The organism is Paenibacillus sp. GCM10027626, from assembly GCF_042676285.1.
GTDB lineage: Bacteria > Bacillota > Bacilli > Paenibacillales > Paenibacillaceae > Paenibacillus_Z.
In genome coordinates, this window is the sequence record NZ_JBHTHC010000006.1 from 115343 (window position 1) to 173013 (window position 57671).

The 57671-nt window shown below is 48.1% G+C and carries 57 protein-coding genes, 1 pseudogene and 1 other annotated feature (2 of these 59 running past the window's edge); of the genes and pseudogenes, 41 read left to right on the forward strand and 17 right to left on the reverse strand.

Features of this window, described 5'->3' with window-relative positions:
* Both motB and motA read right to left on the reverse strand, forming a co-directional pair.
* Positions 1–471 carry the 5' portion of a flagellar motor protein MotB gene (motB, locus tag ACFQ0N_RS13625; protein ID WP_379326880.1) on the reverse strand. Its footprint begins 348 nt before the window's first position, so the window shows 471 of its 819 coding nt (coding positions 1–471); the start codon lies at positions 469–471; the stop codon falls past the left edge of the window.
* Positions 455–1255, reverse strand: coding sequence for a flagellar motor stator protein MotA (gene motA / locus ACFQ0N_RS13630; protein WP_379326882.1), 801 nt, complete (start codon positions 1253–1255; stop codon positions 455–457). The genes motB and motA overlap by 17 nt, the downstream gene beginning before the upstream one ends.
* Before the next feature lie 293 nt (positions 1256–1548).
* Here motA and ACFQ0N_RS13635 point away from each other — a divergent pair, with 293 nt between their 5' ends.
* Together ACFQ0N_RS13635 and ACFQ0N_RS13640 are read left to right on the forward strand one after the other, a co-directional pair.
* Positions 1549–1842 (forward strand): hypothetical protein, encoded by a 294-nt coding sequence (locus tag ACFQ0N_RS13635; RefSeq protein WP_379326884.1) that lies wholly within the window; start codon positions 1549–1551, stop codon positions 1840–1842.
* 21 nt (positions 1843–1863) lie between these two features.
* On the forward strand, positions 1864–2172 hold the full coding sequence (locus ACFQ0N_RS13640; RefSeq protein WP_379326886.1) for a 4a-hydroxytetrahydrobiopterin dehydratase: 309 nt from the start codon (positions 1864–1866) through the stop codon (positions 2170–2172).
* A gap of 287 nt (positions 2173–2459) precedes the next feature.
* Here ACFQ0N_RS13640 and ACFQ0N_RS13645 read toward each other — a convergent pair whose 3' ends face one another.
* From ACFQ0N_RS13645 to ACFQ0N_RS13660, 4 genes are all read right to left on the reverse strand, one after another.
* Positions 2460–2663, reverse strand: coding sequence for a DUF378 domain-containing protein (locus ACFQ0N_RS13645; RefSeq protein WP_379326888.1), 204 nt, complete (start codon positions 2661–2663; stop codon positions 2460–2462).
* A 141-nt stretch (positions 2664–2804) separates the two neighbouring features.
* Complete coding sequence (locus ACFQ0N_RS13650) at positions 2805–3308, reverse strand: GNAT family N-acetyltransferase (RefSeq protein WP_379326890.1); 504 nt, start codon at positions 3306–3308, stop codon at positions 2805–2807.
* Between the two features lie 102 nt (positions 3309–3410).
* Positions 3411–3857 carry a hypothetical protein gene (locus tag ACFQ0N_RS13655; protein ID WP_379326892.1) on the reverse strand — a complete coding sequence of 149 codons (447 nt, stop codon included), beginning with the start codon at positions 3855–3857 and terminating at the stop codon, positions 3411–3413.
* Entirely contained in the window at positions 3832–4485 is a 654-nt protein-coding gene (locus ACFQ0N_RS13660; RefSeq protein WP_379326894.1) for a helix-turn-helix domain-containing protein, read from the reverse strand. Before ACFQ0N_RS13660 ends, ACFQ0N_RS13655 begins: the two co-directional genes overlap by 26 nt.
* A 336-nt stretch (positions 4486–4821) precedes the next feature.
* Here ACFQ0N_RS13660 and ACFQ0N_RS13665 point away from each other — a divergent pair, with 336 nt between their 5' ends.
* The 8 genes from ACFQ0N_RS13665 (at position 4822) to rnhA (ending at position 9464) form a co-directional block, all read left to right on the forward strand.
* Complete coding sequence (locus ACFQ0N_RS13665; protein WP_379326896.1) at positions 4822–5139, forward strand: hypothetical protein; 318 nt, start codon at positions 4822–4824, stop codon at positions 5137–5139.
* Between the two features lie 8 nt (positions 5140–5147).
* Complete coding sequence (locus ACFQ0N_RS13670) at positions 5148–5528, forward strand: hypothetical protein (protein ID WP_379326898.1); 381 nt, start codon at positions 5148–5150, stop codon at positions 5526–5528.
* 141 nt (positions 5529–5669) lie between these two features.
* Complete coding sequence (locus tag ACFQ0N_RS13675; RefSeq protein WP_379326900.1) at positions 5670–5894, forward strand: hypothetical protein; 225 nt, start codon at positions 5670–5672, stop codon at positions 5892–5894.
* Positions 5895–5910: 16 nt separating this feature from the next.
* Positions 5911–6573, forward strand: coding sequence for a hypothetical protein (locus ACFQ0N_RS13680; protein WP_379326902.1), 663 nt, complete (start codon positions 5911–5913; stop codon positions 6571–6573).
* A complete protein-coding gene (locus ACFQ0N_RS13685) occupies positions 6570–7772 on the forward strand; it encodes a glutathionylspermidine synthase family protein (RefSeq protein ID WP_379326904.1) in 1203 nt (400 codons plus the stop codon). Before ACFQ0N_RS13680 ends, ACFQ0N_RS13685 begins: the two co-directional genes overlap by 4 nt.
* Positions 7769–8395 (forward strand): signal peptide protein, encoded by a 627-nt coding sequence (locus ACFQ0N_RS13690; RefSeq protein ID WP_379326906.1) that lies wholly within the window; start codon positions 7769–7771, stop codon positions 8393–8395. The genes ACFQ0N_RS13685 and ACFQ0N_RS13690 overlap by 4 nt, the downstream gene beginning before the upstream one ends.
* Positions 8389–8781: a DUF350 domain-containing protein gene (locus ACFQ0N_RS13695; protein ID WP_379327309.1), complete on the forward strand. Its 393-nt coding sequence runs from the start codon at positions 8389–8391 to the stop codon at positions 8779–8781. Before ACFQ0N_RS13690 ends, ACFQ0N_RS13695 begins: the two co-directional genes overlap by 7 nt.
* A gap of 20 nt (positions 8782–8801) precedes the next feature.
* Positions 8802–9464 carry a ribonuclease H gene (gene rnhA / locus ACFQ0N_RS13700; protein WP_379326908.1) on the forward strand — a complete coding sequence of 221 codons (663 nt, stop codon included), beginning with the start codon at positions 8802–8804 and terminating at the stop codon, positions 9462–9464.
* Positions 9465–9632: 168 nt separating this feature from the next.
* Here the strand turns inward: rnhA and ACFQ0N_RS13705 are convergent, their stop codons facing one another.
* The gene (locus tag ACFQ0N_RS13705) at positions 9633–11369 is read right to left on the reverse strand and encodes an ABC transporter ATP-binding protein (RefSeq protein WP_379326910.1); all 1737 of its coding nucleotides are present in this window, start codon (positions 11367–11369) and stop codon (positions 9633–9635) included.
* Positions 11370–11625: 256 nt separating this feature from the next.
* On the opposite strand from ACFQ0N_RS13705, the gene ACFQ0N_RS13710 reads away from it, so the two are divergent.
* From ACFQ0N_RS13710 to trpS, 5 genes are all read left to right on the forward strand, one after another.
* Complete coding sequence (locus ACFQ0N_RS13710; RefSeq protein ID WP_379326912.1) at positions 11626–13071, forward strand: ABC transporter permease; 1446 nt, start codon at positions 11626–11628, stop codon at positions 13069–13071.
* 14 nt (positions 13072–13085) lie between these two features.
* Positions 13086–14594, forward strand: a complete 1509-nt coding sequence (locus tag ACFQ0N_RS13715; RefSeq protein ID WP_379326914.1) for an ABC transporter permease — start codon at positions 13086–13088, stop codon at positions 14592–14594.
* A gap of 70 nt (positions 14595–14664) precedes the next feature.
* A complete protein-coding gene (locus tag ACFQ0N_RS13720; RefSeq protein WP_379326916.1) occupies positions 14665–16497 on the forward strand; it encodes an ABC transporter substrate-binding protein in 1833 nt (610 codons plus the stop codon).
* Positions 16498–16589: 92 nt separating this feature from the next.
* The gene (locus ACFQ0N_RS13725; RefSeq protein WP_379326918.1) at positions 16590–17042 is read left to right on the forward strand and encodes a hypothetical protein; all 453 of its coding nucleotides are present in this window, start codon (positions 16590–16592) and stop codon (positions 17040–17042) included.
* A 75-nt stretch (positions 17043–17117) separates the two neighbouring features.
* Positions 17118–17433, forward strand: a binding site (T-box leader).
* A 421-nt stretch (positions 17434–17854) separates the two neighbouring features.
* On the forward strand, positions 17855–18850 hold the full coding sequence (trpS, locus tag ACFQ0N_RS13730) for a tryptophan--tRNA ligase (RefSeq protein WP_379326920.1): 996 nt from the start codon (positions 17855–17857) through the stop codon (positions 18848–18850).
* Between the two features lie 99 nt (positions 18851–18949).
* Here trpS and ACFQ0N_RS13735 read toward each other — a convergent pair whose 3' ends face one another.
* Both ACFQ0N_RS13735 and ACFQ0N_RS13740 read right to left on the reverse strand, forming a co-directional pair.
* On the reverse strand, positions 18950–20965 hold the full coding sequence (locus tag ACFQ0N_RS13735) for a pectate lyase family protein (protein WP_379326922.1): 2016 nt from the start codon (positions 20963–20965) through the stop codon (positions 18950–18952).
* A gap of 49 nt (positions 20966–21014) precedes the next feature.
* Complete coding sequence (locus ACFQ0N_RS13740; protein ID WP_379326924.1) at positions 21015–22715, reverse strand: extracellular solute-binding protein; 1701 nt, start codon at positions 22713–22715, stop codon at positions 21015–21017.
* A gap of 288 nt (positions 22716–23003) precedes the next feature.
* Between ACFQ0N_RS13740 and ACFQ0N_RS13745 the strand changes: the two genes are divergently transcribed.
* The 9 genes from ACFQ0N_RS13745 to ACFQ0N_RS13785 all read left to right on the forward strand — a co-directional run bounded on the left by ACFQ0N_RS13745 (position 23004) and on the right by ACFQ0N_RS13785 (position 32077).
* Positions 23004–23666, forward strand: a complete 663-nt coding sequence (locus ACFQ0N_RS13745) for a hypothetical protein (protein WP_379326926.1) — start codon at positions 23004–23006, stop codon at positions 23664–23666.
* Between the two features lie 180 nt (positions 23667–23846).
* Positions 23847–24686, forward strand: coding sequence for a GNAT family N-acetyltransferase (locus ACFQ0N_RS13750; protein ID WP_379326928.1), 840 nt, complete (start codon positions 23847–23849; stop codon positions 24684–24686).
* Between the two features lie 342 nt (positions 24687–25028).
* Positions 25029–26015, forward strand: a complete 987-nt coding sequence (locus tag ACFQ0N_RS13755; RefSeq protein ID WP_379327311.1) for an aldo/keto reductase — start codon at positions 25029–25031, stop codon at positions 26013–26015.
* A 29-nt stretch (positions 26016–26044) separates the two neighbouring features.
* Positions 26045–27406: an LLM class flavin-dependent oxidoreductase gene (locus ACFQ0N_RS13760; RefSeq protein ID WP_379326930.1), complete on the forward strand. Its 1362-nt coding sequence runs from the start codon at positions 26045–26047 to the stop codon at positions 27404–27406.
* A 35-nt stretch (positions 27407–27441) separates the two neighbouring features.
* The gene (locus tag ACFQ0N_RS13765) at positions 27442–28221 is read left to right on the forward strand and encodes an ABC transporter permease (RefSeq protein ID WP_379326932.1); all 780 of its coding nucleotides are present in this window, start codon (positions 27442–27444) and stop codon (positions 28219–28221) included.
* Positions 28222–28251: 30 nt separating this feature from the next.
* Positions 28252–29313, forward strand: coding sequence for an ABC transporter substrate-binding protein (locus ACFQ0N_RS13770; protein WP_379326934.1), 1062 nt, complete (start codon positions 28252–28254; stop codon positions 29311–29313).
* 20 nt (positions 29314–29333) lie between these two features.
* Positions 29334–30107 carry an ABC transporter ATP-binding protein gene (locus tag ACFQ0N_RS13775; RefSeq protein ID WP_379326936.1) on the forward strand — a complete coding sequence of 258 codons (774 nt, stop codon included), beginning with the start codon at positions 29334–29336 and terminating at the stop codon, positions 30105–30107.
* Between the two features lie 21 nt (positions 30108–30128).
* Positions 30129–31016 (forward strand): sulfurtransferase, encoded by an 888-nt coding sequence (locus ACFQ0N_RS13780; protein ID WP_379326938.1) that lies wholly within the window; start codon positions 30129–30131, stop codon positions 31014–31016.
* Positions 31017–31600: 584 nt separating this feature from the next.
* Positions 31601–32077, forward strand: coding sequence for a GNAT family N-acetyltransferase (locus tag ACFQ0N_RS13785; protein WP_379326940.1), 477 nt, complete (start codon positions 31601–31603; stop codon positions 32075–32077).
* A 409-nt stretch (positions 32078–32486) separates the two neighbouring features.
* Here the strand turns inward: ACFQ0N_RS13785 and ACFQ0N_RS13790 are convergent, their stop codons facing one another.
* Entirely contained in the window at positions 32487–32891 is a 405-nt protein-coding gene (locus tag ACFQ0N_RS13790) for a hypothetical protein (RefSeq protein WP_379326942.1), read from the reverse strand.
* Positions 32892–33137: 246 nt separating this feature from the next.
* Between ACFQ0N_RS13790 and ACFQ0N_RS13795 the strand changes: the two genes are divergently transcribed.
* The 4 genes from ACFQ0N_RS13795 to ACFQ0N_RS13810 all read left to right on the forward strand — a co-directional run bounded on the left by ACFQ0N_RS13795 (position 33138) and on the right by ACFQ0N_RS13810 (position 35954).
* Entirely contained in the window at positions 33138–33722 is a 585-nt protein-coding gene (locus tag ACFQ0N_RS13795; RefSeq protein WP_379326944.1) for a GNAT family N-acetyltransferase, read from the forward strand.
* Positions 33723–33786: 64 nt separating this feature from the next.
* Positions 33787–34095 carry a hypothetical protein gene (locus tag ACFQ0N_RS13800; protein ID WP_379326946.1) on the forward strand — a complete coding sequence of 103 codons (309 nt, stop codon included), beginning with the start codon at positions 33787–33789 and terminating at the stop codon, positions 34093–34095.
* A gap of 749 nt (positions 34096–34844) precedes the next feature.
* Positions 34845–34952, forward strand: coding sequence for a putative holin-like toxin (locus ACFQ0N_RS13805; RefSeq protein WP_379326948.1), 108 nt, complete (start codon positions 34845–34847; stop codon positions 34950–34952).
* Positions 34953–35189: 237 nt separating this feature from the next.
* Entirely contained in the window at positions 35190–35954 is a 765-nt protein-coding gene (locus ACFQ0N_RS13810; protein WP_379326950.1) for a nucleotidyltransferase domain-containing protein, read from the forward strand.
* 198 nt (positions 35955–36152) lie between these two features.
* Here ACFQ0N_RS13810 and ACFQ0N_RS13815 read toward each other — a convergent pair whose 3' ends face one another.
* From ACFQ0N_RS13815 to ACFQ0N_RS13825, 3 genes are all read right to left on the reverse strand, one after another.
* Entirely contained in the window at positions 36153–38441 is a 2289-nt protein-coding gene (locus ACFQ0N_RS13815) for a preprotein translocase subunit SecA (RefSeq protein WP_379326952.1), read from the reverse strand.
* Between the two features lie 99 nt (positions 38442–38540).
* Positions 38541–38987 carry a hypothetical protein gene (locus tag ACFQ0N_RS13820; protein ID WP_379326954.1) on the reverse strand — a complete coding sequence of 149 codons (447 nt, stop codon included), beginning with the start codon at positions 38985–38987 and terminating at the stop codon, positions 38541–38543.
* 1 nt (position 38988) lies between these two features.
* Positions 38989–39195, reverse strand: a complete 207-nt coding sequence (locus ACFQ0N_RS13825; protein ID WP_379326956.1) for a helix-turn-helix transcriptional regulator — start codon at positions 39193–39195, stop codon at positions 38989–38991.
* A gap of 363 nt (positions 39196–39558) precedes the next feature.
* Here ACFQ0N_RS13825 and ACFQ0N_RS13830 point away from each other — a divergent pair, with 363 nt between their 5' ends.
* Positions 39559–39987 (forward strand): hypothetical protein, encoded by a 429-nt coding sequence (locus ACFQ0N_RS13830; RefSeq protein WP_379326958.1) that lies wholly within the window; start codon positions 39559–39561, stop codon positions 39985–39987.
* A gap of 754 nt (positions 39988–40741) precedes the next feature.
* Here ACFQ0N_RS13830 and ACFQ0N_RS13835 read toward each other — a convergent pair.
* Positions 40742–40837, reverse strand: a complete 96-nt coding sequence (locus ACFQ0N_RS13835) for a putative holin-like toxin (protein ID WP_379326960.1) — start codon at positions 40835–40837, stop codon at positions 40742–40744.
* Positions 40838–41530: 693 nt separating this feature from the next.
* A complete protein-coding gene (locus ACFQ0N_RS13840; RefSeq protein WP_379326962.1) occupies positions 41531–41854 on the reverse strand; it encodes a 2Fe-2S iron-sulfur cluster-binding protein in 324 nt (107 codons plus the stop codon).
* Positions 41855–42060: 206 nt separating this feature from the next.
* Between ACFQ0N_RS13840 and ACFQ0N_RS13845 the strand changes: the two genes are divergently transcribed.
* From ACFQ0N_RS13845 to ACFQ0N_RS13890, 10 genes and pseudogenes are all read left to right on the forward strand, one after another.
* Complete coding sequence (locus tag ACFQ0N_RS13845) at positions 42061–42294, forward strand: helix-turn-helix domain-containing protein (RefSeq protein WP_379326964.1); 234 nt, start codon at positions 42061–42063, stop codon at positions 42292–42294.
* A gap of 480 nt (positions 42295–42774) precedes the next feature.
* Positions 42775–43098, forward strand: a complete 324-nt coding sequence (locus tag ACFQ0N_RS13850; protein WP_379326966.1) for a helix-turn-helix domain-containing protein — start codon at positions 42775–42777, stop codon at positions 43096–43098.
* A gap of 498 nt (positions 43099–43596) precedes the next feature.
* Entirely contained in the window at positions 43597–44142 is a 546-nt protein-coding gene (locus ACFQ0N_RS13855) for a DUF2004 domain-containing protein (protein WP_379326968.1), read from the forward strand.
* 10 nt (positions 44143–44152) lie between these two features.
* Positions 44153–44311 (forward strand): annotated as a pseudogene (locus tag ACFQ0N_RS13860) (NUDIX hydrolase); the annotation flags it as partial.
* Positions 44312–44418: 107 nt separating this feature from the next.
* On the forward strand, positions 44419–44880 hold the full coding sequence (locus tag ACFQ0N_RS13865; RefSeq protein ID WP_379327313.1) for an NUDIX hydrolase: 462 nt from the start codon (positions 44419–44421) through the stop codon (positions 44878–44880).
* A 49-nt stretch (positions 44881–44929) separates the two neighbouring features.
* Entirely contained in the window at positions 44930–45412 is a 483-nt protein-coding gene (locus ACFQ0N_RS13870) for a nucleoside-triphosphatase (RefSeq protein WP_379326970.1), read from the forward strand.
* A gap of 605 nt (positions 45413–46017) precedes the next feature.
* Positions 46018–46989, forward strand: a complete 972-nt coding sequence (locus tag ACFQ0N_RS13875; RefSeq protein WP_379326972.1) for a phosphotransferase enzyme family protein — start codon at positions 46018–46020, stop codon at positions 46987–46989.
* Positions 46990–47083: 94 nt separating this feature from the next.
* Positions 47084–47995 carry an SDR family oxidoreductase gene (locus tag ACFQ0N_RS13880; RefSeq protein ID WP_379326974.1) on the forward strand — a complete coding sequence of 304 codons (912 nt, stop codon included), beginning with the start codon at positions 47084–47086 and terminating at the stop codon, positions 47993–47995.
* Positions 47996–48385: 390 nt separating this feature from the next.
* Positions 48386–49408, forward strand: a complete 1023-nt coding sequence (locus ACFQ0N_RS13885) for a methyltransferase domain-containing protein (protein WP_379326976.1) — start codon at positions 48386–48388, stop codon at positions 49406–49408.
* A 157-nt stretch (positions 49409–49565) separates the two neighbouring features.
* A complete protein-coding gene (locus ACFQ0N_RS13890; RefSeq protein WP_379326978.1) occupies positions 49566–50009 on the forward strand; it encodes an NUDIX domain-containing protein in 444 nt (147 codons plus the stop codon).
* Positions 50010–50260: 251 nt separating this feature from the next.
* Here the strand turns inward: ACFQ0N_RS13890 and ACFQ0N_RS13895 are convergent, their stop codons facing one another.
* Positions 50261–54163: an Ig-like domain-containing protein gene (locus tag ACFQ0N_RS13895; protein ID WP_379326980.1), complete on the reverse strand. Its 3903-nt coding sequence runs from the start codon at positions 54161–54163 to the stop codon at positions 50261–50263.
* Between the two features lie 436 nt (positions 54164–54599).
* On the opposite strand from ACFQ0N_RS13895, the gene ACFQ0N_RS13900 reads away from it, so the two are divergent.
* Positions 54600–55358 carry an SDR family oxidoreductase gene (locus tag ACFQ0N_RS13900; RefSeq protein WP_379326982.1) on the forward strand — a complete coding sequence of 253 codons (759 nt, stop codon included), beginning with the start codon at positions 54600–54602 and terminating at the stop codon, positions 55356–55358.
* A 35-nt stretch (positions 55359–55393) separates the two neighbouring features.
* Here ACFQ0N_RS13900 and ACFQ0N_RS13905 read toward each other — a convergent pair whose 3' ends face one another.
* Positions 55394–55747: a MerR family transcriptional regulator gene (locus tag ACFQ0N_RS13905; protein WP_379326984.1), complete on the reverse strand. Its 354-nt coding sequence runs from the start codon at positions 55745–55747 to the stop codon at positions 55394–55396.
* A gap of 294 nt (positions 55748–56041) precedes the next feature.
* Here ACFQ0N_RS13905 and ACFQ0N_RS13910 point away from each other — a divergent pair, with 294 nt between their 5' ends.
* On the forward strand, positions 56042–57671 hold the 5' portion of the coding sequence (locus ACFQ0N_RS13910; RefSeq protein ID WP_379326986.1) for a hybrid sensor histidine kinase/response regulator. It continues 1349 nt past the right edge of the window; only the first 1630 of its 2979 coding nucleotides appear in the window; the start codon lies at positions 56042–56044; its stop codon lies off the right edge, out of view.

Consider the following 57671-nt stretch of genomic DNA (forward strand, 5'->3'; position numbering starts at 1 on the left):
ATCTTTTACTGTGGCACTGCCTGAGGCAAACAGTGCGTTGTCGCTAATCGTAATCATTAATTGCGACTGATTGAGCTTTGTATCAAGCTGGTTGGTCAGACCGTTCTGTTTGATATATTGATCGAGCTGTTTTTTCAGCTTCTCCAGATCTTCCTGCTCTTTTTTCATGAGGGCCGCGCGTTCCTGCTCCTTCTTCTTGGCCTCATCGGAGGGACGGCGTTTAGTTTTGTCTGCATTATCCATTTGTTTGTTGTCATTGATGACACTCGAATTGTCCAAAACACCCATGCCAGTATTGAAGGCGATATTAAACGCTTTGCTCATATCTTGAAACTTTTGGCTATCTACTGAGCTCATTGCATACAGCACGATAAATAGCGCCAGCAATAATGTCATCAGGTCGGCATAAGGAATGAGCCAGGACTCGTCCATATGCTCATCGTGATGTTCCTTCTTAAATTTTTTGCTCATCGCCCTCCGCTCCCTTCTCGCTCATTTGCAGACGTTCCGTTGGCGTCAGGAAGACAGATAATTTTTGTTGGATCGCAATCGTAGAAACGCCTGACTGGATGGAGAGCAATCCTTCTACCATCATAAGACGAAGATCGATTTCCCGTTTGGACAATCGCTTTAATTTGTTGGCAATCGGATGCCAGAGTACGTATCCTGTGAAGATACCGAGCAGTGTTGCTACGAACGCGGCGGCAATCGCCATCGCAAGCTTGTTCATGTCGCTCATCTCGGCAAGGGCGGCAATCAGGCCGACAACAGCCCCCAATACGCCAAGTGTCGGGGCATAGGTGCCGGCTTGCGTGAAAATGAGCGCGCCAGCGCGATGCCGTTCTTCTGTGGCATGAATATCCTCAAGCAACACATCGCGGACAAGATCCTGATCGTTGCCATCGATGATCATGCGCATCCCGTTGCGCAAAAAAGCGTCCTCAATCTCGTCTACCCGCGTCTCAAGCGCAAGCAGTCCTTCGCGGCGAGTGATCGTTGCCCATTCCATAAACATGCGAATCAAATCCTGGCGCAGCATAAGCTTTTGCGGTACGAAGGTCATTTTGATCAATTTCGGGAATTTGGCAAGCTCGGATAATGGAAAGCCGATAAAGAGAGAGGCCGCTGTCCCGACCAAAATAATCATAAAGGCCGCCGGATTGTACAGATTGCTGATCGGAGCCCCTTTTAATACCATACCGACCGTTACTGCAGTGATTCCTAATACAATGCCGATTAAAGTAGACTTTTCCATGACACACCTCGTCCAGAGAATTATTGTAAGTAACCCGATCGATAGACAGTTGGCAAGCTGTCTGGGCGGGCAAACAGAAGCTTGGCGACGATAAAACTGATGTGTCTATTTGACGAAATGTACAGTTTTTCGACAATGCCATACTATATACTTTTATCGACAAAATCGCGCTGTAGATTAGAGCAAAATGGATGTTTTATGCGATTAGCGTTAAAATACCTGCTTATTCGTGTAGAATATAGGGAAGAGTTAGATATTGAAGCAGAAAAAAACGGAAAAGGTGGCCGGGTTGTATGGGTGTAAGGCACGCTAGAGAGTATAAAGAAATATTGGAAGAGCTGACCGAGGCAATCGGGTCAATCGATGATGGGTATATGTTTTTTGAGATGGAAGTAAGCGATTGGGAGGCGCTGGATGCAGCAGAGCGCAAAGATGTGATGGAAGCACTGGCCGATGATGTGTTCTATGGGCTGGGCGAGGATCCGGTTATTAAAGTGGGAGGCGGCATGGTAGCCTATCGTCCCAAACATCATTGTATTGAAGTATCGGTCGATGGCAAGGAAAGCAGGATCATTCGGCTCGTTTAAGTGAACAAGGAGGAGAAGCGGATGGGGAAGCTGGAAAAATTAACGACAGCGGCAGCGGATGAGGTGATTGCCGGCCTTGAGCATTGGCAGCGCGAGGATGAAAAGTGGATGCGCGGCAGCTATCGCTTTGCCTCATTTCCAGCGGCGATCGAGTTTGTAAGGCAAGCGGCTGATATTGCGGAGGAGCTTAATCATCATCCGTTCATCGGCATCGATTACAAAAAGGTCACATTACGCCTGACGACCTGGAATTCGGGCGGCTTGACTGCGCTCGACATGCAATCCGCCAGCAGGTACAATGCGTTGTACGAGCAGTTTCGACAAGACTAGGCAGCACGAAGAAAACCGTCCTTTCTGAGGCCAATAATGGCATCATAAGGGCGGTTTTCATTTGTGCCGGACCCAGGGGCCGCTATTTGTGAACAAAGGGGTCAAGACTGGCTCCTCGCGGACCGTGGTTCCGCTAATTGCATCAAATCGCCACGGAAATCAGGCAAAAAACGCAAATAACGAATCGTGTGTCCGTGAAGCTTCCCAGCTGCCCGTCTTTCGACAAATTAACGGATCGTAGGTCCGCGCAGTCTTAAGCTGAAAGCTTCCCTTTGTCTGGCTATGCGCTACTTTTCCTCCGATACTTTGGTGAAGAATGAGAGTGCGTACAGAGCGGATAAGCCAAATATGATATAGATAATTTTGGCGCCTACAGTGTCTGAACCGCTGAAAATCTCCGATACAAAATCCCATTCAAAAATGCCGACCAAGAGCCAACTCAACCCACCGATGATGAGAATGATCAAGGCAATGATATTTACTGCCTTCATTGCATGCTCGCCTCCCCTTAGCTGGTTTCCTTACGCACATGGCAACTTGCTTCCCAAACGCAGAAAAGCGGCTGCTCATGTTCTACATTAAAGGATTATGTGAGGAGAAAAACGAGTAGTACAAAAAAATGTAAAAAAATATCAAAGGTTGTCCAATGTATAGACCATACAATGCACCTGTTCCGTGCCATGGCCAACAGGACGTTCGTAGGTGTCCGTGATCCTAAAGCCGGCTTTCTCATAGGCGCGGATGGCGCGATAGTTCCATGTATGCACTTCAAGGTCGATTTCATCCTTTGGCGCTCTGCGCCTCGCCTCTTGTACAATTGCCTGCAGGAAGGGGAGTCCGTTTTTCTGTCCGCACAGATCAGGCCGCATGCCAAGACCAAGCCGGGTGACACCGAGCAGCGGGAAAAATTGGGCAAAGCCGACGAACGCGCCTTCGGCGTCCAGTACGGCAGCATACTGATGTGCACGAATGGCCGGATCGCCGAACTCCCGGCCATTTTTTTGCATCTGCGGCCAGTCCGTCCAATTGTAGAAGTTATAGGGCGGTTCGTACTGCCAGCTGCACAGCTGTTCGGCCAGATGCTCGTCCAGCGGCACGATGGTATAGCTTTTGCTGTGGCGGGGTGCTATTGGCATGGGGGTTCCTCCTGGTATATTATCGACTAGTTAACATTGATTAAAAGAACAATAAGCTAACCATTATCCACTAACGGTTAGCCTTCTTTATAGTAGTACCCATCATTTTTGAGAACGCCTAACTCGAAGAATGTGCGGTATAACGTGCTGGGAAAGTACTTCGTGGATTGTACATCCTGGCGGACCCTGAACCCGATAACCGTCTTTATCTTCGAGTCCATGAGGCACATGCCAGTGCCAAGGGTCGTACTTTTTGACTTCATCTGGAGCGTCACCCGGATGGTAATGAGCGTGAAATTTCTGAAGTACCTCGCCGTTACCAGCGTGCCAATCATAGTAATACTCTATTAAATTGGTTCCCTCAAATATTTCTTTGCATCGTAGGTAACCATCATAATGATGAAAAGTGATTTTTGCATTCACTTCTCTTCCTTTTTTGTGGTCAAGTTCGTCTTTACGCGTTTCAGAGGCTCTTGCTTCGAGTATTTCACCGTAGATATACTCAAGGTTAGAAAAAGTTGTTTTACTTATGCCAAGAAACTTTTGCACTTGCTAACCTCGCTTTATACGACCACCAAATCGAAGCGTCTGTGTCTTCTTCTGTCAATTCCTTGATAGTCTTATCGCCAAAAACCTCTTCGAATGGTCCGCCGTATTTTTCTTCTAGTTCTTTTATGGAATGCTCCAGATAAGTTATTTCGTCCACTTTTGGCTCTTCATTTTCAGTTTCCCAATTTGCTTTTAACGTAGCAATCGAAACTTGTTTACCGTTCGTAAAAACGACCTCAGCATCTCCCGGAATTCTTGACCACTTTTTCCCTTCTTTTTCAACTCCTATAATTTTACCTTCACGTAGCCAGGTATTAATGGTTTGAGGTGAAACGCCAATGTATTTAGCAACTTCGGTAGTAGAGAATGTCGGGGTGTTATCCCGTGCTGACTCCTCAGAAATGTGCTGTAATAACTTAAAAGCATACTCAACGAGCATTTCTTTATTAAATAAGTCCTCTTCTTTCCATATTTTGCTGTACTTTTCAGCACCCTTAACTGTAAACAACAAATTCTTAACAAGTGCAGCAGTAACGAGCTGGTCCATCTCAACCATCTTCTTCATATATTCGTGAGCAGCAGATCCTGTTAGAATGTTTCTTTCAATCACTGTTGGACGCATAATCATCTCACCTCTCACCTCCATTATACTGATTTTATTTCAATTATTCAATAAACAGAAAGAAAACTGAAAGAAAATTTAAACAGTATTATTGGTTTTTTTATATAAAATATACACATCTTCAAGAAAAAGAACCTTCTCATTGAGGAAGTTCCATTAATTCGCTACTCAGATAACCTATCCAGTATTTCCTCGAAAAGACTTGCGTACACGCAGCTCTCGATTCACCAAGGATATCAAAAGGTGTTATGGTAATATATATAATGCAGCTATGATCGGCTGAAATGTATGCAGTTGGTATTTGAACTGATTGTGGTGTGTGGAGACGGTGGAGGGAAGCACATGAAAAATAATCCGGCGGACAACAACGCGCATCCATCCCCATGCGTGCTGCATGTGGACCGCGCATTAGTACCGTTTCTTATAACGGCTATTGATGCAGCTAAGAAGCGTGGAGCAGAACTGGGCGTGGATGTCAGTAAGTGCTACCTGGAATGCGAGGAGCTTTATAGCAAGGAAGGGAACTTGTATTATTTATTCTGGTTTTACTCAAATGAGCTGGAAGATTGGATGGAAGGCTTTGGGGACGATTTTTTCGATCTTGCTGTAGAGGTCGATGGCACAACAGGAGAAGTGCTTCGTATATACAGAAGCAGGTGATGCAGACAATGAAAAATAAGCTTCGCACCATAACGATTGGCAATCAGCCGTATGTATACCGGCTGTCGATGCATATCATGAATGGAACATGTACCTCACAATTAAAGGTGTTCGCCGAGGATTCCAAGCTTCATCCGCTAATTATTTATATCCGTACATGGGATGATCCGATAGCCGGCTGTCCGCTGCAGACGGGCTTTCTTTTATATAATATGGCGACGGGAACGGAGAGCCTCTATAATTTGAATCATCCGCAGCGGGTACGGGAATGGATTGAGTATGGTGTGATCAATGGATGGGACGGTACGCAGCAAATTGAGATTTTAGATGGCGTTGCAGCTATGCGGGAAATGGGCTACGAAATGGATAAGCTGCTACCGCTTACTTGAAAAGCTGCTGCTGGTAGCTTGTGACGATCGCTTCAATCGGGTACGCAATATTGGGACAATTGTTGCAAAAATCGAAACATTCTTCTTGTTTGGAACGTATGAAAAAGCATTCATGTTTCTAAATTGGAAAGGAGCTGTATTATGGGAGATGAAGTGAAAGTTGTCTTGATTGAGAAGCAATCCGGAGGCGAACTCGTACCAATAGATGAAAGGCTATGGAGCAAAGGGATGTTCAGTGCGCTGGAGCATGCCAATTATTTGACCGTCGACGGCCGGGAATACGAGATGGTAGAAGGCCGCCTGAATGTCGACAATGGCAAACTGGAGCTGCTGGTCGTTGCAGTAACATATGGAAAGCGATTGTAGGACAGGGGGGAGCTTAATGACACACAAGCAAGAGGAGAGCAGAAGCGAAGTCTCTCTGCGCACACTTTTATTTGATAAAGAAGGAAAGCCGCTGCGAGTGCTGTCTACCTCGCTCGGCATCGCTTTGCTTGCCCATGCCCTTCTGGGCGGCGGCGCTGCTGTCAGCGCATCGACAGAAGGAGACGGGGCGGCCGGGCCGAAGCTGCTCGAATGGTCGACTGAAGAAGTGAAAGCCTTCTATGACCCGTCTGCGGACTGGAATCTTCCTTTGTTGGAGCAGGAAGAGGAGACGAGCAGCCCGGCGGGGAGTGGAGCTTCGGGCAGCGGCAGCGGCATGACTGGCGGCACGACTATTGTACATTCCGGCTTCGGCTGGAGCGACCTGCTGCTCTATCATTTGATCTTTAATCGGGGCTCCGCCTATTCATCATCAGGATGGTATGCCGGCAACCGTGCCTATGACGCACGTACAGGTTCACCCTACAAGCCGCAAAAGTATTCGGCCGAATCGTTTCAGAACAAACCGGTTGTCGGTTCCAAGCTTCAGCCCAAGACCGTTAATTCATCCGGGGCGATTACGCGCCGCTCGACTTCATCGTCCAAAGGCGGGATCGGCGGCAAATCCAGCGGTTTTGGATCGTCAGGCTCCAGCAAGAGCTCAGGATGGTTTGGCGGATGAGCAAGGATGCGGTATTCGAGGTTGTCGGCAAGCCGCAGCAGGACCGCGCCGAGCGGGTTAAGGAATTAAGCGGCCTTGGCTTCAGCTGGGCTGATCTGGACGACGATCCGTACTGGATCGATCAGGCAGTAGCGATGCGCGGCGATGTGTATGCGGAGCTGGAGCAGGCTTCCGCCAAGCTGTGGCGCATCTTCGACCGTGCGGCACGCTTTGTCATCGGCCGGCATGATCTTTATGCCATGATTGGCATTCCGGAGCTGCTCTGGGCTACGCTCGATATGCTTGAGCCGGGGGCGGAGGGGCTGCTAAGCCGCTATGCACGGTTTGATTTTGCGATTTCCGCGGAAGGCGACATTAAGCTGCTGGAGCTCAACGCCGATACGCCAACAGGCTATGTAGAGGCTGCGGTCGTGACCCCTTGGCAGTGCGGGCAGTATGGTCTTCACTCTCCTAATGAGGCTATGATGGAGCATGTAGCGGCAGCATGGGGCGAGGAAAGGCCTGACACTGCGGCCTGTGTCTCTTATGGAACGCATCTGGAGGATTCAGGAACAATCGAGATGCTGGCGCGCCATAGCGGCTTGCCGGTCACATGCACGGACTGCCTGGAGCTATGGGTCGATGAAGGAGTGCTGAAGGATGGCGACGACCGGATCATCCGCCGTATGTTCGCCCTGTATCCGAAGGAATGGATGGCGATCGACGATGGCGGCGATGCGCTTGCCTACGCGATGGAGTCCGGCAATTTGGAGCTGTTCAATCCAATTCACGCGATTATTTTGCAATCGAAAGGGCTGCAGGCGCTGATCTGGGGATTGTATGAGCTGGAGCTGCTGTTCGATGCAGAGGAACGCGCTGTCATTGGCCGCTATATGCTGCCAACCTATAACAAAGCCGTGTTTGACGGCAGCTTTGTGTCCAAATCGATGTTCGGCCGCGAGGGCGGTTCAGTCATTATCTACAACGACGAAGGCAAGCAAGTGGAAAAAGATGAAGCAGGCTTCGATACAAGCCGCTTTTTTCCACTCGTTTATCAGCAGCGGGCCGAACTGGCGAAGATTACGCTGGAAGCGGGCGAGTTTCACCTGCTTACCGGCATGTTCGTTATCAACGGCGTGCCTTGCGGGTTATTAGGGCGAGCCGGCGGACTTATTACGGGGAATGCCAGTCATTTTGTAGCAATCGGGGTGAGGAAATGAGCCAATACAGCAGCAACGGTCAGTACGGCAAGCGATTTGTCAAGGTAATGGTCCTTAGTATTGTGACAGGGCTTGTATTGATTATGGGCGCCTGCTCGAATAACCAAGAAGCAGAGCAGACAGTCGGGGTACCGTGGGATTACCGGGTGGAGAAGGCGGTTGTCGGTGAGCTCATTGACGGAGATATGGTTATTTTGCCGGATAATGAGATGCTGCCGAACGATGAAAATTACGCAACAGGCGATACGATATGGACGCTGCAATATATGGGAGCGCAGATGGTTACCGGCAGTGACGGCAAAAATGAAGTGACCCTGACGGCATGGGAGCCAATTAAATCCTTTAAAACGGAGCAAGCGGCGAAAGAAGATATGGATAAGCTGAAAATTCAACTGAATGCAGAGGTTGATCTGGTAGGCGTTTACCAAACAGAGCTGAACGGGAAAAAACGCCAATTCGCTGTGGTGACACTTCCTTCCGGTAATCAGGTGAAGCAGCCGATCGATGAGGAACGCTATCAACAGCTGAAAACCATGAAAAAGGTTAACGTGATGCTAGAAGAGGTGCACGATTTTTCGGATTATGATATGGCATATGCCAAGTTTAAGGGGTGGGCATCTTGATCGTTGTTAATATCTTGATTAGTGTAGCAGTCATTATTTTGCTGCAATTAGCGGGGATGGTTATATTTAACTGGATGACGCCCTACAATGATATGGATGAGCTGAAAAGAGGCAATGCGGCCGTAGGCATCGTGATGGGCGGCAAGTTCATGGCGACGGCAATCGTGCTGGGGGTAGCCGCGTATACGAATACCTCCATTTTGCATATGGTACTGTGGTTCGCAGTAGGTTACGTTTGTTTGATCGCGGCATACTGGATTTTTGAATGGGCAACACCCCGCTTTAAAGTTGCGGAGCAGTTGAAAGAGGGTAATGTTGCTGTCGCTATTATGCTATGTGCGGTATACATTGGCACGAGCTTTGCGATCAGCAGTTTAATTGTGTAATGATGGAGAGGATAAGAGGCATGGCCAAGCAGAAGCATTACGTTGTATGGGTTGGAAAAAAGCCCGGCATTTATACGAGCTGGACAGATTGCCAGCAGCAAGTCAACAAGTTTGCCGGCGCCAAGTTTAAGGCGTTTGATTCCAAAGCGGCGGCCGAAGCGGCATTCAAAGCTGGCTGGAAGCCTTATTGGGGGCAGGGCGAAGCCGCGGGCTCAGGCTCTGCTGTCGCTGGGAAGCCGCAGCAGACGGTACAGCAGACTGGCGACATATCGGATGAAATCGACTACAACAGCATTTCTGTTGATGCGGGAACGCATGGCAACCCGGGTCCGGTCGAATATAGAGGGGTAGATACAAAGACAGGAGAGGTTATTTTCTCCCGCGGGCCGATTGCCAAGGGTACCAATAATTTGGGGGAGTTTCTGGCGCTGGTGCATGCTTTATCTTATTTGAAGAAGACGAACAGCGGCAAAAATGTATACAGCGATTCCGCCAATGCGATCAAATGGGTGAAGCAAAAGGCAGTATCCTCCACATTGGTGCGGGACGAGTCGACGAAGGAAATATGGGATCTGGTTGACCGTTCTGTAGAGTGGCTGCGGGGCAATACATATACGACGAAGATCATGAAGTGGGAAACCCAGAGCTGGGGCGAAATTAAAGCGGACTACGGACGCAAATAATGCTCGGCAGGATGAGCTGAAAAATAAAGAAAACGACCTTTCGAGCTTCAACCTGAAGGGTCGTTTTTCTCATGCGTTTTTTGCTGAAAAATGATCGAGACGGACCGTAGATCCGTTCCGCAGGTCCGTCCGGCTTCAAATTTTCACGGATCGATCGCCAATCCGATCTCAACGTTGCGCAATCGCCACCCAGTGGCCCTTCTTGACCTCCACAAATTCGGAACGCTCCAATCCGTATGGATCGGACTTGGACGCTTCCGCATGTGGCTGCCGTTTCTTCCGTGCTTCCACCTCCGGATCGGGGATGGGAATGGCAGCCAGCAAGGACTTGGTATAATCATGCAGCGGATTGCTATACAGCTCTTCACTTTCGGCGAGTTCCACGATCTTGCCCTTATACATAACGGCTACACGGTCGCTGATATGCTTGACCATCGACAGGTCATGCGCGATGAACAGATAGGTCAGCCCGAGCTGCTGCTGCAAATCCTCAAGCAGCTTGACGATCTGCGCTTGAATCGAAACGTCGAGTGCCGACAACGGCTCGTCGCAGACGATAAATTCCGGCTCCACGGCGAGTGTGCGCGCAATGCCGATGCGCTGGCGCTGCCCGCCGGAAAACTCGTGCGGATAACGCATCGCATGCGAGGCGTTCAGGCCGACCATCTCCAGCAGCTGCTCTACTCGCTTCAGCCGCTCCTGCTTGCTCGAGGCCATGCCGTGAACGTCGAGCGCTTCGCCAATAATGTCGACGATCCGCAGCCGCGGATTTAGCGAGGCATAAGGGTCTTGGAAAATCATGCCCATATGCTTGCGCATTGTCTTCATCTCGGAACGGTTAAGCTGCTGAAGCGGGATGCCCTTGAACAGCACCTCGCCGCCCGTCGCTTCGTTCAAGCGCAGTATGGCGCGCCCGGTCGTTGACTTGCCGCTGCCGGATTCCCCGACGACGCCGAGCGTTTCGCCTGCATGGATGTCAAAGCTGACATCGTTGACCGCTTTAATCAGCTGTCCTTTGCCCAAATCAAAATATTGCTTCAACGACCGCACCTGCAGCAGCGGTACATCGTCCTTGTCGCGGACAAAGGCAGCTGGAGGCTTGGGCTTTTTCTTCTCATCGAGCCGCGGCAAAGCATTCAGCAGCTTGATCGTGTAAGGATGCTGCGGATTGGCAAAGATTTGCTCGGTCGTACCGGTCTCAACAATTTCGCCGTCCTTCATGACGACGACACGATCACACATGCCGGCAACGACTCCGAGATCATGGGTAATTAAAATGATCGATGTCCCGAGCTGCTCCTGCAATTCCTTCATTTGACCGAGAATTTGCGCTTGAATAGTCACGTCCAGCGCCGTCGTAGGCTCGTCCGCAATTAGCAGCGACGGACGGCAGGCCAGCGCGATGGCAATCATGACGCGTTGGCGCATGCCGCCGGAAAACTCATGCGGATACTGCTCATAGCGCGCTTCACTATTTGGAATGCCGACCATCTTGAGCATTTCAATCGCTTCTGCACGCGCCTGCTGCTTGCTTAAGTTTCGGTGTTTGATTAGGCTTTCGGCAATTTGTCTGCCGATCCGCATCGTCGGGTTGAGCGAAGACATCGGATCTTGGAAAATCATCCCGATTTCCTTGCCCCTTATATGTTCCATCTCTCGATCAGATTTATATGCCAAATTTTCCCCTTGAAAAAGCACCTCGCCATGCTTCACCATGGAAGGGGGCGAGGGGAGGAGGCGCATGATCGTACGGGCGGTGACGCTTTTGCCGCTGCCGGATTCGCCAACGATGCCAAGCGTCTCACCTTTGCGCACCTCAAAGCTGACATTGCGCACGGCTTCTACCTCTTTGTCGCGAGAAAAGAAAGAGACTGATAAATTCTTCACTTCTAATAATGTAGTCATATCGTCACCTGTATTCAGAATTTTTCAGTAACGGTTGCGAGCATACTAAATGATAAGCAATAATATCTTCGTTACGCTCGGGCTAAGCATATATCTCTAGCCTATTATATATTGTATAATGAATTAAGTACCGCACTTATTTTTAGGATATTGACTTTTTTTATTCTGTAAAATAAAATCTACTATACTGATCGGAATTATGCAAATTAAAATTAGTTGGACACTTTCTTATATTTAAACAAAGGGGCGGAAAGCTTTGATTGGGCATGCAACTGTACCGCGTAATGGCTTTGTTGACCGCATTGCCGCCATATACAGCAAGATTTTGCTTCATCCGACGTATCGCTTTTTACTGTTGCTGCTAGGGGCGCCGGTGACGATCATCGTATTTTGCTTCTACCGCTATCGTCAATCGAAAGCCGGGTACCACCTGCTAGTGGAGAAGGAACGGTCCAAGCTTCTGGAATCGGGCATTCGGGACCGCCTTTTAAGCGAGACTAGAGATCAGTTGCAGCGCAAGCACCGTTTTTTTGAACAGAAGGTCAGTCCGGGACAGCTGGAGCAAGAAGTGGAACGAATCACTTCCCGAAAATTTGAGGAGCTGCTTCGCCAGCGAATGAAGGAGCTTGTAGCCGAGAACAAGAGCGGGGTCAAAGTGACATTTGGCGATACTTACCACGCGCTGGCGGCCAATCCGGTATTTTTTGCGATCTCGCTGTTTATTGGACTGCCGATGTACATTTTGATGGCTGTTTATGCCAATCCTTATTGGAAATATATTGTGGAACGGCTCGTGATGGCAATTTTCGTCATTTTTGGCGTTGCATTTTTCGTCTTCACCATACTATATATTTCTCCGATGGATCCAGCTAGGAATTTGCTGGGCGAGACGGCAACCAAGGAACAGATTGCGGCTTTCAATCATTTGTACGGATTGGATCAGCCTTATCTGACTCAGTTATGGAACAGCTTGAAAGGAATTTTAACCTTTGACCTGGGAAAATCCTTTTCCGGCAATGAAAATGTGACGGTAGCCATCGCCAATAAATTTCCGGTTACACTCACATTAACGGTGATTTCGACTGTGGTGGCCATTATCATTGCACTTCCGATCGGTATTATATCGGCAACGCGGCCCAACTCTTTTTTCGATTATACGTTCATGTTTATTGCACTTCTTGGGTTGTCGATCCCGAATTTCTGGCAAGGGCTGATTTTTATATTGAACTTCTCCATCAAGCTGCCATGGCTGCCGGCGACCTATAGTCCGGGCAATTGGCTTTCGGCCATTATGCCGATTATCGTACTGGGAACAGGGCTTACCGCTGCCGTTGCGCGGATGACCCGCTCATCGACGCTTGAGGTCATTCATGAGGATTACATTACGACAGCCAAGGCGAAAGGACTTTCACGCCGCCATGTTTTGTGGAAGCATGCGGTCAGCAATGCCTTAATTCCGATCTTGACGGTCATCGGCTTGCAGTTCGGCGGCATGCTGGGCGGCGCTGCCGTTACGGAAAAAGTGTTCAACATTAGCGGTATCGGCAGCTACATTGTTGACAAGCAGTTCATTCCTGACATTCCAAGCATTATGGCTGGCGTTGTCTATACGGCAATCACGATTTCGATCGTAAACGTCATTGTTGACTTGCTCTATGCTTTCTTTGATCCAAGAATTCGTTCGAAAATGAAACAATACTAAAGCGGGTGCTGACTGTGAAGAGTTCTTCAATCACCAAGCAAGAGGTGCAATTCCGGCTGAAGTCGTGTCCTGAGTATGCACAAGCAAGCTTTGCCGGCATCGTTACGCTGCTGCTCGCGGTTGTGCTGCTGCTGAACAGCTACGCGCCTGATACGGGCGGATTTCATGGTACCGGCCTTCTGTTCAGCATCGCTTACTTCGTCTTTGCGCTGCTGCAGTTCGGGGTATGGGCGCTAATCCGCCGCGATCTGCTTCAGCACGGCGAGCTCAGGAAGCCGACCCGGGCGCTGGGCTATGTGCTGATGCTGAGCTTGCTGACAGCCAATGTATTTATCGCTACAGCCGCGTTCCAGCTCGTCAAGCGGAGGAAAAACGCCGCCTACACACTTGCTGTATATGCCTGGCTAACGACAGTGCTGGTTTTCGGCTTATCGGGATTAAATTTGTTTAAGCCTTATGTGGCGAACGGATTTTTGCTTGGCATGGGTCTATTGCTGATCATCATTGTGCTCCAGCTTGCTGCCCTGCTGCTGGTCGCCAAATATGCCGACAGAACCGTGCTGCCGCGCTGGATGGGACTGCTGGCCGGAATCCTTATCCTGACGGCTTTAACAGGCAATTTGTTTGCTTTGTTCCTGGGGCTGCTGCTTATATCGAGACTGCGGGACAAAGATTTTACATCGGGCTCCAAGCTCGGTGAAGTCGTGGAGCGGCTATCGCGCAGCTCTACCTCAATGCTTGGCCTGCTCTTTATTTTATTTTTACTGACCGTTTCGATTACCAGTTATTTGACATTTGATTATGGCATGGCCATAGACAATAATTATAGCTTGATCCTGCAGCCGCCAAGTCTGGAGTATCCGCTTGGCACGGATAATTTTGGGCGGGACTTGTTCTCCCGCATTGTATTCGGTGCCAGGATTTCACTAGTAGTCGGTATATTGTCCACCTTGATTCCGGTAATAATCGGCGGAATTTTAGGGGCGGTAGCTGGTTACTACGGGCGGCAGACGGACAATGTAATTATGAGGATATTGGACATCCTGTTCGCAGTTCCCGGCATTTTGCTCGCGATTGCCATCATTGCCGCGTTTGGTGCCAGTACAGTCAATCTGATATTGGCGCTCAGCGTCGGGTCGATCCCTACGTATGCACGGACGATGCGGGCAAATGTGCTGCTCGTATCACAGCTGGAGTATGTACAAGCCGCCCGCGCCTTTGGCTCGAGTGACCGGACCATATTGTTCAAGCATATTGTGCCCAATTCGCTTGCGCCGATGATTGTGAAATCGACGCTGACGATCGGCACAGCTGTCATTTCGACGAGCAGCTTGAGCTATCTGGGATTAGGGGTAGAACCGCATATTCCGGAATGGGGCAATATTTTGAAGCTGGGCAGTGCATTCCTTGAAACGCATGCTTATACAGCGATTTATCCGGGATTGGCGATTATCGCGCTCGTATTGTCCTTCAACTTTTTGGGGGACGGCTTGCGGGATGCGCTTGATCCCAAGTTGGATTAGGTTATTATCGCACTTTTTAGCTCTGACCGGCTAACGAGGGCGAATGACAATAAAGTTTGGAGGGTCTACCATGAAAGGAAAAGGTAAATTTGCTGCGCTGTTACTTCTAAGTTTTGCTATTATGCTTAGCGGCTGCAAAGTGACGACTAAAGATGAGGCTTCCAATGTTCCGAAGCCGAATGAAGGAACAAAAGAAGTAACAGACACAGGTGCTGTCGATATTGAATTGCTCGGCATGAGCAGCAGCGAGGACGATATGAACATCGTTCGCGACCAGTTGAAAAAGAATGGCTTCAATGTCAAGCTGAATATGCAGCCTGACTATGGCAGCTTCAAGGCGCAAGAGGATGCAGGAAACTTTGATATTTCCCTGTCGGGCTGGACAACGGTAACGGGCAACCCGGACTATGCGGTTCGATCTTTGTTCAAGACAGGCGGCGATTACAGCATCCTGTCCGATCCGGAAATTGATGCCCTGATCGACAAAGCCGGTTCGCAAACGCCGGAAGAGTTCAAAGAAACGTACAAGCAGTTCGAGCAGCAGCTCGTATTCGACAAAGCTTATATTGCACCGCTCTACCGTTCACAGAAGGCACAAGCACTGAATAAGGAAGTATTGAATCAAGATACGGTGCGTATCTCCAAATCCCGTTCCCTGCCATGGGAAGAGGTCGATTTCAACGATACGTCCAAACGCAGCAAAGAGCCGTTGATTCTGCAATCGACAATGCCTGTATTGACGTCGCTTGACCCGATCAAAGGCAATGACGGCTCGATTAATATGATCAACACGAATATGTATGTGCGTCTTGTTAACCTGACGGATGACGACGTTGTTACATCCGAAGGCTCCCTGTCGCTGAATCATGCGATTGCTGACGGCAATTCTGACTATTACTTTATTTTGCGTGATGATATTAATTTTGCGAATGTGAAAGATAAAAAGGCTGTAGATTCCGGTGATCGCGTAGGCGGGGAAGACGTTATTTTCTCCCTTGACCGGGCAAAAGATAAAAACTCCGTTCCGGATCATCGTACTTTTACATTGCATGAGCATATTAAAAATGTTGAGCTTGTCACGGATGTCGCGGCTCTGGATTCCGTCAAAGTGTCCGGCAGCGGCGATACGGTGAAAGCAGCTTTGGAAAAAGGGCTGGATACTAAAATTTCCGGGCTGGTCGCTGACAAAAATCAAGTAAGCAACAAAGACGGCAAATATCAAGTCGTCAAGCTGACAACGACTGAGCCATTCCCGCAAGTGCTGAACTACCTGGCGCACCAATCCGCAGGGATCGTGTCCAAGAAGCAAGTAGAAAGCATCAACACTTATGATGTAGCGAAATTCGATGTGAACAAGGACATTCCTTACGGCGACCAAAACACAGTAACTGAGGGCGCATCGTACAACAATACGCTTGCTACAAGCGGTCCGTACATTTTGTCCTACAAGAACGATTATGAAGCTGTATTCTATAAAAACCCTGGCTATATGAAGGGTACGAAGCATGAGCCGCTTATTGAGACGATCAAGGTCCGCTTTATTAAAGACGCAGACAGCAGCTTGTCCGCATTGCGCAGCGGCGAAATCCATCTGTTCTACGGCTTGGCCGAAAATAAATATGATGTGGTGAAAGGCGATAGCAAGCTGGCGCTTCAAACAATTCCAAGCAACGCTGTGTCCTATCTGTTGTTCAATACAGGCAACCGGCCGGTCGCGAAAAGCGCCGATCTGAGAAAAGCAGTGCTGTACTCCATCAATCAGGATGAAATTTTGGCTTACTACGGCGGCAACAAGTTTAAGGCAACCTCCACACTTAGCCCGCTGGTCGATACTGGACTGGAATTGAAAGCCGATCCTGCCAAAGTAAAAGAGTTTTTGAACGCTTATAAAGCAAGCAAGTAACAGGACAAGAGACTGAAGACCAGCGGCGGGATGGCGGCTAAACCGTGGATCGCCGCTGGCTTTTCCCTACAAGAAGAGGAGAGAAGAACATCATGACGAAGCAGAAAGCAAGCTTGTCTCAATGGGATGCTTTAATGCTGGAGTCGCTCAAGGCATACGGCTGGTCGGAGGAGGAGCTAATTGCCAACGCCCGTTCCGGGAAATTGCCTAAAGACGAGAGCAAGTTCCAATTTGAATACTCGCCTTTAGTCGCACTTGCCAACGAGGAGCCGGAAACGTTTGAGCGTGCCGTCCGTGAGGGATACCAGATCAAGTACAATACGATCGGCGGGATCCGCAGCTGGATTTTGGTTGCTCTGCAGCTGGAAGCCGAGCTCCATCTGGAGCCGGGGGAAGAGCGGGTTAGCGCAGAGCTGACACGAGCCGAGACTGAGCGGTTGCAAGCGGTGCTGTCATTTGGCTGGCAGATCGTTGCGGAAGACGCTGGCGCAGTGGCAAGCGATTCGGCGAAGGCCCGCTATCGCATTGAACCGGCTCAGCGCTAATGCTGCGGCACAAACACGATAAAGAAGATTGACCGCATTTGTTTGCTGTAGTATGATGACTGATAACATAACCGATTAACAACATGGAAGAAGGGTAAGTAGACATACGAATGTGAGCTTGCAGAGAGCCGGTGGTTGCTGTGAACCGGTGTTCGCGCGTATGATCGAATGGCCTTCCGAGTTGCTTTTCCGAACCGCCTGTGTGAGGCGCAGTAGGGAAATGCCGGGCATCCTGCCGTTACCAAGGGGACAGTATCGAGACTTAGACTGACTGCTTGCGCAAGTCTCCGCACTGTGTTGAGAGGATCAGAACAGGCGACTGCCAGCTTCGCTGGCTGCAGCTCTTCTGATCAATTAAGGTGGTACCACGAACGACAACTTCGTCCTTATTCAGGGCGGAGTTTTTTTGTTTTTTAATTTTATAGAATTTGTAAGTTTCACTCGATAAAAAATCTGGGCTAGTGTGGCCTAATCTAACGGATGTCACGGCCGCTATTTGCGAAAATTGGACCGATTTGAAATTGTAACGGAACTGTGCGCCGCTATTGGATGATAATGAGCCTGAATTCACAAGAAAACGTCTAATTAAGGTCGCTCAGATCCGTTAGCTTTCAAAAAGAGGGGTTATTGGCGAAATAAGGTCCATGGCTTCCGTTAGAAAAAACGCTTTGCGGCTTGCCCTTTCCGCGCCAAGGACGGCGTCAGCCGTTTCTTATTAAAGGAGGTGATGGCCATGGAGGATGGCTGGTGGTGGCGATGTCAGGCGCATGAGATATGCAAAATCATTCAAAAACATACCAGGAGGAATTTAGATGATTACAGAACGCGTGTTAACCGGGGATCGGGTTACCGGCAAGCTTCATCTTGGCCATTACGTCGGGAGCTTGCAAAACCGGGTCGCTTTGCAGGATCAATATGAAACCTTTGTGCTGCTGGCAGACATACAGGCATTAACGACTCATTTTGAACAGCCGGGCTTGATCCGCCATCATTTGCGGGAGGTGGTTCTCGATTATTTGGCAGCAGGTATTGATCCGGCCAAGTCGACGATCTTCGTCCAATCGATGGTTCCGGAAATTGCCGAACTGACCGTGCTTTTTTCCATGTTTGTCACGGTCAATCTTTTGCGTCATAATCCGACGGTCAAGGAAGAGTCGAAGAGCAGCAGCCTGGATGAAATGTATTACGGCTTTCTTGGCTATCCGGTCAGTCAGGCCGCTGACATTACCTTTTGCAAAGCGACGATAGTGCCGGTCGGCGACGATCAGCTGCCGCATTTGGAGCTGACGCGCAAAATCGTGCGCCGCTTCAATGAGCTGTATCAGCCGGTTTTGGTGGAGCCCCAGGCGCTGATCAGCGATATGCCAAGGCTTGTCGGGACAGACGGAAATGCGAAGATGAGCAAGAGCCGCGGCAACGCGATTGCGCTCGATTCCTCGACAGAGGAAATTGCCTTTAAAATAAAGCGGGCGACGACCGATCCGGCGCGCGTGCATAAGACCGATCCGGGCCACCCGGATATTTGTCCGATCTATGCTTATCACTGCGCTTTCCGTTCGAAGGACGAAGCGGCGGAAATTCGCGAGGGCTGCACGGCAGGAACGATGGGATGCGTGGCCTGTAAAAGCCAAATAACCGCAGCGCTGGAGGAGCTTATTACACCGATGAGGGAGCGCCGGGCGGGCTATGCGGCGAAGCCGCAGCTGGTCGATGAGATCATTATGACCGGAACGGAACGGGCCCGTTCGATCGCGCGGCAGACGATGAATGAGGTGCGGGAAGCGATGAGCTTGAATTATTTTGGCTGAACATTACGAGACAGAAATTTGGCATGGCAAGCAAAAAAGCTTCGCTGTTCTCTGCGAATAGCGAAGCTTTTTGCAGTTGAGTACTAGATTGAGCTACTGTCAATTCAAGTCGGAATGGACGACCCTTATTAATGAACCATATTTGTGCATGCTTGAACTGATTGTTGAATCCTGTGCATATTCGTTAACAATTAGTTTGGCGCTTGTGTCGGAAACATTTCCGGCCAACCAGCCGTATGTTGTTGAAATTCCGTCATTATGCCCGTTAATAGTGCATTTGTTGTAAAAGATGTTTGCTTTAAAGGAGTAGCCGTTCCGCATTCCCACGATTTGTGAATTACCGGCAATCTTGAAATCAATGGCTGTGAATTGGCATGTGACCTCTCCGTTGTTTCGGCAAGCAATAACGCTGGAGAAGCCGTTATCTTTTCCTTTGGCGTTTTCAATTACACAGTTATCTATCGATATGTTTGTACCGGGATAGTGCGCTTCGATGCCGGATCTGAACCCTGTCATCCTGATGACTGGCTTGCTTCCGGATTCATAAGGCTGGATGTGCAACGATTTATTTTTTAAAATTTGCTGCGCAGACACCTCGTGTATATTGCCTGATTTGAGATAAATCACAGCCCGTCCTTCATAGGCATTGGCAATTTCAATAGCTTGACTTAGTGAGGCGACGGGACGATTAGGAGCATCTCCAAAATGTGAATTTTTCCCGTCGTTTGCGACATAAATTGACACTTCCTGCCGGTTATTGTTGGCGTTTTCGGAAAATAGCTTAAATCCAACCGGATCGTAAAAGTTGTCGGCATCTCTCGTATAAAGTCCTTTAATTGAACTGTTGGCATAGCTTGTGCTGTCCATATATTTAAAAAGCCGGGCATAGTTGAGGGCATCATTTTGGTTATTATTTCTTATGCCGTTATATACGATATTCAGCATGCTGTTTGAAGTCTCGACAACGCTTTGCACGTTGACCATATAGGCAATGACCGACATCAGGTTGGAGTAGGAGGAGAAATAAGCGACATCGGTAATATTTTCGTACCAGCAGCCGTCGGCCTGAATCATAGTAGAGCCGATTCCGAGGACAATGTCTACATTTTCTGCAGTGAATCCGAACATATTCATTCCGCCGTATATGCCGCATACTGCGATCTGTTTTCCCGCCAAAGAAGGATCCGGCTCAAAGCCGCTGCCTGCCGCCGGCGGTGTGTATGGCCTTGTTCCATGCGTGCTGATGCCGAGATTATAGCAGTTGAGATTATTCACTGAATTTTTGTATTCAATTCCGCGGTAGCGGCAATAAATGAGCACATCATACATAGAAGAAAACCATGTCGCCGAGACGGTAATACCGGTAATAAAATCAAAGGCCACTACATTATCGAGTACGAATCTTTGTCCATTGGCAATATTCAGAAACTTCACATCTCCGCTCGCAATGAAATATAAATCCTTTATTTCAATGCCTTCAGCCGACGTGTATTCCGCAAGATGAACGTGGCCGCCTTCGCCGATAAGATCGTCTACTCTTACGCCGGCGGTGTTGTACGGGCTGGAATCGAATGCGTGGGAGCCAGGATTGGAGTAGTCTACCCATATGATCGTTCCATGCGAATTGTGTCTGCTGTAGTAAGAATTAGGGCGCTCTCCCTGCAGCCTTACGCAGGGATTCAATCTGATTTTTGCAGTTACTCTATATTTCCCTTTGCTGAATTTGACAATTCCGGCGGAAATGATATTGTTGGTGCCAATTACCGAGCCTTGCCATTCGAATGGAGCAGCATCATTGATTGCCTGCTGGATTGCCGATGTACAGTCATAAGTAGAAGTGCCGGCTATAATCGCTGCCCGTTCTTGCTCCGGTATGTAATCCATCACATAGACAGTTTTATTCTCGTCAATAGGCACACTCTTTAGCTGCGGTTCCTCTCCGCCAGAAATCGAGGCCGCTTCAACCTTGATCATGCCTCTGGTCGTTCCGTAGAGCGCCATCCCTGCTCCCATCATGCCAATAGAGGCAAGCAGCTTTCGGCGGCTAATAACAGTAGGTGCTGCTTTCAACTCACCCGGGCATTTTTCGTTGGGAATACCTTTCATTTTATCCATCACGAACATTCCTCCTCGCAATATAATAAAGTCAGGGCTTCCTCTATTTTTATTTAATGCCGTTCTTTTCGTACCATTCGTTGACTTCCTCCGTTATGTCGTCGCCGCCAAGAGCTTTCCAGCTTTCTACATATTTATCGAAGTCATCAATTTTTGCACCCATAATAATTTTCGTGAACGTTTCATTCGTCAATTTGTCCAACTGCGCACCTTTATCCCCCATCGTCTCAGTCGGAATGCCGAAAAATTCATTGTAGACGAACTGATTGCTTCCGCGTAATTTGCTCGTTAATCCCCATCCGCCGTTCTCGGCTACACGACTGAAGTAAAGTCCCCATCCGCTTTTATCGCCGTCAAGGAATTTTCTCGCTGCCTCCAGCGGACTTTGAATATTGGTATAGTAAGGAACGTTTTCATTTACTTCGCTCTGATTGTTTTCAAGCGCTTTATTCACTTCCGTGTAAATCGTCTCCATCTCAAGCGGATTGTACACTCTTGGCGTGAACCAGTTGTAAACATACCCGTTCTCCGCTTTGTTTTTCTCCATATTTTTTTTCGAGTTCATATCAATATAAAAATTGATCATCTTTATTGCCGCTTCCGGATGTTTGAATTTGCTGTTCACGACAATTGCGCTTCCCGGCGCCATTCGGGAAATAATCGATTTCCCCGGGGTACCGTCAATAGACGGAATCGGTAGGCAAATCCAGTCCGCATCCGGATCTTTGTCTTTGTTCAGATTAAGCGGCCAGTTCGGATACCACCACTCGCCGTAAACGATACCGACCTTGCCGGCGACAATATCTTCAACGGCCTTATTGTCGTCTTTGAGCGCGAATTCTTTGTCCAGAAGCCCTTTCTTATACCAATCTTGCAGTTTTGCCAAAGCGCTCTTCGTTTCTGGCTGAATATCGCCTGCCACCAGCTTGCCATCCTGACCTTTGATCCATGCTCCGGGGTAGGAATGAAAGCCATTGAAAAAACCTTTGGAATCAAAAGCCCAAAAAAATAAATTTTTTTGCATAGCGATGCCATAAACTTCTGCAGCGTTGCTTTGATTGGAGTTCAGTTTAATAAAAGCCTCCGCGAGTTGTTCCAGTTCATCGATCGTTTTTGGCGGTTCCATCTTTACTTTCTTCAACCAGTCTGACCGGATCCATAACAGTTGCACCGGAGGCACTCCGTATTTCGGTATGCCCAGCAATTTGCCGTCAGAGGTAAGCAGTTTCTTGGAATCGCCGCCATCTGCTTCAACAAACTCTTTTAACATCGGCGAAGCATATTGGTCGTAAACATCGCTCAAATCGGCCAGAAGTCCGAGGTTTTTAAACCGTTCGAACTTTTGCATATCCAGCTCCATCACATCCGGCAATTCCCCGGAAGCGATGGCTAGTGAAAACTTTTGTTCGAATTGATCAGCGGGCACAGTCCAGGTATACTTAAGATCGATGTTCAACTGCTCCTTCAGATCTTTCAGATAAGCATTTTGGTCGGGCGAAATGCCGGAAGGTGTCTTCGGATCCTCAGGCGGATTATAACCGAGCACTTCGGAAACGGTTACAATTTCCGGGTATTTTCCTAAAGGGTCGGCCGGCTCTGAATCGCTAGTCTTGCCGTTGCCGCTATCGCTGTTCCCCCCTTGATCTATTTTGCCAGTCTGGTTGCTGTCATTGCTGCCGCAAGCGGATAATACCAGGAACAAAAGTGAGAAAATGACAAGCAAGATGAGGCTGACTTGGCTTCTTTTCATATTCCTTCCTCCATTTCGTTTTTGTAGATTTCTGACAATAGTTTAAAACAGGAAAAAGAAAAGAAATATATAAACATTTTTACAAGCTTCTGTTCTCTTTACTTCTGTTTAATTACCCCCGCTCTGCAGGAGAAGGAAAGTGGCGAATCGAAGAATCTCATGCCGGCAAGTTCACAACGGTCAAAATAGTTCATATTGAAATTGTTCGGAAATCGTATAAAGGTTTGAAAATTTTACTGTATTCTTTGAAGGAAAACAGCTCGGTATTAGAGGAGGGAGGAGCTTACGATGCCTGTAATTAATATAGAAGGTGCGAGTGCGGTAGGTAAGACAACCACATCAAGTATGCTCGCTTCCCGGTATAATGCATTTCATATTCCGGAGGTGAACTCGTGGTGGCAGCGTCCTGAAGATGAATATCCGGAATGGTTCTTTGAGCGCCAGCTTGATCGTTGGAGCATCGCCCAGGAAAAGCTGCAGAAGCATCATTTTGTTGTAATCGACATTGATCTGTTTCAACCATTCTGGTACAACTGGGCCTTTGATTTTACCCTCTTTGGCGGACAAAGCCTCGATTTTGTGGCAGAATTTTATCGTAAGCAGATACGTGCTCAGAAAATCGGTTTTTCCGATAAATATTATTTGTTAAGTGCGACTGAAACAGAGCTGCGTAAACGGAAGGCCGGCGATCTTGGAAGAAGGCGGGGTGGTTTTGAAATGAATTTGAAATTTATAGAACCGCAGCGGCATTATTTTCAAGCACTGAATGCTTTTATTCCAGGATTGGTCTGTTTTATTGAATCTGTATCCATTGAGAGCAATGTAAAAAAAATTATAGAGACAATACCTTCTCGATCTCAGGAGCACACATACTCTATGGAGCTTTTCGAATTCATGGTAAAATGGCTGCGGGAACATCCGGCAAAAGAATTTTCTGGTGATAGCACATGATGAAGAGTCCATACCTTAGATAAGCTGTCTGGAAGCGTTTATATACGTAAAGGGTGCCTACATCTTCTTATGATCTCGTCTACTTGGCAGCCGTTGAGTGCTATTTGCCAATTGAAGAGGAACGGAATGAGCTGTGGGTTCCGGTCGTTAAGAAGCGCTAGTAGAAAGGAGGGGACTCGGATGATTCAGCTTTTGAGTGATGAGTATGAAGCTATTATTGGGCTGGTTAAGGACAATGTACGATTTCATAACGTTTTTGTGTATTCGGTGCTGGAGCGGAATCAGCCCGGCAAAGTATTTGTCAACCGCAAAACGAATCCGACAGCAGGCATAATTGTGCACCGCGGCGGGTGTTACTATGTTTTTGGCGATAGGTCGGATGCGGAATTCAATGCATCGTTAATCGCTTTTTTGCAAGAACGCTCCAATCATGCCAACTTCTACGATCTATACACCTCTTCTGCAGAATGGCATAATTTCCTGGCATCCGCCCTGCAAGGAAGAGTCGTTCAATTAACCCGCACCCATTATATCTTGAATAGCAGCACAGAACTGAATGAATATACGGAGATCCCTGAAGATTTGCGTGTCTTACCTATTGATAAACAATCCTATGATGATTATCGGACAAAAATTGATGCCACCTACGACCTTTTATGGGAGTCGGATCAGGAGTATTTGCAAAAGGCTTTTGGGATCAGCATCGTAGCAACTGATGGCGGGTTCGCGAGCGTGTGCAATACTTTCTTTGTTGGCGGCGGCTACATTGCCCCGGATATTATTACGCTGGAGAAGTACCGAAACAAGGGGCTTGTTTCAGTTGCATGCACTCATTTTATTCAACGAAGCAACTCGCTCGGGCTAACGCCATATTGGGACTGTGATGCCGGCAATGAGGCCTCCAACCGCCTCGCGCAGCGGCTGGGATTTTCGAAAGTCGGGGATCTGCCGATTTTATGGTGGCATGAAAATGAACAGGTCATTAGCAACTATTTGAAGAAAAATAATTATACAGAATAATGTTATTGCGCAATGAGCCTAAAAAGACAAAACAGCCTCCTACGGTTCGCTCCGTTCCGCTTCACCCGCGCTTATCCAGCCAACCAGCCAAATCCGCCAAATTAAAATTGGATCAAAAGCTTGCGCATTTTTTGCTGCTATGATAATATTCGTTATATCCAATCGGATAACTATGAATTATACCGAGTTGCCAAGTTAGCGCGACATGAACAACATGAGCAATGGCAACAGGAGAATCGCAATAATATGAGCTTATCCACCGGACGACCGGAGACGCTGCCTGACAATGACAGGCGTCTTGCGGTCGTTTTTTGCTTTTACTACGAAAGGGCGGGGAATGCGGTGCAGTACAGAAAATGGGGAAGAACAGGGCTCAAGGTCTCCGAGGTCAGCCTGGGGACAATGGCTTTCGGCCGTTGGATCGATGAGGAGCTTTCGGGCAAGATCATCGACGCGGCGCTGGATGCCGGCATCAACTTGATTGATACAGCGGACGTTTACGGCAGAGGAATGGATGTCGGCGATCCGACCTTGACAGGGGAATCGGAGGCGATTATCGGGCGGGCGTTAAAAGGCAGGCGGGATAAGGTCATCCTTGCCACAAAGGTGCAAGCGCCTGTCGGGATTGGCGTTAACGACGCGGGGCTGAGCCGCTATCACATTTTTCGCGCTATTGAAGGCAGCTTGCGACGGCTGCAAACCGATTATATCGATATTTACCAAGTGCATGGCTTCGATCGGGAAACGCCGCTGGAAGAGACACTTGGCGCACTGGACGATCTGGTGAGACAGGGGAAAATCCGCTACCTCGGCTGTTCCAACTATGCGGCCTGGCAGCTGGCCAAGGCGCACGGCATAAGCGCGGTACATGGATGGCATCGCTTTGAAGGCCTACAGCCGGAATACAGTCTGATTTCGCGAGGCATAGAGCGAGAGCTGGTTCCGCTGGCCGAATCGGAGAAGGTTGGCATTATTGCTTACAGCCCGCTGGGCAGAGGCATTCTGACAGGCAAGTACCGGCAAGGCGAGACGCCGCCGGCTCAGTCGCGGCTGGCCGCTGGGGAGAAGCGGCTCGAGCTGCTGCTGCAGGGCAATCTGGCCTATGCGCTGGTGGAGGCGATTCGCCCGCTGGCGGAGCGGCGGGGCTGGACCCTGGCACAGTTCGCCTTGGCATGGGTGCTGAGCCGCCCGTATGTTACATCGGCAATTCTCGGGGCATCCAAGCCGGAACAGATTCGGGATTCGCTCCAGTATGCGGAGCAGCGCCTGACGCCGGAGGAACTGGCGGAGGTCGATGAGGCATCCCGCAGGATCGGTCTTTTTTGGTAGACGGAACATCAAACCAGGGAGGTATAACAATGGGTAACGTGAAGCGTCAATTGCATTTGGGGTTGTTTTTGTTTTCAACAGGCTATCATCCAGCTGGGTGGCGGCTGCCGGAGGCCCGGACGGACGGGGCGTTCGATCCGAAGTTTTTGCAGGGCGTGGCGAAGAAGCTGGAGGAAGCGAAGTTCGATTTCTTCTTCCTGGGTGATGCGCTGGCGACGAGCGCGGATATGCAGTATACCTTCCCTTCGCAAATGATCCGGCTGGAGCCTTTCACGATGATTGCCAACATCGCTGCGGTTACGGAGAAGATCGGGCTCATTGTGACGGCCAATACGACCTATGCGGAGCCATATCATATTGCCCGCCTGACGGCCTCGCTCGATTATTTGAGCGGGGGGCGGACGGCGTGGAACGTCGTGACCGGCGCGGACGTGCGGGCCGCACTCAATTTCAGCCGCGAGAAGCATTGGGATAACGCTAAGCGGTACGATTATGCCGACGAGTTCGTGCAGGTGGTCAAGGAGCTGTGGGATTCGTGGGAGGACGACGCTTTCGTACGGGATAAAGCTGCCGGGGTGTTCATCGATGGCAGCAAAGTGCACGCTATTCATCATGAGGGCGATCACTTTTCGGTGGCGGGCCCGCTTAATGTAGCAAGACCGCCTCAGGGGCAATTGCCGCTATTGTCAGCAGGCATGTCGGAGCGCAGTCAAGAGCTGGGGGCACGGTTTTCAAGCGCCGTTTTTACCGGCGAAATTTTACTTGAGTCAGCGAAGCGCTTCTATAGCGGAATAAAAGGCAAGCTGGCCGGTTACGGCAGAAAGCCGGAGGAACTGTTTGTTTTACCGGGGTTGGTGCCGCTGGTGGGCGCAACTGAGGAGGAGGCTCGTGCCAAATATCGGGAGCTGAACGAGCTGCTGGTGACAGATTTTAATCTGAAGCCGTTATCGGATCGCATCGGCATTGACCTGACCGGCTTGCCGCTTGACGGGCTGCTGCCCGATTTGGAGTTATCTACCCGGCCTGGCGATGAGGCCCAGCAGCTTGTCCGGCTGGCACAGCGAGCATCCGGACATGAAGATATTACCGTCCGCGAGCTGTTCCATTATTTTGCCGCTACCTCGCGCGGGCATCTCCTCATAGTCGGCGATCCGGAGCAAATTGCCGATCAGATGGAGGAATGGTTCGTTCAAGAAGCGGCTGACGGGTTTAACATTTGTCCGCCGTATATGCCGGGAGGTCTGGATTTGTTTATTGAGCTTGTTGTTCCGGTTCTGCAGCGGCGCGGCCTGTTCCGTACCGAATATGAGGGAAGCACGTTCCGCGAGCATTTCGGGCTGGAGCGTCCGGATAATATTTTTGCGGCAAAGCGTGTGCTGCAGAGCAGCTAGGCTGCCGATGCAGCAGTGAGGAATGAGGGATTACGATGCATAACGGAAAAGCGAAACGGTTCAGCGGGAAGATGCTTGCCGGTCAGATTGCCTTGCTGCTGCTCTTTCTGGGAGCTGTTGAATATGCGGTGCGGGCGGGGATAATTGGGAGCCTCTACTTGTCTGAACCGACCCGGGTGGCCGGGGAGATCATTGCACTATTTACAGATGGCGAAATTTTTCGTCATTTGGCGGTTACGCTGTGGGAATTTGCGGCTGGCTATACGGTTGCTGCGGTCGTTGGCATCGGAACCGGTCTGTTTCTCGTTCTCGTCCCGAGGGCGGAAAGTTTTTTCGGGCCTTTCCTGTCCGCGCTGCTGGCAATTCCGAAGGTAACGATTATACCGCTGCTTATGCTGTGGCTCGGAATTGGATTATCGCATAAAATCGCGATCGTATTTTTATTCTGTTTTTTCACGATTGCCTTCAATACGATTACCGGGGTCAAACAGACGGCCGAAAATCATCTGAAGGTGGCACGCGTATTCGAAGCATCCAAATTTCAGACGATTGTGAAAGTGATTTTGCCATCGGCTGCGCCTACGATTTTTGCCGGGTTGCGCGTATCGGCGGCTACCGGGCTGGTCGGCGCTTTGTTTGGCGAGATGATTGCGTCCAAGGATGGGCTGGGCAATTTGCTCGTCAAAGCGACGTCTTTGTACGATACAGCCAAAGCTTTTGCCATTATTACCGTTGTAACAATCGTTTCCGTACTGATCATTGCCTTGATCGACGTGCTGGAGAAAAAAGTCGTGTTGAAGTGGAAGTCATCATGAAGGCGGATAACAGCTAAGGAAGTGAGACGGATGAGGAAAAAATTTCATGCCCAACTATTAAGTGTGGCCACGGTCTTGACGATTGTATTAGCAGGCTGCTCCAGCTCGGGTTCCGGTTCTGGCTCTGGCGGAGCCGGGGGAGAGGGAGGCAAGCCCGATGGGGCGCAAACAAATAAGCCCTCGCAAAATGAACAAGCGACCTCGTCAAGCGGTGAGCAGCAGCTCGCTAAAATCCGCTATGCCGCATTTAACGGTGTGAGCGGGCTGGCTGTCCAGTTTGGAGCGGAAAAAGGCTTTTTCAAGGATGAAGGACTCGATGTGGAGTTTATTACGACGCAAAATGCGATCGAAGGGCTGACGAGCAAGGATGTCGATGTGGCCGATGTGGCGACGACCAATGCGATTGTGGCTGCCGGCAAAGGAGCGCCGATCAAAATCGTTTCCTCCCTGTTTCGGACAAAAGGGCCATTTTACCTTGTTGCCTCCCCGGACATTAACAGCGTTGAAGATTTGAAAGGAAAAACGGTTGGTGCGGCCGCTTTTGGCAGCGGGCTGGACGCCTATGTCCAAGTGATTCTGCAGAAGCACGGCCTTGGCAAAGATGATGTCACCTATGTGGCTAACGGGGTGAACGATGCCGCCTTTGCGAGCCTAACCTCCGGTCAGGTTGCCGCCACTATTATTCACGAGCCGTTCGCTTCTCTGGCGGAAGTGACGGGCAAGGGCAAGCTGCTGGCCAAAGGCTGGGACTACTTGCCGAACTTTCATACAGGCGTGCTCGCTTCACGCAATGATTTTATCGATGAACATCCAGAATTGATCGAAAAGCTGCTGCGCGGCTATTTCAAATCTCAGGAGTACGCAAAAAGTCATCTTGAAGAATATAAGACGTATTTTTTGTCCAAGGTGAAGGTCGATCCGGCTGCGGTGGAAAAAGCGTTCGAACGTGAGGATGTGCTGTGGGAGAACAATCCTGATGTCGATTTGCAGGCCTTGAAGGAGACGCAGCAGATTCAAGTCGATCTTGGATTCCAGGATCAGATCTACGATGTAGATAAAATTGTCGATTTGCGGTTTATTCCGAAAAAGTGAGGCAAGGGTAGGGTGAGTGCATGGCTGGCTTCTCCATTAACGGGGTTTCAAAAATATATGACGGGCTAACACCGACCGAAACGCTGTCTAATATTAATTTGACGATTAAGGACGGCGAGTTTCTGAGCATTCTCGGGCCGAGCGGCTGCGGGAAGAGCACGCTGCTGGAAATATTGGCCGGCCTTCAGCTGCCGACAAGAGGCGAGGTGCTTTTCGGCGGAAAAAAGCTGCAGGGGCCGGACAAGAAGCGGGGAGTCGTATTTCAGGACCCTTCGCTGTATCCCTGGCGGACGATTTTTCAAAATGTCGAGCTTGGATTGGAGATACGCGGGGCTGACAAGGCGGAGCGCAAAGCTGCTGTACAAAAATATATGGATATGGTCGGATTGCGCGGCTTTGAGCAAAAATATCCCCATCAGCTGTCCGGCGGCATGAAGCAGCGGGCCGGGCTGGCGCGGGCGCTTGCCAATCATCCCGAGGTGCTGCTGATGGATGAGCCGTTCGGCGCGGTCGATCATTTGACGCGGCTGCAGCTGCAGGACGATCTGCTTCAAATTTGGGAAGCGGAGAGAAAGACGGTCGTTTTTGTGACGCATGATGTGTCCGAAGCGGTATTTTTGGGTGACCGGGTCGTGTTGCTGTCGCCGCGGCCAGGCCGGATCAACAGTATCTTTCATGTACCGCAAAAACGGCCGCGCAGGCGCGACGATATCGAGCTGCTCAAAATCCAGAACGACATTTATGCAGCCATTCACGATGTGAAGACGCAGGAAGATTTGGAGTTTGTAATATGAAGGTTGGAAGGGGGATGTGCTATGGCAGACAGTATTGTAAGTGTAGAGTGGGTTCAAGCGAGGCTGGAAGCTGGGCAGCCGATCGTGCTGGCTGATGTTCGCTTCTCGCCGAAGGATGGCGGCTATGGCCATGAAGCATATGCGCGGAATCATTTGCCGGGGGCGGTGTTCATTGATTTCAAGTCGGCATTGACCGACCCTGATCCAGCGCAAATACACGGGGGAAGGAGTCCGCTTCCCCAACCGGAGAAGCTTGCCGAATTATTCGGCGGCCTTGGCATCGACCGTGAGACGACGGTAGTCGTTTATGAGGATGTCAACGGTCCGGCCGCTGCGCGGTTTTGGTGGATTTTGAAATATCTTGGCCATGATGATGTCCATGTGCTCGATGGCGGGTACTCCGCTTGGACGGCTGCAGGGCTGCCGGTTACGAATGAAGTGCCGGAGCCAGTGACAGGTGCGGGGCATGACCGCCGCACGTTTGAACCGGCGCTGCGGCCGGAACGGTTGGTCGGTGTAGAGGAGGTGCGGGCGGTAGTGGCTGGCGCCCATGCTGGAGCCGATGGCACGGGGGCGGTGCTAGTTGATTCGCGGGATGCCAATCAATATCGCGGTCTGGAGGCGCCGTTCGATCCGGTGGCCGGGCATATACCCGGCGCGGTGAACTATTTTTGGAAGGATGGGCTGTCGGCCGACGGATCATGGAAGCAGGCAGATGAGCTGAGGGAGCATTTTTCCGGGCTGGACTCTGAGCAGGAGATTATCGTGTATTGCGGTTCCGGGATCTCCGCAACCCCGAATGTGTTGGCGCTGGAGGCGGCGGGCTTTGAGAATGTGAAGCTGTATGCGGGCAGCTGGAGCGATTGGATTTCTTACAGTGAAAATCCGATCGCGACGGGAGAGGAATAAGAGCCAAGAGGCCGCGTCGGACGCGGGTTTGGGGGCTGTGGCAGGTGGCGAGCAAGTAACCTGTTGCAGCCCTCTTTGGGCTTTCCGTTCAACAGCTTGCAAACAAGAAGCCGGAGAAAGCAGTTGCAGGAACCCCGGAGCCAGCCACAGTTGGGCAGTCGGGTCAGGTTGTTGTTGAACTCTCGGACGTTTTGCTCCCAGTCATCCACAAACAGGCGCGGCGCAACCTTTCGTCCGGAGCAAGTGGAAACTTGTCGAAGTAATAATCGAGTGGGTGATGCAAGGTGATCGCGGCGGAAGTCAACCGTTCGCGTGTCGCCGTTTGAAGCTGGTATATGGATCGCTCCTCTCAAAATGGGTGCAAAAAAGCCGCCAAAGGTTGGCGGCAACGACTGATTATTCAAAATAATTATAAAGTCTGGGGATCCAGGCGGACAAGGCATTTATAGTCAATCCCTAAAAATGATATGGATCCATAATATCATATAAAAAAAATCAACATAAGTCTACTTCTTTTTTTGCATAAGTTGTATGTTATATATGCGACCGCGGCGCAAAACGATCAACGAAGGGAGAAGCCCTGCATGATTACACTCAGAAAAATCACTCTGGAAAACCGGCGTGCCATGTTTAACTTGGAAGTTTCAGAGGATCAACGGCAGTTTGTTGCGTCTAACCTGTCAAGCGTGGCGTCTTGCTATGTTCTTGCAACCAATGGGGGGCATCCATTCCCATTTATCATTTACGCGGATGAGCAGCCGGTCGGTTTTGTTATGCTGACTTATGGAATCACCGGATACGATGAACCGTCAATCGCAGATGGAAACTATTGCATCTTGCGGCTGATGATTGACAAGCAATACCAAAACCGGGGGTACGGTCGGGAAGCAATGAAAAAAATCTTGGAATTCATCCGCACCTTTCCGGCAGGGCCAGCACATTACTGCTGGATCCCGTATAAATCAGAGAACATCCCTGCCAAAAATCTTTACGAAAGTTTCGGCTTCCGTGACAACGGTGAAGTGTTCAACAACGAATCAATAACCGTATTGCCACTCTGATTTACCTGTCCATTCAACTATTGGAACACAATAGCTCACGAGGATAGGTTGCAAACAACCAACAACAGGCTGCAAACAACGCCGTTGCAGCCTGTTCCCCAGCCCATCCACCCTCCGGGTGCTACCTTGCTTCACTTGGCCTTTTGTTGGCGTTCCGTTCGGCTTGGTTCAACCACAGGTGGATACTTCGCCTTGGCTCAAACCATACTGTTTCGTCAGCCCCGTCCTCCACGGGCTTCTTGCTCCACAAGCCCTCCCAAGCGTAGCCAATGAAGATCGTTGCACACAGGCGCTGGCATGTCCTCCGAGGCATTCCCGCCGCGCTGCACCAACCCCCTACTTTTTTGTCTTGGAACTATTCAAGAATGGGGGTTCGTGGGGGGATAAGAAGCTGGAGCGACTGGATTTCTTATAGCGAGAACCCGGTCGCGACGGGGAAAGAGTAAGAGGGCCGAGAGGCTGCGTCGGACGCGGACTGGGTTCGGATGTTTATGGTTGCGGGAGACAAGCCTTTCGCGGTGTTGTGGCTTTGCAGTGTCGGGTGTTCGTTGTTCAGCGTTTGTTCGGTCAGCATGTGTCCGACGTACTGGCGAACGTGATCGGCGGTCAGTTCTGCAAGTTTGAGCGTCGTATACTTTTCGGCCAACCAGCGCTGCAAGTAGCGGTAGTGGCTTTCGTGGTCACTCAGCGTCCGGGGCTTCAAGCCCTCCGTTTTCTTGGCGAAAAGAAACAGGCCGAAGTAATAATCGAGCGGATGGCGCAGGGTGATCGCGGCGGAAGTCAACCGTTCGCGAGTTGCTGTTGCCGTGGACATATGGATCGCTCCTCTCAAAAATGTCGCCAAAGCTGGTGGCATCAAACTGGTTCATTTATAATAATTAAAAATCTGGAAATCCAAGCGGACAAGGAACTTTTAATATATTTGAAGAAGCACCGCTACGCTAACGAACAGTTTGGGACAGCGTCAATATTGACTATAACCAAAATGTATCTTTCCCTATTTAATAAGAATGGTAAAGTTATACATTAGAGACCCCGATAAATGGAGTTGATGGAGTGTATGAACATTCGAAGATACGAACCGCAGGATGAACAAAATTGGTTGCGGTGTCGTGTGTTAGCGTTTTTGGATACGGCTTATTACGACAATGTTCTTCAGGAGAAGGAAAAGTATAATTCACCAGCTATTGAACTTGTTGCAGAAAAAAACGGCATTATCGTTGGCTTATTAGACGTGGAACTTGAAAAAGAAAAGGGCAGTATATGCTCAAATAAAGAAGTAATTAGTGGAATGATATGGCACATCGCGGTTCATCCAGATTATCGAAGACGGGGTATAGCCAGTTCACTTTTAAAAAGGGCTGAAGAAATCGCCCAACAGTATGGAATAAAACGTTTTGAAGCTTGGACTCGTGATGATGTGTGGGTTAAAAAATGGTACGAAGCACAAGAATTCAGACAAAAAGATTCCTATTTACATGTATTTCTTGAAGGTGGAAGTGAAGTCAAGAGTGCTTTAAATATAACCATCCCCAAGCTCTTTCCCGTGCAAGTGTTCGCACATTATACAGGCGAGAATAAATCAGATATAAGACGTACATTTCAACGTGTACATGAGTGCGTAATGTTAGAGAAGTTTCTATAACATGATAAAAAACGAAATTAGCTTTGCTGACTGAACTAACTCGCCTATGGAGAAGATAAAACGATTGACGGAACATATTCTGGATAAAGAAAATACCCCTTATTTCAAGCTGATCTATCAGACTATCCATTCGGATGGCGTTCCCGATAAGGTCAAACATCTCATCCGGCAGTATCCTTTGCAAGCATATATTGATCGGCTGATCCCCATATTTCAGGAAGGACAGCAAGCGGGGGACATTATAGAGGGTGACCCTGAGGAGCTTGTTGGAAGCTACTTTACCATACTCTCGGGCATTATGGTGTTGGGAGAAGGTTACCGGATTCCTAAGGCTGATTTTGTCTTGCGGTCAATTATCAATCATAGCTCATGATAAGTTTTGATTTTTGCAAATAAGCCGTCAACAAAGCTGCAAGCAACAGCGTTGTATCCAACCTAGCCCATCAACCCTCCGGGTGCTACCTTGCCTCACTTGGCCTTTCGTTGGCATTCCGTTCGGCTTGACCCAGCCACTGGTGGATGACTTGCCCCGGCTCAAACCGGATTATCGCTCAAGCCCGGTCCTCCACGGGCTTCTTGCTCCACAAGTCCTCCCAAGCGTAGCCAAGGGAGGTCGTTGCACATTGGCGAAGGTATGCCCTCCGAAGTATTCCCGCCGCGCTGCTCCGAACCCCTACTTTTTGACGTTTGAACTATTCAAGAATGGGGGTTCGTGGGGGGTAAGAAGCTGGAGCGATTGGATTTCGTACAGTGAGAATCCGGTGGCGACGGAGGAAGAGTAAGAGCCGAGAAGCCGCGTCGGACGCGGGTTTGAGGGCTGTGACATGTGGTGAGCAAGCGACCTGTTGCAGCCCTCTTTGGACTTTTTTGTCAACAGCTTGCAAACAAGAAGTTGGCGAAAGCAGCTGCAGGAACCCCGGAGCCAGCCACAATCCGGCAGTCGGATCAGGTGGTTGTTGAACGCTCGGCGGTTTTGCTTCTGGTCTTCCGGTGAGAGGCTTGAAACCTTTGACTTTCTCTGTTCGTCTATCGGCGATCAGACAAAATATGCTATAATCGAACAAGCACATAGAACGGCTTGCAAGGGCGGTCGGCTACCTCTCGAAGAAGGGAGGGATGCCCATGGAGGTTAAGGATGCTTTGATGTTGATGATCGGTTTCGGAGCGCTACTTGTTGCGTTACTGACTTTGGTCGTTGCTATCATCGCGCTGTCTAGCCAACAAAAATAGACCGCCCCATCGCAAGGTTAACGGTCTATTTTTGATTCGTTTCCCGAAGCCGACCGCCTTTGAAGCGGCCTATAGTGCCGGAGGAGTCGTGTTCGCTGCACGGCTCCTTCTTTAGTTTTATTATAGCCTTCCCCATTTATACATGCAATAAGCAGTTCTCGGTGCCTTGGTTGTAATTGTTGAATGCTTGTCGGTTTCGCTTGCGTCCAACCACAAACAGGCGTGGCGTAATCTTTCGTGCGGAGCAAGTGGACGATCACCTTTGGAAGCAATTCTCGTGGCTTTCCTTGGCGTTGTTGGTTTCCCCGGTTTGGCGGCATCGGCGGCGGGAAAACATTCGGTTCGGGGGAAGGCCATTTTGAACGGGAATTTATGAGGAGGATTGCTTTGAGGACGGATATCAATAATTGGGTGCCCTTAAGTGTACCCGAAATATTCACGATTTTTTCAGAGATTCCGGTTACATGGTGTATTGCAGGAGGCTGGGCTTTAGATTTATATGCTGGCAAGCAGTCAAGGAAACATGATGATGTGGACGTAATAATATTACGTGAGGAACAATTAACCGCGTTCCACAAACTATCGGAAGGTTGGACGCTGTACAAGGCTGAGAATGGGAAGCTCGCTCTTTGGGAAAAAGGAGAGTTTCTCGCCACTACAAATGATATATGGGTCAGTAAAGATAGCAACTCCCCATGGGCCTTTCAAATTATGTTGATAGATTCAGTCCATGATTCGTGGATTTACGGAAGGGAAAAGTCTATCAACAGGCCAATGACAGATATAATGGCAAAAACAAAAGAAGGTATCCCATACTTAAAACCAGAAATACAACTTCTTTATAAAGGTGGAGGTTCAAAAATCCGAGAAAAGGACCATAACGACTTCTTGACTTTTCTTCCCTTGCTCACACCACAAACGAGAGAGTGGCTCAAAGCTTCGTTACAAATACAATTTCCAAAGGGACATGTTTGGGTGGATTATATCGAGAATAATAACTGATAGAGGATTCCGTTGTTTATGTAACTTTGACATGGGCTTGGTTTGCAAACAACCATTCAAGAGGTTGCAAGCAACAGCAACCCAGCCCACCCTCCTCCCAAACAATCATAAAAATCTTCTAGGAATAGTTCGGACCAGCCGTTATTTCGTGTAGCAAACGCGCGACAATGTGATCATCCTCGAAAAAACTGCGCTGCATCAATATTTTGGCAGCCTGTGTATCGGCCACACAGCCAGCCTCAAAATCTTGCGCAGATAATAAGCCATTATCGTCTCTGTGGTCCATGAGCTGCGCTTGTTCTGGATGTATTGATCATTGATCATATAAGTCCGAGTGGAAGTAGGGCTCTTCAGACCGAACTCCTCCCACTTCGCTGGATCATTAGAACCTCCGAGCTTTATAAGCATATTCGCCGACTCACTATCTATTTTAGCGGCAATTTGGTCATATGCTTCGGTGATTTGCATATGAAATTCGTCGATCGGATTGCGGCTAGCAAGGCTCTCCAAGTGGATGCCTTCGCGAATGTAAGAAACGTATGCCAGATGGTCAGCCCAGAATTCGTCGATATAAAAAAGTCGTACCCGCTGCTCCGAAGGGCTCATCGGCTTCTTGCCTTTCAAAATTCCGAGCCGCTCCTCGTACAGAATTCGCCTCTGATCCTCCACCATATCTGAATAATAGTTCAGTTCCTGACGAATATGGAAGTTTTGGGCCATAGCAACGCGCTGAATATGCGAGATTTTGTTGTGGAGTACCGGCTCTTCGAGGGGCTCATCTTGCCTAAGACCGCGAACCCATTTATCGATGCCGAACCGAAGCATCAACTCGTCCTCCAAGCTTACGAAAAATACGGAAGCTCCCGGGTCGCCTTGGCGGCCAGAACGCCCACGCAGTTGGTTGTCGATCCGCACGCTTTCGTTCACATGTGTACCAATTACGTATAATCCCCCCAGCTTGGCGACCACTTCTGCTTGCGTGGGATTGCCGCCGCCGAGCCGAATGTCGACACCGCGTCCCGCCATATTCGTAGACACTGTCACGGCGCCGATTTCTCCCGCTTTGGCGATGATCTCGGCTTCTTTTGCATCGTTTTTCGCATTCAGAACATGGCAAGGTACGTCGGCAACCGCTAGCGCCTCCGCCAGCATGTCAGACTCCTCGACGCTTGACGTACCAATGAGAATAGGACGTCCCGTCACATGGACGGATGAGATTTCTTGTACAAGCGCCTTAAGTTTGGCTTCTTTATGGGTATAAATCCGGAGCGGATGGTCAATCCGTATGTTTTGTCGGTTCGGCGGAATTTGCACGACCTGCAGCTCATAAATAGCTTCGAACTCCATTGCGGAAGCGTGCGCGGTAGCCGTCATTCCACAAGCCTTCGGATATAGGCTAAGGAAGTGTTGAAGGGTGATCGTCCCGAGAACTTTCCCGCCGGATGTCGACTGCAGCCCTTCTTTGGCCGTGAGCGCGGCTTGCAGCCCGTCCGGCAAATGCCTGTTCTCCGCCACGCGTCCGGTATATTCGTCGATCAGCTCGATTTTCCCGTCCCGGACGATGTAGTCGACGTCTTTTTTCAATAACGATTCCGCATGGAGCGCGCAATTTAAAGACGATAACAAATGATTATTATGGCTTTCGTACAAATTGTCGCATCCCAGCAGCGATTCCACTTTTGCAGAGCCTGCTTCATTTAAATAAACGTTCCGCTTGGACTCGTCGAAGTCGTAATGCTCTACTTGCTCGAGCTGCCGAGCCACTTCTGCGAAACGAATGCCATCGTTGCTGGAAGAGCCTGACTCGCTGGCGATGACTAGCGGCACCCGCGCTTCGTCGAGAAGCAGTGAATCCGCTTCGTCAACGATGACGTAGTGGAAAGGGCGATGCACAGTATCGGCTTCGTTTAGTGCGATCGTGTCGCGCAAATAATCGAATCCCGCCTCTTTAGCCGTAACATAGGTTATATCCGCGGCGTACGCTTCTCGTTTCTCGGACAAGCTCATGCCCGCTTGAACCGAGTTTACCTTTAACCCAAGGAAACGATAGATCGGGCCCATCCACTCCGCATCTCGATTTGCCAAATAATCGTTAAAAGTCAGCACATGAACGCCTTCGCCGGTCAGCGCATTTAGATAAGCAGGCATAACAGCAGAGAGCGTTTTTCCTTCGCCGGTATGCTGCTCAATCAAAAATCTCTCGTGCAGAGCGATGGCGGCCATGATTTGGACATCGTAAGGTTGTAATCCGAGCTTTCTCTTCGCTGCTTTGCAGACTAACGCATAAGCATCGACAAGCAGCTCATCCAAAGGTGTACCCGATTTTGCTTCTTTTTGCAGCCGTAGAGATTCCGCTTGCAGCCGCTGATCGTCCCATGCTTCCAAATTACGTTTCCTGATGAGCTCCACTTTGTCCTGATAGACTTTCAGCTTATTCTGGGTATCGCGGTCTCTGAATTTTTGCAGCAACTTGACAGCTATATTCATAGAAATTTGATCTCCCCTCGTTAGAAATACGCTTAGTTTTGAACAATATTTGCGCTGATCTGTCACCCATCAGGTTCAAATCTACCAGTTTTAATCGAATCAGACGCGGCTATACTTCCACATTGTCAGACTATAGACGAGAAATTGGCCCAATCCGAACAATCCGAAAGTGATTAAAGTATAGACAGCATTGGGTGGGATCAATATGATCGTTACTGCAGCTACGGGCAAGCCACAGCTGTAGTAAATATAGACGTTTCGGCAAGCTTTGAACGTGATCCATTGCTGCCCTTCATCCACTTCCCGAATTTCAAACGGGGTTACGGCCCAGACATTAATACGGTCTTTCGGATTTCTTCGATTATAAATGCTTACAAGTATCACCCACAGCGCGCTTAGAGGGACAAAAAAGATGGCGCAATAAATTCTTCCCTCTGTAAACGAAAGTTCACCTGACAGCATTAACTTTAGTAGGTAAGACAAACCCAACGTACCGAGAAACAATGTGGTTGAAAGTAATGGCGAACGCATAATCCGTGTTAACATCTTATTCCTCCTCCTCCTTTAAATAAAAAACCTCCTCGACAGATAACTTGAAAGCTGCGGCAATTTTCAGCGCGAGTGTAATCGAAGGGGAGTAGTCTCCTTTCTCAATTAACCCTACTGTCTGGCGAGTGGCTCCAATGGCATCCGCTAGGTCTTGCTGCGACCATCTGAAGCGTGCCCTCAGTTCACGAACGTTGTTAACAAGCATACAAGGGGTCCTTTCTAGTTGTTGGTTAGAATTTATTGTAATTTATGCATTGCAAAATGTAAACAATCTATTGCATTTTGGAAGCTATCATAGTCATTGATAAGCAAAAAGAAGACAGCAACAGGTTCAATCCGGAAAACCAAGCGGATAAGGTATAGATCAAATCGTTGCTACATAGGCATTTTCTATAAAGTTGATAAAAAATGACATATTGAGAGTATAGTCACTATGGTAAAATTATCAGAGAAGGTAGGAATATCGCATGGAACCGGTTATTAAGAACAATTAAAATTCTGATGAGTACAAACCTAGTGCAATCTCGAAGGCTCTGAAAGTGATTGCAGGATACAAGGAGGATACCACTTGGAGAGTTTGGATCATTTTTTACAAGTGCGAAGTGCAAAACTCAGTTCTTTTCAACTAATTGGGTTTCAAGGCGAAAAACTTGAGGATGAACGTAAGGTTTTCGATCAATTGAAACAAAGCATCAACGAGATCGCTACTATGAACCAGTACTTGGTCATTTTGCCTGGAATCAAACCTCTAGCGGCTGTTGAAGTAATTGAAACTGATGATGTGCCACAAGGGATGATGTCGTATACTATTCCTGAGGACGAGTATGTCATCTTTAGGTTCGAAAAAAAGTTTATTGGGGAATTTTGGATTAATATATGTACAAGAGAAAACCAAGCAAAATATCAGATTGATTTGTCTAAACCTAGATATGAGATTTTTACACCTGTTCTTCAATCAACTGGGATGGTCGAATGGTATATTCCAACAATGAGCTAACGAGGGGACACGATAGTTCATTTCTGATGGATTGTAAACAACATTCAACAAGCTGCAAACATCAGTGTTGTCGCATTCAAAAGGCTCATCCACCCTCTGGGGTGCTACCTTGCTTCACTTGGCCTTGGCCTTTTGTTGGCGTTTCGTTCGGCCCGACTCAGCCACAGGTGGATAACTCGCTTTGGCTCAAACGATAATGTTTCGTCAGCCCCGTCCTCGACGGGGTTCTTGTTCTGAATTGCTCCCAAGCGCAGCTAAGGGAGATCGTTGCACATGGGCGCTGGCATACCCTTCGAGACATTCCCGCCGCGCTGATCGGAACCCCCATTTGTCGGTGTTGGAACTATTCGAGCATATGGGTTCGTGGGGGGATAAGAAGCTGGAGCGATTGGATTAACTATGAGGGGAATCCGATTGCGACGGGGGACGAGTAAGAGCCGCGAGGCCGCATTGGACGCGATTTTGGAGGCTGTGACAGGTTATTAGCAAGTGACTTGTTGCAGCCTTTTCTGTGCCATTTTGCAAACAACTTGCAAACAAGTTTGAGGAGAATATCCCTCCGAAGGAACCAACGCAAGTTGTCGCTTATATTTTTAACGAAAATATTGTTGAATCCAAGCTCCATATGTTACAATGACATTAGAAAGACCGAGTGCGCGAACACTCGGCCTGTACAATTGGCTTGGATGGGATGTCCCTTCAAGTTAATAAGCGACAAAAACCCACCTTCGGCGAGCAACCTTGGGGTGGGTTTTTACTTTCTCTTGTAGTTAATCGCGATGTATGTTAATAGTGCAATGATAAATGTGCCGAAAAGAATCATGATTGTGATTGCATCTACTATTTCCATGGCCCCTCCCTTCCGAAGGGAAACCATGCCCACCCAAGATTCAATTGTATGGGAATATCTTACCCTATTCCCGATATACGATCAAGTGTTCTTGTGGCAAACATCCCCTAGCCCGCCCACAACCCATCCATCCTTCCAAGTGCTACCTTGCTTCACTTGGTCTTTTGTTGACGATCCGTTCAGCTTGACCCAGTCACAGGTGGATGATCCGCCTTGGCTCAAATACTACTGTTTCGCCAGCCCCGTTGTCTACGGGCTTCTTGCTCTTGAATCGCTCCCAAGCGTAGCCAAGGGAGGTGTTTGCACATGGGAGCTGACATATCCTCCGAGGCATTCCCGCCGCGCTGCTCCGAACCCCCACTTTTCAAGGTTGGAACCCTCCGATTATAGGGGTTCGTGGGGAGTAAGAAGCTGGAGCGATTGGATTAGATATGGGGGGATTCCGATTGCAATGGGAGAAGAATAAGAACCGGAGGCAATTCGGGGATGTGTTTTCGTACAGACCAGTTTTTATATACGAGGAGGGAGGGGCCGAGCAAGTGCTCGTCCTATACATACAAATAAAGGGTCTAGGAACCCTCAAACGAGGAATCCCAGCCCTTCAATTTACTAGCAGCTAGCCTCTACCATACCCTTATTGTGGCGATCTCGACTTACTTCCAACAATGTATTTCGCGATAAGAGGTGGTTCGATCACTCTTGGGGGCGAGTGCCGGGCTCCAAACCTGTAGAAGTTGTTGTCTTGATAAGCCGGATCGTTACGTCACTATGTAGCCTAATTTGGCAAGATAGCCGGATAGCGGCGTCCTCGATTCCTTTGTTACGGAGGACATTCGCTTCTGCCTCTTCCATATCACCTGCATTCCCAGAGAGCAACTCTACTGCGCATGTCGTACACTTGGCATTGCCACCACAGCGGTGCAGGACGTCGATCCCGCTATCCTCTAACGCAAGCACGAGTTTCGTACCTTCAACTGCCTGAATGGTGTCTCTTCCTTCTACTTGAACCGTCGGCATTGGCCATTCCTCCTCGGATTGTTCATTCTCATACTTTCCTAACCCGTTTATATTAAACCATTATCTTAGTGGATAAGTCCAATCCAATAGTCATCTTGTCAAAAAGAATCCGATAGTTGGAGTAATATAATTAAAAATGAATTGTGCTGGGAATATTATTTAGGGGCTAGGATTTTGGTAAACGTTTTTTTGAGGGGGAGAATATAATGAAATTCGAACTTGGCCGCTGCTTGTTGCATGAGCGATTAGTGGAGTATGGAATAACCATAGAAGAATTAACCCAAGCATTGCTTTATAAACGAGAGCGGATATCAGATTTTATAGAAAACAAGAGAATTATGCCCTTGAAAACAGCAATTTCAATCGCTGATACAATTGGATGTACTGTAAGTGAACTGTATGAATTAATTGCGATAGAGTCAATTCCTGAAAGGACATAACCATTTAATGAACATAAAAGCTATCGGACAACTGGAGCGATTGGATTTCAAATGAGGAGAATCCGATTGCTACGGGAGAAGAGTAAGAGCTGAGAGGCCGCGTTGTGGGGCGAGCCGTTGGTTCGTCCAATGGCACTCCCACCCACCATCATTGTAAACCTTTCCCTCTGTCTCAACACGGTCTATTGCTCTCCCTTATGATTTTACTTCTTTCCCTCACGTTTCTTTAAAATAACAATCACAATAACTAAGAATATAACACAAACAATAAAAATCCACAGCTCAGTTGGGTTTCTTAAATCAAGAATTGGACTAACCACTATTTTACCTCCATATTTTATGTGATTTGGTTTTAAGTATCTCCAACTATGTCAAGTATAACATTATAAGAAAAAATATATAAGTAAAATTTTGCTTATAGTAATATTCCGCGTGGCGTTTAATTTACTTATTCTCGAATAGAGAGGGTGTGACAATTTTTTGAGTAATACAACAATAGAACAACGCATTGGCAACATAGTTCGCCACAGTAGGCTTAGACAAGGGTTAACGCAAGAACAATTGGCAGAATTGATTGAATCAAATGTTGCTTACATTAGCCAGCTAGAAAGCGGAAAGCGCAATCCAACCATAAAGACTCTTAGTCGCATAGCTCAAGCCTGCCAAGTTGAATTGTTTCAAATGTTACAGATTGATCATAAAGATGAAACCATGATTGAACTAATGGCTCTCCTAATGAGCCGAAGTGCATTTGATCGTCAGAAGATACTTAATATAGCTCGCGAGATATTTCGTGCTCAATAAAAAAGTTCGTATTTAGAAACCAACAACGGCTCTGAATACGAACTTTTTTAGGTTAATCTACTAAAATGATTCCCGCCACTGGCGAGACAACTGTTCTATCATTCAATGAAAAACTCGAAATTTACACTGAATATTACGACTTGATAATCCAAATTATACTTAGAATTCTTAATTACAAGGGTAAATATATTAACCCGCGAGACTATACTGCTATAGACCTTTTGTAATTCACTTTCGCCAATTTCAGTTTGAATTTGCACCTAGATTTTCCATGACCAGGTGCGCTATGAAAGAACCGAACGGAACAGCATGGGGAAAAGCGGAGAGGCGTCGGCGTTTGCTTTGCCTGTGATCGTAACACGATCCTCATCTATAGCGGCGGAACCGCAACACATCCCCCAATAAGCTAGAGGTTCAGGATAGGATTTTCGCCGTCTGATAGCGAATATATGAAATATAAGAGGTTGGGAGTTCATAACTGCCAAAGGAGTTGACAAAATGACGAAACAATTACCAAGCACGAAATTTCCCGGTATAGAATACACATCCGGCAACAAAATCTGGATAGATAGCCTTATGCCCGATCACAAGATCCCGTTTTATTTTCATGTGTCAGAAAAGATTACACAAAATGAGGCCGCTATCACCTGTGCTGCCCACGCGCTTGATCACATGGATGAGTTGGTAAACAAAGCTCGGGCACATCTAAAGGATATCATTCAAAGTAAAAAAGACCCCGATTATAAGTTGCTCCATGACTTCTTTGGTTTTCATCTTTTAGAAATGGATGAGGAAACCTTAAAAGAGATGCTCGGGACGGAGCAGCCTGAAACATTAAGCGAACCGGAGATGGTTGACCTGCTTATGTTAAATAGCTTGGGAAGTGGCTTGGGCGAAGGATGGCTGGGAAGCAACTTTGAAAAAGAGCAAAAAGAACAAATTTTCATCATGGATTTTACTTTTAACCCGGAGTATACGGATCAATTGATTGTTGTTTATTTGGATGCTAACGAAAACATACTGACTATTAGCCATGAAAGTTAAAGCATATATTCAACCAGTCGGAGGAGAATTAACAACGACCCCTGAGTCTTTAGAAGTAGGTTTTTTCCCAATCGAGGCAGCATTAGACATGGCAACTTGGAAAAATTTCAGGCAAAGAATAGAGTTTTGTTTAAATGATGAAACTCATCCATTTTATGTTGAATTTTGATGATCCCATTTTCTACAGCCCCGTCGTTTACGAGCCTCTTGCTCATGAATACCACAAGTCTATAAGAATGGCGGTGAATTTTTTTGAGTTATGAACAAGCAAGACATATGGTTGCTGTATCAGCTTATGTTGAAAATGAGAACGGTGAAGTGCTGTTACTTCGCACACATTGGCGATCCGAAACGTGGGAATTGCCGGGTGGGTTCGTCGAAGCAGGAGAGCCCTTGGATGAAGCGGTATGTAGGGAATTTATGGAGGAGACAGGGATAAGGATTCGTCCATTAGGGATCACCGGTGTATATTATAATAAAATGAAACATGTACTGTCTGTAGTCTTTAGAGCTCAGTACATAAGTGGAGAAATCAAGATTCAAGAAGAAGAGATTCTTGAAGCGAAGTTTGTCCGATTAACAGATTCCAATATGGATGAATACCTAACCTGGCCTCATGTGAAATCACGTACGCTTGATGCAATGAAAGCAACAACTTTAATCCCATATGAAACATGGGAGTTGGATCCGCCTTCATTTAATTTGCTGTCAAGGCTTAACCCCGAAAGCCATGAATGATCGAATATTTCTACTCACAGGCCCACCTCGTACAGGTAAGACAACTGCAATGAAGAACCTGGTTAAGCAAATCGCTTCTGACCTTTGTGGTGGTTTTTACACGGAGGAAATAAGAGATTTAAACGATCGAATTGGCTTCAAATGTGTATCTGTTGATGGTGAAAGTCAGGTCATTGCTCATGTCGATAGCCCCAGTCTCATTAGAGTCGGCAGATACGGAGTTGACATAGAAAGTTTTGAAAAATTTGCTATTCTGCTAATTGAAGCTTCTTTGATATCAAAGAAAGTCATAGTTGTCGATGAGATAGGATTTATGCAGATGTTACCTGCACCATTCCGGAAATTGATAAACAGGATCTTATCTGAAAACAACCGCATTGTGCTCGGGACAATTCCTGTGGACAGTCATCCGGAGATAGATAAAATAAGAGAAAATACAGGCGTGAAGATCTTTAGTATTAATGAAGATAATCGTGACTTGATTGGTGAGGAGATGGCTAATACGATTTTGGCGATCCTGGAACGATCGTGAAGAATACGATTCCCTGCTTTCAAGAATCCAATTGTTTCGGTCAAGGCAATGAACATCTAAAGGCAAGTGCTCACCGTGCGGTAGCTAGCACTTGCCTATTTTTACTGCCCAGAACCACATCCGTCTCTGCCACCCCATATGTACTGGAATATTTTTCCAGTTTCTATTTCTCCGAAATGGGGGAGGGATGCCCATGGAGGTTAAAGACGCTTTGACGTTGATGATCGGTTTTTTAGAGCGCTTATTATTGCGCTGCTGACACTGGTTGTTGCCATCGTCGCAGCGTTTAACCAAAAGAAATAGACCGCCCATCTGCTAGGATGACGGTCTATCTCTGATCGTATTACCGAAGCCGACCGCCTTTGCAGCGGGCTACTGTGCTGAGGAGTCGTGTTAGCGCACGGCTCCTTCTTTAGTTTTATTATGGCTGCGAAGGTTTATACATGCAATAAGTAATTGAGTAGACCGTTCGCTGTGACAGGTTATGAGCAATCGATCTGTTGCGGCCTTTTTGATTTGTTCTGTAAACTGATTCAAATAAAAAGCAAGGATTATGAAGAAAAGTCTAGAAATAATAGGGAACGGAGCAGGCAGGAAAGGGTGAAATGAAGTTGGAAGATAACGAGGAGCTGTTTGTAACTTGTGAGGAGAAATTTGGATTTCAGATCGATCAGATCGAACCTATAGATTTGGGCTGGTTAAATAGAAAGTGGGTTCTACAGACGAATCTGGGACAGTTTGTACTGAAAAAGTATCATGTCAAACGCTACAAGGATGCAGAGACACTGCTAACAGCTCTTAGTCAACAACAAAGATTATTTCATGCCGGGGTTCCTTGTCCCGTGCTCCTTGAATCAGAGGGAACACTTTTACATACAACAGATTCCGGTGATCGATATATAATGATGCAGTATTGTCAGGGTGATCAAGTTGATCCTGGAACAGCCAACATTTCCCAAATGTATGAACTTGGACGAGTTGCAGGCGAGATGCATCGAATACTGAACGACGGGACATTAGGACCCAAAAACGAGCCTCAATTCGTTATGCCAGAGCGTGAGCAAAGACTCGAGCATTGGGATGCCGTAATTGAAGAAGCTGCGAGCCAGGAGAAGACGCATCTTATTCCTTTAATTAAGCAGCAGAAAAGCATGGCAGCAACTTTGAATCTCGACATACTGCGGCAGCATTGCCGGCAAGGATGGGGCCATAGGGACTTATGGATGGACAATATATTGTTTGGTACGGATTCCGTTTCGGCTGTTTTGGACTTTGACCGCTTACATTATGATTATCCCGAACTGGATGTTGCACGTGCAATATTATCGGGTGTCTTATATGATGATCAACTGGACGTAGAAAAAATAGCCGCTTTTCTGCGAGGATATAGGGAGATCTTTGATTTTCCATTTGGACAGCTGGTCCATTCCATTCGTCTACTGTGGTACCTGGAAAGCAAGTGGTGGATTCGCGCAGAAATGGATACGTATCACCGAGTTCCTGACCGGTTTGCAAGTGAGATGATTTGGATTGCATCGCATCATGAAGAACTGGATGAATTGCTTGCGGAGCTATAGGGATTCACCTTGCTGATAGCAAATGTTATATGACATAAGATGACATATTTAACGTCTATAATAAGCGGTAGATCGACGAAGGGAGCAACAGATCATGAAACCGCTAATTGGAAAAGTGGCTTTGGTGGCAGGTGCAACGCGCGGCGCCGGCAGAGGGATAGCAATCGAATTGGGAGCGGCTGGTGCTACTGTTTATGTTACAGGAAGAACGACACGAGCGCAAAGCTCCGAATACAATCGTCCTGAAACGATTGAGGAAACCGCTGAACTTGTAAATCAAGCGGGTGGCCAGGGGATTGCGGTGCAGGTGGATCATCTCGAGCCTGACCAGGTTCAGGCATTGATTGCCCGCATTGAGAAGGAACAAGGAAGACTGGATATCCTGGTCAATGATGTGTGGGGAGCCGAATATTTGACGCAGTGGAACGTTCCTTTGTGGGAGCATTCTCTTGAACGGGGGTTCCGCCAGCTTCGGCTAGCGATTGACACGCATATTATTACAAGTCATTTTGCATTGTCGCTGTTAATTCGTAGCAAGAATGGGCTGGTCGTTGAAATGACGGACGGCACGGCAGAATATAACGATAAAAACTATCGTTTGTCCATGTTCTACGATCTAGCAAAGACATCCGTCATTCGTATGGCCAAGTCTTTGGCCCATGAGCTTTCACCATATAAATGCACCGCTGTAGCAGTCACTCCAGGTTGGATGCGTTCTGAAATCATGCTTGAGCACTTCGGAGTGAAGGAAGAAAATTGGCGTGAGGCTACGGAGAAGGAGCCGCATTTTATTATCTCGGAGTCGCCACGTTTTGTAGGACGCGCCATTGCCGCGCTAGCGGGAGACCCGGAGGCTAACCGGTGGAACGGTCACTCCGTGTCAAGCGGGGAGCTTGCTCGAGTGTATGGGGCTTATGATCTTGACGGCTCACAGCCGGACTGTTGGCGGTATATCGTTGAAGTGCAGGATGCAGGAAAACCGGCGGATGCTACTGGTTACCGTTAATATTCAGCGTTAAGTGAAAACTCGTTTATAAAAAGAAATGAATGTTGAGATGGATCTTTTTGTGATTTATAATTGTAGTATTCGTATTGATGGAGGGATTAGTGCTTTGAAGATGGCCGTATTCTTGACAGCTGCTATGAGTTAAATCTAACTAAATAGCACGAATGACATGGAGGAGACCCGGAAATTACAGTTCCCAGGGTTCTGTTTTTCACGGCTTTTTACATGTATTCGACGACTGTCAAAGAACGGAATATTCAATCACTCTCTTTTCTCGAGGAAACCCTTTTTCGGGGTGCCTTGTTTGTGTTTACAAGAGACGCGAATGAACTTTGGTTCATTTGCGTTTTTTTTGTTCGCAAAATCTAATACGAAGGGGCGACATCTATAATGGCGCATTATTTGGCAACGGTTCTGCCGGGATTGGAGTTCGTTCTGAAGGATGAGATTGGAGTTAAAATTGCCGATGCCGACTATCAAGGCCTGGAGCGCGGCAAGGTTCATTTTTCTTCCAAGCTTCCTTTAGAGGCGCTAATGGTTTTACGAACGGCGGACAATCTTTACAGACCGATCCATAAATTTCAGGTTGGACCTCATAAAATTCACTTAGCGGAAATTGAACAGGAAATATTGAAATGTGATCTGTCCTGCGCATATTTGAACGGAAGCGGGATGATTAGCTATAAAGTAAATGCCAGCCGGGTAGGGAAGCATTCGTACTCTCGTTTCGACGCAGCAGAGGCAGCTGCTCGGGGAATTGCAAGGCGCAGTTCCCGTTTTTGCCGCAGTACTGCCGAAATGCATGAGATCGAGTTTAGGCTTGATATTAATTGTGAAGATGCGGTCTTTTCTTTGAGGCTTACTGATGCGTCGTTCCGTTATCGGCAGCAGGTGAGAATGTTTACGCAAGCCGCTCTGCGTCCTACTGTCGCACATGCTCTAGTCTGGTTTTCGCATCCGGAAGAGACCGATGTTTTCATAGATCCGTTTTGCGGTTCGGGGACGATTCTTTTCGAGCGCCTCTCTTATCCTTACTCTCGAATGGACGGTGGGGATCTATCGCAGGAAGCTGTTGAAGCATCCAAGCAAAATATCGGTTGTCATGACCATGTCGGAATTCATCGGTGGGATGCCCGGCAGCTGCCGTTTGCCTCCGGTGAAATAGATAAAATTGTTACCAACCTGCCCTTTGGCCGGCAAATCGCGGCGGATGAGGATATTTTCGCATTGTATTGCGATTCTTTCAGGGAAATGAAACGGGTGTTAAGCTGGAATGGCAGCATTGTATGCTTAACGGATGCGGGAACTGCTTTGAAAATGGCTGCGGAGCGGATTCAACTGAACTGCTCGGAGGAAACGACCCTTAGTTTAAAAGGGCTGCACCCGGCCATTTTTTTGCTCAAAAAGAGCTGATGGTTTGCCACGGATGCGGGTTTGGGCTGCGACGGGTTGCTGTTGAGTTAGCTGCTTGCGGCCCTGTATGACCGATATGTACAAGGAAAACGTAGTGAGTCTGTTGAAATCTATCTATTGGGCAGATCAGAGATGATAAATGATATAGGAGGAAAACATGCTTCGACCATTAAATGGCACTCTACCTACCGATAAAAGAATTGCCGGCATCCATAGCATACCAATTACTGACGACGGATCAATTGTTATGGTCTGGGACAAGAATGAAAAGGCTCTAACTACAGTCGGGGGAAGAATTGAAAATGATGAGGACATCAATGCCGCTCTAGATCGTGAGACCGTAGAAGAAGCCGGCATTATTCTGGAGGACCAAAGGATACCTGTTGCTGCTTGGTACTGGGAAAACACGGATACATATACCGTCTTTGTCATGGCACGAGTAAAGAAGTATACACCGCTGCCCGAAGGTTTTGAGACAACTGGCAGGGTAATTATGAACTTTGAAACGGCTCGCCAGATCATAACTAAAATTGAAGGTGACGGATTACGGATCGAGCTCCTTGCACTGGCTGAACCTATCTATCATAAGGAATTCAAGTAAGTCGAGAACGACTGCAAACAACGTAACTACAAGAAAAAGTAAGAACCTACCCCAAGGTTGAGCGCCGAAGGTGGGTTCTTTAACCTTTTAGACTCTAGAAGGGACAGCCCATCCAAGCCAATTGTTGAGCCGAGTGTTAGCCGCACTCGGCTTCTTTATAGATATATAATAACATAAATGGAAAAAGAAGTAGATATTAAAAAGAAAAGCAAGCCATTCCCGGTAAAGGGAACGTGCTTGCTTTTCGCAATTTAAGCTTGTTTTCTTTTTCTCAGCAAAATCAAGCCCGCGAATAGGACGAGTAACCCTGCAAATCCTATGTTGTAGAGGTTTGTGGAGGTATTAGGCAGTCTATTCGGCTGATCTTGAGTTTGTTCCGTTTTTGCTGGTGTCTTTCCGGCTCCGTGGTTTGTTGACGAATTGTTATTGCCAGAAGATGTTGGCGGCGTTACACTTCCAGGTTCAGCAGGTTTTTCTGGTGTAGCCGGCTCAGTACCTGTACCTGGATCCGTCACGGTAATCTGTACCGTCGATAGCACAGTGCCGCCATTGCCATCACTAATCAACACTGTGAAGCTGTCTTTACCAACATAACCAGGATCCGGCTTATATGTCCATGTTCCATCCGGATTCACCGTGACTGTACCATGCTGTGGATCGCTTCCCTTTGTATAGGTGAGGGAATCTCCATCGCGATCCGTACCAACGATTTTGCCGCTGACTGAAAGATCCTTGGAAGTTGTTTTGGTGTAATCAGGAACCACTGGCGGATTATTATCGGTCACAGGAACGGGAGCTTCTTTCTCATCCGTAACATCAATCGTTACGGTTGATGTTGTCGTACCGCCGCGCCCATCGCTAACTGTTACGGTAAAGCTGTCTTTACCAACATAGCCAGGAGTTGGCTCATACGTCCATGTCCCATCTGGATTGACAGTAACGGTACCATGCTCCGGTTCTTTCCCTATCGTATAAGTCAGGGAATCTCCATCCGGGTCTGTCCCAACAATCTTGCCGCTGACGGAATGGTCCTTGTCTGTTTTTTCGCTATAATCTGGCACAGTTGGCGGTTGGTTGATAGGGTATGGGTAATACGGATAATACGGAACCTCCGTATCTTGTACATCGATTGTAATCGTCGATGTGGTTGTGCCGCCCTTCCCGTCGCTTACGATCACTGTAAAGCTGTCCTTGCCCACGTAACCTGGGTTCGGCTCATACGTCCATGTCCCATCCGGATTGACAGTAATGCTACCATGCTCAGGATCTTTCCCTTTTGTATAAGTCAGGGAGTCTCCATCCGGATCGGTTCCAACGACCTTGCCGCTGACAGACTGATTTTTGTCTGTTTTTTCGTTATAATCAGGAACTGTTGGGGGCTGGTTTGGCGTTCCTGGATCTGTCACGTTAATCGTCACAGTCGATGTGGCTGTACCGCCTTTACCATCGCTGACAGTTACCGTGAAGCTGTCTGTGCCCACAAAGTCCGGATCCGGCTCATATGTCCATGTTCCATCCGGATTCACTGTAATTGAACCATGCTGCGGGTCGCTGCCCTTCGCATATGTTAAAGAGTCACCATCCGGGTCTGTCCCATATACGCTGCCAGTTACCGACGTATTCTTTGGCGTTGTTTCCGAGTAGTCCGGTACTGTTGGCGGCTGGTTTGGTACGCCAGGGTCTGTGATGCCAATCGTTACAGTCGATGTGGCTGTACCGCCCTTGCCATCACTGACTGTTACTGTGAAGCTGTCCGTGCCTACATAGTCTGGATCTGGCTCATACGTCCAAGTTCCGTCAGGATTCACTGTAACGGACCCATGCTCCGGGTCACTGCCTTTCTCATACGTCAACGTGTCTCCATCCGGGTCTGTTCCAACTACACCGCCGCTCACTGGTGTATTCTTTGGCGTTGTTTCTGTGTAGTTCGGTACCGTTGGCGATTGATTTCCCGGACCTGGATCAGTCACTGTTAATGTCACAGTTGACGTCGCCGTGCCGCCCTTGCCATCACTGACTGTTACTGTGAAGCTGTCCGTGCCTACATAGTCCGGATCTGGCTCATACGTCCAAGTTCCGTCAGGATTCACTGTAACGGACCCATGCTGCGGGTCGCTGCCTTTCGCATACGTCAACGTGTCTCCATCCGGGTCTGTTCCAACTACACCGCCGCTCACTGGTGTATTCTTTGGCGTTGTTTCTGTGTAGTTCGGTACCGTTGGCGATTGATTTCCCGGACCTGGATCAGTCACTGTTAATGTCACAGTTGACGTCGCTGTACCGCCCTTGCCATCGCTGACCGTCACGGTAAAGCTGTCCGTGCCTACAAAGTCTGGATCCGGCTCATACGTCCACGTTCCGTCCGGATTCACCGTAACAGAACCATGCTCAGGATCGCTGCCTTTTTCATAGGTCAGCGGATCTCCATCCGGGTCTGTTCCAACTACACCGCCGCTCACTGGTGTATTCTTTGGCGTTGTTTCAGTGTAGTTTGGTACCGTTGGCGATTGATTTCCCGGACCTGGATCTGTCACTGTTAATGTCACAGTTGACGTCGCCGTGCCGCCCTTGCCATCACTGACTGTTACTGTGAAGCTGTCCGTGCCTACATAGTCCGGATCTGGCTCATACGTCCAAGTTCCGTCCGGATTGACAGTAACAGAGCCATGCTCGGGATCGCTTCCTTTTTCATAGGTCAGCGGATCTCCATCCGGGTCTGTTCCTACTACACCGCCGCTCACTGGTGTATTCTTTGGCGTTGTTTCTGTGTAGTTTGGTACTGTTGGCGGCTGGTTTATTGGTGCATATACATATGTTACGGTTTGTGGCTCGTCCGTAAATTCACCTTTGGCATTGTCCGGTGTTTCAATTAGTTCATACCCATCGATGTCTGCCGATTGTGTTTCGTACGGTTCACCGATCGGGCCTGTCAACGTAGAAGAGGGTGCTAACTCATTTCCCTCCTTGTCTACGTGTTTAACAGTAACTTCACCTGATCCATCTTCAACAGCAAGAGCAAACATGTTTATCGTATATGAATCATTTTCAGTTGATGTTCTAAACGAAACTTTAGTTTGATCGTTTTGAAAAGTATCACTCGGCAAATTTACAATTCCCAAATCCATCGCATATTTATTTGGGTAGGAAGGATTAAGACCTTCCATAGGAGCACCATAGCTTGTGATTTGTGAAGCAAAAAAGTTATCAGGATCTCTCGCCTCATCGGAAATTCTTTCGAAATCCCCGGTATTGGTATTTAAGATTTCAAACGTATCCCCAGCAATTATAATGTTTCCTTCAAAGGTGAGAAATGCAAATTGAGCATTAACATTTCCTTTGCTCGGTGTGTTTATAGGAACATCAATTTGTACTGGAGGATCGTTAGACTCCTGATATCTAAAACCTTCATAGACACTGAAGTTCTTTAAAGATTTGGCCTGATCTTCCGTGATAACGACAAGCGCCCATCCAGCCCAAACTCCCGTCCACATTTCACTGCTCAGCAGATCCCCAGGAAACGGGATGTCCGCTACGGTATAAGTTCCACCTTTGGCCCCTTTAACGATATCTGTCACATCAGCAAAGTTGCTGTACCCTGAGCCAAAATGATCAGTAGAACTTCCGGGAAAACCTATATTCATTCCGGTTACTTCGTAAGCGCGTTCAGGAGTAACTTCATGTCCTTTGCCATCGGGAGATGTCAACCGTATAGAGGAGTCAACTGGTTTCGAAATTTTCCATTTATTAGCACCCCAATATAACCCCGCCCATGCGATGTCACTGCCATCTTCTACATAAAGCGTACCAGAGGAAGAATTCGAAGTATCCGGATCACCATCAATATCAACCGGTTGCTTTTGATAACCGAAGAGATCATCATACATCCAGCCATCTGGGTTTTTGATACGGTTCTTAGAGTTTTCAACAGTTCCAGGAGGCAGTGGCTCACCTTTCCAATTAAGCGAATTATCGTTTGGCTCAATAAGATGGTTTCCTGTAACTAATAATTCTCCTCTATGGGTTGATTGATAGACCGGTTCATTAAATCCCACTTCGCCTACCGCCGCTGCCATCGCAGTGTTTGGCATTATATTAAAGAACAACAGATTTAAAATTAATAGGAAGACGAGTGAGGCTGGAAAGATCTTTTTCATAATGTAGCTCCTTTCATAATATGTACAATTACCTTTTCCAATTAGCCTCAATTCATAAGTTCCTTGTCAATAAAGGTGGAACAATCGAAGCAAAACTTTCCGACTGATTAGATAGCGGTACTAAGCCTTCTTGCGGGTGACCACCCCCTTAAAATGTCAATATCCTTCCATTGTCGACTTTTCTGTTGTTAGAAATTTCAAAGTCTGACCCTATCCCTTTGATTAAACAGTCGTTAATACATATGTTTAAACTTCATTCGGCATCACTCGCTCTAATCCTTTCGAGTCGGATGAATTAGGAAATTAGAATCACAACGACTCAACCCATCTGATTCTAAATCACTAATCCATAAAATACTCCCTTGCCTTCCAGTGCACTCGAAGGTCTATAATCCTTCTGACGCTAAACTTCACTCCGTTGAAAGGAAGATTTCAAATGGCAAAATTGGATACGTTGAGGGAAAAAGTCGTTGTTGTCACTGGTGGAGGAAAAAACTTGGGAGCTTTGATCGGCCAAACCTACGCTTCGGAGGGAGCCAAGGTTGTGCTTCATTACCATAGTGATTCCAGCCGGGAGGAAGCCCAACACACACTGAAAACGATTCGCGATACTGGCGGAGAAGCTGTTTTGTTCCAGGGCGATCTTCGGCGCCTCGAAACGATGCAAGATCTATTCGGTTTCACATACGAGTATTACGGGGGAGTAGACATTGCCATTAACACTGTAGGCAAAGTCCTGAAAAAACCGATTGATGAAACATCCGAAGCAGAATTCGACATGATGCAGGACGTAAACGGGAAAACGGCTTATTTTTTCATTCAGCAGGCCGCCGCTCATATGAATGACAATGGCAAAATCATCACCATAGCTACATCTTTGCTGGCTGCATATACGGGCTATTATTCAACGTACGCCGGCGGAAAAGCGCCGGTGGAGCATTTCACTCGTGCGGCATCCAAAGAGTATATGCACCGCGGCATATCCGTCAATGCCATCGCACCGGGGCCGATGGATACACCGTTTTTCTATGGACAGGAAACCGAGGAGGCTGTTGCTTACCACAAATCCCAGGCACTCCACGGCCAACTGACCAAGATCGAGGATATTGTCCCCATCGTGAAGTTTTTGACGACCGATGGCTGGTGGATTAATGGCCAAACGATCTTTGCCAATGGCGGCTACACGACCCGTTAAGGGGATCTAATAACCCAATAACTACAAAAAAGCAGCTAGAGCAATTGCTCTAGCTGCTGCATTTTATGAGCGATTTTAGAAAGGCCATCGTCGATTTCCTCTTTTTGCTGGAGAAGCTTACTTCGATGCTCCTCGAAAATCTGAATTCGCTCTTGAACGGTTTCTTTTCCCTGCATATGAAGCTCCGCAATATGTTTGAGCGTTCGGATCTGCATTCCCGTTTTCCTCATACAACTGATGATTTCCAGCCAGAACAAATCGCTTTGTTCAAAACGCCTATAGCCAAGTTCATCCCTTTGTACAAAAGGAAGCAATCCTTGCTCATCGTAGTAACGAATCGTGGAGGGAGAAATCGATACAGCCTCAGCAGCCTCCTTAATAGACATCATGCTGCAATCCCCCTTTAATTTGACTTGCTGGACAATCTCCTATTTGTCATTGTACTTCAGAGACAGTCGCTTGATCAATAATCAGGGCCTCTCGAAATTTAGGATAAATATTTTGCAGGAGTAACCGCTGTTCGTATCGAAATGGTACGTATGATGCGAATGATCTATACAACCACCTTTAAATATATCGCCATTTTTATCGGATCCATTATCGTGCTCCTATGCCTGAGGTGGGCGTGGTCTGAACAATTCTATACATCGCAGCCCCCCCGACCCGTGGACGGCGTACTTGACATGCGCGGAGTCGATTTGGAGAAATCCTCCTCCTTCTTTATGGACGGCCAATGGCAATTGTATCCGGGGACATTCGTTTCCCCCGAGGATATACAGGTGAAGGAAACCGATTCCCGCCTCGTACAGGTGCCGGGAGATTGGGGAAGCGTGCTGAATCCGGATTCCGGTTCCTCGTACGGGTACGGAACGTATCGGCTGCGCATTCTTATCGATCCGCTGCGGCAGCCCGTCACATTTTGGTTCAAAAGTATTCAAGCTTCGTCGGAAGTGATCATAAACGGCAACGAAGCGGGCATGATCGGCCAGCCTGCTGCAAACTCAGGCGAATACAAGCCCTTCAATGTCTCCTACACCGCTTCCTACGGTCTTGAAGGAACGACGGAGATCGAATTGCTCATTCGTGTCGCCAACTTCGACGAACCGTTCAATGGCGGGATCACACGCTCCATCCGCTTCGGCACGCAGGCCGCGATCGACCATGTGCGTTGGTACTCGATCGGGTTTCAGCTGGGGATGTGTGTTATTTTGCTGCTTCACGGTTTGTTCGCTTTCATTATTTATTTATTCAACCCCAAGGAACGGACTTTGTTCGTCACGTGTCTGTTTATGTTGGCGGCCGCAACAGCCATTTTAAGCGACCACGATAACTTGTTATTGTTATGGCTGCCGATCAATTATACATGGGCGATCAAGATCAGATTGATTTCCCTCCTGTGGCAAAACTTTTTGCTACTCCATGTTTACAGAAAATTCGCTTCGGCCCCTTCACGCAACGTATGGCTGCGGGCATACGTTGCGGCGATCGTTGCGCTAACCGGGTTGCTGGTCGCCGCACCCGCTTCATGGGTCAATGGAATTATCGATTTAAAAATATTTGTTTTTTTTCATTTAATTCCATTCGCCTGGTTTATATACATCGTCGGAACGATGATCTTCAAGAAGCTAGCCGACCCAGACATCGTCTACTTGCTTATCACCGCGGCCGGCATCATATCCAACTTGTTATGGAGCATCGAAGAGTCCGCTAAAGACGTGACGACTGTTTATTATCCGATCGATCTTATGGTGGGGTTCGTTGGTTTTTCCACCTATTGGTTCAAAAAATATTTTCGTCACTCGTGGGAAAACACCCGGTTAAACGAGCAGCTGCGGCGAGCCGACAAGCTGAAAGACCAATTTCTCGCCAATACGTCGCACGAACTGCGAACGCCGCTGCATAGCGTCATGAATATCGCTCAAACCGTCGTAACCAAGGAGAAAGAGAAACTGAATGAGAGCAGCCTGAAAGATATGGAGCTGCTCATCACGATCAGCCGGCGCATGTCGCATATGCTCGGCGATCTGCTCGACGTCGCGCGGCTGAAGGAACATCGCATCGTGCTGCATCAAGAGCCCTTGCGCATTCAATCGATCGTTCCCGGCGTCATCGGCATGCTGAAATTTATGGTGGATGGCAAGCCAATTCAACTGCGCATGGACATCGGAGAGTCGCTGCCGCCGGTATTGGCCGATGAGAAAAGACTAGTGCAGATTCTGTATAACTTGTTGCACAACGCCGTCAAATATACGGAAGAAGGCACGATCTGCGTTGCCGCCGAGACGTTGGACGGACGCGTCCTTATTGTTGTCT

Coding starts and splice junctions, on each gene's coding strand:
- motA (WP_379326882.1), bottom strand. CDS start 1,255: ATGGAAAAGTCTACTTTAATCGGCATTGTATTAGGAATCACTGCAGTA.
- ACFQ0N_RS13635 (WP_379326884.1), top strand. CDS start 1,549: ATGGGTGTAAGGCACGCTAGAGAGTATAAAGAAATATTGGAAGAGCTG.
- ACFQ0N_RS13640 (WP_379326886.1), top strand. CDS start 1,864: ATGGGGAAGCTGGAAAAATTAACGACAGCGGCAGCGGATGAGGTGATT.
- ACFQ0N_RS13645 (WP_379326888.1), bottom strand. CDS start 2,663: ATGAAGGCAGTAAATATCATTGCCTTGATCATTCTCATCATCGGTGGG.
- ACFQ0N_RS13650 (WP_379326890.1), bottom strand. CDS start 3,308: ATGCCAATAGCACCCCGCCACAGCAAAAGCTATACCATCGTGCCGCTG.
- ACFQ0N_RS13660 (WP_379326894.1), bottom strand. CDS start 4,485: ATGATTATGCGTCCAACAGTGATTGAAAGAAACATTCTAACAGGATCT.
- ACFQ0N_RS13665 (WP_379326896.1), top strand. CDS start 4,822: ATGAAAAATAATCCGGCGGACAACAACGCGCATCCATCCCCATGCGTG.
- ACFQ0N_RS13670 (WP_379326898.1), top strand. CDS start 5,148: ATGAAAAATAAGCTTCGCACCATAACGATTGGCAATCAGCCGTATGTA.
- ACFQ0N_RS13675 (WP_379326900.1), top strand. CDS start 5,670: ATGGGAGATGAAGTGAAAGTTGTCTTGATTGAGAAGCAATCCGGAGGC.
- ACFQ0N_RS13680 (WP_379326902.1), top strand. CDS start 5,911: ATGACACACAAGCAAGAGGAGAGCAGAAGCGAAGTCTCTCTGCGCACA.
- ACFQ0N_RS13685 (WP_379326904.1), top strand. CDS start 6,570: ATGAGCAAGGATGCGGTATTCGAGGTTGTCGGCAAGCCGCAGCAGGAC.
- ACFQ0N_RS13690 (WP_379326906.1), top strand. CDS start 7,769: ATGAGCCAATACAGCAGCAACGGTCAGTACGGCAAGCGATTTGTCAAG.
- rnhA (WP_379326908.1), top strand. CDS start 8,802: ATGGCCAAGCAGAAGCATTACGTTGTATGGGTTGGAAAAAAGCCCGGC.
- ACFQ0N_RS13705 (WP_379326910.1), bottom strand. CDS start 11,369: ATGACTACATTATTAGAAGTGAAGAATTTATCAGTCTCTTTCTTTTCT.
- ACFQ0N_RS13720 (WP_379326916.1), top strand. CDS start 14,665: ATGAAAGGAAAAGGTAAATTTGCTGCGCTGTTACTTCTAAGTTTTGCT.
- ACFQ0N_RS13725 (WP_379326918.1), top strand. CDS start 16,590: ATGACGAAGCAGAAAGCAAGCTTGTCTCAATGGGATGCTTTAATGCTG.
- trpS (WP_379326920.1), top strand. CDS start 17,855: ATGATTACAGAACGCGTGTTAACCGGGGATCGGGTTACCGGCAAGCTT.
- ACFQ0N_RS13735 (WP_379326922.1), bottom strand. CDS start 20,965: ATGGATAAAATGAAAGGTATTCCCAACGAAAAATGCCCGGGTGAGTTG.
- ACFQ0N_RS13740 (WP_379326924.1), bottom strand. CDS start 22,715: ATGAAAAGAAGCCAAGTCAGCCTCATCTTGCTTGTCATTTTCTCACTT.
- ACFQ0N_RS13745 (WP_379326926.1), top strand. CDS start 23,004: ATGCCTGTAATTAATATAGAAGGTGCGAGTGCGGTAGGTAAGACAACC.
- ACFQ0N_RS13750 (WP_379326928.1), top strand. CDS start 23,847: ATGATTCAGCTTTTGAGTGATGAGTATGAAGCTATTATTGGGCTGGTT.
- ACFQ0N_RS13760 (WP_379326930.1), top strand. CDS start 26,045: ATGGGTAACGTGAAGCGTCAATTGCATTTGGGGTTGTTTTTGTTTTCA.
- ACFQ0N_RS13765 (WP_379326932.1), top strand. CDS start 27,442: ATGCATAACGGAAAAGCGAAACGGTTCAGCGGGAAGATGCTTGCCGGT.
- ACFQ0N_RS13770 (WP_379326934.1), top strand. CDS start 28,252: ATGAGGAAAAAATTTCATGCCCAACTATTAAGTGTGGCCACGGTCTTG.
- ACFQ0N_RS13775 (WP_379326936.1), top strand. CDS start 29,334: ATGGCTGGCTTCTCCATTAACGGGGTTTCAAAAATATATGACGGGCTA.
- ACFQ0N_RS13780 (WP_379326938.1), top strand. CDS start 30,129: ATGGCAGACAGTATTGTAAGTGTAGAGTGGGTTCAAGCGAGGCTGGAA.
- ACFQ0N_RS13785 (WP_379326940.1), top strand. CDS start 31,601: ATGATTACACTCAGAAAAATCACTCTGGAAAACCGGCGTGCCATGTTT.
- ACFQ0N_RS13790 (WP_379326942.1), bottom strand. CDS start 32,891: ATGTCCACGGCAACAGCAACTCGCGAACGGTTGACTTCCGCCGCGATC.
- ACFQ0N_RS13795 (WP_379326944.1), top strand. CDS start 33,138: ATGAACATTCGAAGATACGAACCGCAGGATGAACAAAATTGGTTGCGG.
- ACFQ0N_RS13805 (WP_379326948.1), top strand. CDS start 34,845: ATGGAGGTTAAGGATGCTTTGATGTTGATGATCGGTTTCGGAGCGCTA.
- ACFQ0N_RS13815 (WP_379326952.1), bottom strand. CDS start 38,441: ATGAATATAGCTGTCAAGTTGCTGCAAAAATTCAGAGACCGCGATACC.
- ACFQ0N_RS13820 (WP_379326954.1), bottom strand. CDS start 38,987: ATGTTAACACGGATTATGCGTTCGCCATTACTTTCAACCACATTGTTT.
- ACFQ0N_RS13825 (WP_379326956.1), bottom strand. CDS start 39,195: ATGCTTGTTAACAACGTTCGTGAACTGAGGGCACGCTTCAGATGGTCG.
- ACFQ0N_RS13835 (WP_379326960.1), bottom strand. CDS start 40,837: ATGGAAATAGTAGATGCAATCACAATCATGATTCTTTTCGGCACATTT.
- ACFQ0N_RS13840 (WP_379326962.1), bottom strand. CDS start 41,854: ATGCCGACGGTTCAAGTAGAAGGAAGAGACACCATTCAGGCAGTTGAA.
- ACFQ0N_RS13845 (WP_379326964.1), top strand. CDS start 42,061: ATGAAATTCGAACTTGGCCGCTGCTTGTTGCATGAGCGATTAGTGGAG.
- ACFQ0N_RS13855 (WP_379326968.1), top strand. CDS start 43,597: ATGACGAAACAATTACCAAGCACGAAATTTCCCGGTATAGAATACACA.
- ACFQ0N_RS13865 (WP_379327313.1), top strand. CDS start 44,419: ATGGTTGCTGTATCAGCTTATGTTGAAAATGAGAACGGTGAAGTGCTG.
- ACFQ0N_RS13870 (WP_379326970.1), top strand. CDS start 44,930: ATGAAGAACCTGGTTAAGCAAATCGCTTCTGACCTTTGTGGTGGTTTT.
- ACFQ0N_RS13875 (WP_379326972.1), top strand. CDS start 46,018: ATGAAGTTGGAAGATAACGAGGAGCTGTTTGTAACTTGTGAGGAGAAA.
- ACFQ0N_RS13880 (WP_379326974.1), top strand. CDS start 47,084: ATGAAACCGCTAATTGGAAAAGTGGCTTTGGTGGCAGGTGCAACGCGC.
- ACFQ0N_RS13885 (WP_379326976.1), top strand. CDS start 48,386: ATGGCGCATTATTTGGCAACGGTTCTGCCGGGATTGGAGTTCGTTCTG.
- ACFQ0N_RS13890 (WP_379326978.1), top strand. CDS start 49,566: ATGCTTCGACCATTAAATGGCACTCTACCTACCGATAAAAGAATTGCC.
- ACFQ0N_RS13895 (WP_379326980.1), bottom strand. CDS start 54,163: ATGAAAAAGATCTTTCCAGCCTCACTCGTCTTCCTATTAATTTTAAAT.
- ACFQ0N_RS13900 (WP_379326982.1), top strand. CDS start 54,600: ATGGCAAAATTGGATACGTTGAGGGAAAAAGTCGTTGTTGTCACTGGT.
- ACFQ0N_RS13905 (WP_379326984.1), bottom strand. CDS start 55,747: ATGATGTCTATTAAGGAGGCTGCTGAGGCTGTATCGATTTCTCCCTCC.